The organism is Burkholderia sp. HI2761 (genome assembly GCF_002223355.1).
Taxonomy (GTDB): Bacteria; Pseudomonadota; Gammaproteobacteria; order Burkholderiales; family Burkholderiaceae; genus Burkholderia.
In genome coordinates this window covers 1-57,671 of record NZ_NKFN01000006.1, presented here as the reverse complement: position 1 = coordinate 57,671, position 57,671 = coordinate 1, and the positions used below count along the sequence as shown (strand labels likewise).

Genomic DNA, 57,671 nt, shown 5'->3' with positions numbered 1-57,671 from the left:
CTGCCGCGGCTCACGTTCGTCAGCGCGCTCGGCGCGGGCTACGAGCACATCGATGTCGCGCACGCGAAGGCACGCGGCATTGCCGTGGTCACGGGCGCCGGCACCAACGACGACTGCGTCGCCGATCACGCGTTCGCGCTGCTGCTCGCGGCGGTGCGCAACGTCGTGCAACTCGATGCGACAACCCGCGCGGGCGTGTGGCGCGACGGGCTGTCGATGCCGCCGAACGTGTCGGGCAAGAAGCTCGGCATCGTCGGGCTCGGCAAGATCGGCGAGAAGTGCGCGCGTCGCGCGGCCGGCTTCGACATCGAGATCGGCTATCACAACCGGTCGGAGAAGCCGGGGCCGTACCGCTATTTCGACCGGATCGACGCACTCGCGCGGTGGGCCGATTTCCTGATCGTCGCGACGCCGGGCGGCGCGGGCACGCGGCACCTGATCGATCGCACCGTGCTCGACGCGCTCGGCCCCGGCGGCTTTATCGTCAACGTGTCGCGCGGCAGTGTTGTTGATACCGCTGCTTTGGCAGATGCGCTGCGCGAACGCCGCATCGCGGGCGCGGGGCTCGACGTGTACGAAGGCGAACCGGAGCCGCCGCGTGCGCTGACGGAGCTCGACAGCGTCGTGCTGACGCCGCACATGGGCGGCTGGTCACCCGAGGCGCTCGATCGTTCGGTGCGGCAGTTTCTCGACAACGCGGCGCGGCATTTCGCCGGGCAGCCGGTGTTGACGCCGGTGTGAGCGTCGGGCGGCGGCGTCGAGTCAGTCCGCCTGTTTGCTGAATACCCGGTAGAAATCCGGCAGGTTCGCGGGCTTGTCGGCGTCGAGATCGACCCGGCCGAACGGATTGCGCTCGTCGCTCGGCACGATTTCAGACGATCGACCTTGCACTATCTTCGTGCAGCGATTCCCCCGCCCGCATCGACACGCATGCAGGCGGGGCAGTGGTGTCGTTACGCCGGCAGCCGGCGCACGACTAGGCGCCCGCCGCCGACGACGCCAGCGGCACCGTCACCGACGTGCCGGCCGGATCGAGCGTCAGGCCCGTGCCGGGCGTCGGCCGCAGCGTCGCCTCGTAGTCGCTGGAGAGGACGACGAGCCCCAGCCGGTGGCCGGCTTCCAGCTTGTAGTCGCGCGGCATGAACGTCAGCTTCAGGTCGTACGGCATGCCGGGCAGCACGGGTTGCGACACCCACTCGGACAACCGGTTGCGCGGGTCGGTCCACGCGCGCGTGACGATCGTTGCCGTGCCGTCCGGCGCGCGGTCGACCAGCAGTGCCGTCACGTTCGCGACGCCCGTGAAGGTCAGCCGGACGCGCGCGGTCGCGGCGCCGGACAGGCGCGTCGCGGCCGTCAGCGGGGCCGTCTCGAAGCGGCTGCGGTTTTCGCCCGTCGGCGTGTTCGCCAGCGTGAGTGCGGGAATGCGCGCATCGTCGGTGAAGCGTGCGAGCGGGCCGCCGCTCGGCAGCCGCAGCAGCGTGCCGGTGCCGGCGCCGTCGCCGCCCGCGAAGTACGTGACTGGCGTGGCGTGCCGCGCGGCCCAGTCGGCTTCCTTCAGCAGCGTGCCGTCCGCCTGCGCGATCACCGCGCGCGGATCGTGCTCGACGCCGTTGTCATAGCCGATCAGGTAGCGCGTGAACCACCGGTTCACCTCCGCGGTCCATGCGTCGGCCATCGCCGGCACACGGGTTGGATCGGTGTGTTTCAGGCGATGCAGCCACAGCTGGGTCGGCACACCCTGGCGTCGCATCGCCAGATACCACGACGTCGACTGGTCGACGCGCACGTTGTCGTCGGTGAGCCCCTGCGCGACGAGCGCCGGCGCGACCGCGAACGCGGTCGGAATGTCGCGCGCGGCCCAGAACGGCGAATAGTCGCCGGTCTTGCGGTCTTCCTGCTGCAGCGCTTCGTCGATCAGGTGCGTGCAGCGCTCCGGATGCGCGTTCGTCAGCAGCGCCTTGATGTACACGTCGACATCCTCGCCCTGATAGCCTTCCGGCGCGCGCACGAGGCCGCCCGAGCGGTAGTAGCCGTACATGTTCGACAGCCCGGCGATCGGCACGATCGCGTCGAGCCCGCGCGTGCGCAGGCTCGCGACCATCTTCGGCAGCGTGCCGTCGTACGACACGCCGTACATGCCGACGTGGCCGGTCGACCAGTTCGCGACGACCGTCTTGCCGTTCGCGTCCTTCGCGGTCGCATCGCGGCCGAGCCAGCGGATCACCGATGCCATCGCGACCGATTCGTCGCGCGTCAGGATCGTCGGGCAGCCGTCCGAGCCGGCGGTGCCGAGCGAATCCGCGTAGACGATCGTGAAGCCGCGCGGCACGAAGTAGCTTTCGATCCACGAGCGGCCGGCCGCGGCGGCCTCGACCTGCTGCAGCATCCGCGACTGCGGCGCGGCGGCCAGGATGCGGGTGGACGCCGATGCCGCGGCGCCGGCCGCCGCGGCCGGATGCGGCGTGCCGTCGAGTTCGACGTCGACGTCGTGGTCGGGGCTGTCGGCGAGCCCCGCGTAATACGGGCTCGCGAGCACGATGACCGGCGTGCGCGCGCCGTTCGCGGTTTCGGACGGCCGCACGATGCGCACGTGGATGCGGTCGCGCGTGCCGTCGCCGTCGGAATCGACCGGCGTGTCGACCCACGCGTTCTCCTCGATCGTGCCGCCCGACAGCGACGGCTGCACCTGGCCGTTGCTGATCACCGGCTTGTAGCGCCCGTTGCTCGCGGGGTTCGCGTACGGGACGCCGGACGGCGAAAAGTGCGACGCGAACGATTGCGTATCGGGTGTATCGGCCGCGGCGGCGGCCCCTGCCTGTTGGCCCTGCGCGAGCGCTGACACGCCCGCCACGCTGCCGCCGTCGTCGCCGCCGCACGCGGCGAGCGTCGCGGCCGCCACGAGCGCGGGCAGCCACGCGCGCCGCACTCCGGTTCGATGAATGTTCATTGAATCGACCTCGTCTCTTGTGTTTGTCTGGAACCGGCCGGCTCGCGATACGCCCCCTGCGGCCTGGCCGGGTGCTGCGTCGGATGAAGCGGAACTGCACCATCAAAAACGGCGGGCGAGACGTATGGGACGCTCGCATGGGACCGGCGCGCGTCAGGCGGCGCGCATCCGGCGGGTACCGAGGCGAGTGCATCGCCCCGAACGGCAATCGTCAGTGCAGCGGTTCGCTGCGAACGCCATGAATACAGGAGTGCGAATCAAATGCGGGCATGCCCGAGCTTCCTTCAGGTTTCGGATGAAACGGAACGGCACGATGCGATGAGGCGGGAATGTTGCGAACGACGGTGCTGCAACGGCAGGAAAGCGCGACACGAGTCGGCACGCTGGCCGGATTGCTTTCCGGAAGCTTGCGCAAAAGTTATCTCAGTGAAATGCTCGTGTCAAACTTTTTTAGTTTGGGTCAAACAAAGTTTCTCTGTGCGGGCGGCGGGCGATCTCAACTTCCCTGAAATCCATCCGTAAACAGCGAAAAACAGGCTCAAAACGAGAGAGAGGGCAATGACGATTCCGGTCACGGCGGCGGGCGGCCTTTCGCTCGCACACATGGCGCAGGCGGCGCTCGACGGGCGCCGGAAGACGGACACGGCCGCGTCCGGAGCGCTGCAAGACCAGCCGCTCAGCGTCCGGGCACTCGATCCGGAAGCGATGCAGGCGGCGATGACGAAACAGTTATCGATGGTGGGCGACCTGTCGATGAAGCTGCGCGGCGTCACCGACGCGCTCGCGACGAGCCTTCAGGACATCGTGGCGAAGCGCCCGGATCTGGCCGATGCACCGTTCGACTTCATGACCGACGACGGCCGGATCAAGGTCGTGTCGAAGACGCTGACGGACGGCGATCGCGCATGGATCGAGTCGACGCTGAACGCGAACGCCGGCCTCGTGCTCGCGACGCGCGCTTTTCACGAGCAGGCCGTCGATATCGCCGCACAAGGCGCGGCCGTGCGCGGCGACACGTTCACGGACGGCGATCGCGCGGCGGCGAGCCAGGGCGCCGATGCACGCTTTCATTTCATGAGCCTGCTCAACCGGTCGGTCGCGGACAACCCGCCGCCCGTGCCGCCCGGCGGGCACTTCACCACGCAGGACGGCACGACGCTGACGATCGCGCCCTCCGTCGGCAGTGCGCGCGGCACGCTTGCGCTGCTGGACACGGCACGCCAGTTGTCGTCGGGCGCGGCGATTTTCGTCGACTCATCCGGCAAGAAGTCCTACGGCATGCGGGTGGAACTCGTCAACGTCGGCTTCGACGTGCTCGCCGCGTACGCGCCGGACGGCGGCAACAGCGTCGGCTTCCACGAGATCGCGTAACGCCGCGCCGGTCGCGCCTACTCGTCGCGCAGCGCCTCGGCCGGCCGCACCCGCGCGGCGCGCCAGCTCGGGTACAGCGTCGCGACGCACGACATCAGGAACGCGGCCGCCGCGATCTCGATCACGTCGATCGCCGAGAGCCTCGACGGCAGCGAGCTGAGGAAATATACGGACGGCGTCAGGAACCGGATGCCGAGCACCTGCTCGATCGCCGGCAGCACGACCGGGATGCTCACCGCGATCGCGCAGCCGAGCGCGACGCCCGCCAGCGTGCCGGCGAGGCCGATCGTCATCCCCTGGATCGCGAAGATCTTCATGATCGCGCGGGGCGGTGCGCCGAGCGTGCGCAGGATCGCGATGTCGCCCTGCTTCTGCGTGACCGTCATCACGAGCGACGACACGAGGTTGAACGCGGCGACCGCGACGATCAGCATCAGGATCAGCGACAGCATCCGTTTCTGCAGCCGCTCGGCTTCGAACCACGTGCGATTCTGCCGTGTCCAGTCGCGGATATAGAGGTTGCCCGACAGCGTGCGCGACAGTGCGAATGCGATGTCGGGCGCGCGCTGCAGATCGTCGACGCGCAGCCGGATGCCGGTCGGCGCGGGCACGTTGAACAGTTGCTGCGCGTCGCGGAGGTGGATGTACGCGAGCGAGCTGTCGTACTGGTAGTGGCCCGATTCGAACGTGCCGACCACGTTGAACTGGCGGAACCGCGGCAGCGCATCGCCCAGGCGCGCGGTATTGCCGGGCGCGAAGAACGTGACGCGGTCTCCGATCGTCACGTGCAGCGCGTCGGCGAGCGCGGCGCCGAGCACGATGCCCATCTCGCCCGGCACGAGCGCGTCGAGACGGCCCGTCTTCAGCTTGCGCGCGATCTCGGACACGCGCGGCTCGAGCACGGGATCGATGCCGCGCAGTGCGACGCCCGTCACGTTGCCCGCGTTCGTCAGCAGCGCCTGCGCGTCGACATAGGGCGCGACGGCACGCACCGCAGCATTCTGCAACGATTCGTGCGCGGTCAGCCGCCAGTCGGGCATCGAGCCGGACGGCGAGAAGATTTCCACGTGCGAGAGCACCGACAGCATCCGGTCGCGCACCTCGGTGCGAAAGCCGTTCATCACCGACAGCACGACGATCAGCGCGGCCACGCCGAGTGCGATGCCGGCCATCGCGGCGCCGGCGATGAACGATACGAAGCCGTCGCCGGCCGAGCGCCGGCCGCCGCGCGCGTAGCGCAGCCCGATCTGCCATTCGAACGGGAGTTTCAAGCGGTTTCCTTTCATTTCGATTCGATCCTGCCGAGCCGCGCATTCTAGCGAACGCTGCGCGACCGCGTGCGGAGGTCGGACGGCGGCGCGTCGCCCGCGGAAATCCGCCCGCCCGGCTGGTGGTCGGCAGGCGTTGCGCGCCGGCACGCCGATATTTCCATCGTTTCGGGTCTGGTCGATAATGGCGCCCAGCATCCGGTCGAACATATCAAGTATTCACGGCGCAACCGGGCCGCGCCGTCACAGACCCATAACAATTCGGGGAAGGTTGCCGCTTGGGCAGCATGTCCTTGACAAGGAAATAACAAAATGGATTTGCTGCGCTTCCTGCTGCTCCTGCCGATTCGCGTGGCGGGTTTCGTCTGGTGGCTGCTCGGCTGTGCGCTGCGGCCGCTGGTCGGCAACGTGTCGTGGACGGCGCCCGCGTGGATGGGCGTCACCGCCGCGGCCGTGCGCCGCCGCCCGTGGCATGCCGGCGGCATCGTGCTGCTCGCGGCCGCGCTCGGTTACGGCGGCTACTGGTTCAAGCATCGCCCCAAGCCGCCGGAGCCCGAAACCGTCGGCTTCACCGTGAAGGCGCCGGCGATCACGACCTACGAGGTCGACGACACCGACAAGCCGAAGATCACCGTGCATCCGCTGGAGGTGGCGTTCTCGCAATCGGCCGCGCCGATCGAACGGGTCGGCAAGCCGGCCGGCGACGGCATCGAGATGACGCCCGCGCTGAAGGGCGCGTGGGAGTGGGCCGACGACAAGACGCTGCGCTTCACGCCGGCGGCCGACTGGCCGGTCGGCGCGCACGTCGAGGTGCGCTTCGCCGTGCATCGGGTGTTCGCGCCGCAGGTGACGATGCACGACGACCGTTTCGCGTTCGACGTACCGGCATTCGCCGCGACGTTCGGCAACAACGAGTTCTATCAGAACCCCGACAATCCGGCGGAGAAGCAGGCGCTGCTGCAGTTGCATTTCAACTACCCGGTCGATCCGGCCGAGTTCGAGAAGCGCATCGGCCTCGTGCTGGTCGGCCGCGACGGCAAGACCGTGTCGCCGCTGCGCTACACGGTCAACTACGACAAGATGAAGACGAGCGCATGGGTCCACTCGCAGCCGCTCGAGATTCCGAAGGATCCGCTGTCGGTGCGGCTCGACGTCGACAAGGGCGTGAAGAGCGCGCGCGGCGGCAACGGCACGCCGGACGTGCTGCACGCGTCGGTGGGCGTGCCGGGGCTGTACAGCCTGTCGATCGACAATATCGCGCCGACCCTGGTCGACAACGAGCGCTACGAGCCCGAGCAGGTGCTCGTCGCCGAAACCTCCGACGGGGTGCGCGGCGCCGAGCTGGCCGCGCGCGCGAAGGCGTGGGTGCTGCCGAAGCGCAAGCCGGGCGTTGATCAGCCGGACGACGATCCGCCGTACGAATGGAATTTGGCCGACGTCAGCGACGCGGTGCTGAAGCAGTCGAAGCCGCTGCCGCTCGAAGTCGTACCGACCGAGGACGACTTCGCGACGCTGCAAAGCTTCAAGTACCACGCGACGCCGGGCGAGCGCGTCGTCGTGCGGTTCGAGGGCGATTTGAAATCGGCGGGTGGCTATCGGCTCGGCGAGGCGGTGACGAACGTATTCACGGTGCCCGACTATCCGAAGCTGCTGCGCTTCATGGCCGACGGCTCGCTGCTGTCGATGAGCGGCAGCAAGCGGCTGTCGGTCGTGTCGCGCAACCTGCCGGGCATGAAGGTCGAGATCGGCCGCGTGCTGCCCGACCAGATCCAGCATCTCGTGAGCTTCAACAACGGCACGTACGCGCGGCCCGAGCTGTCGTATTCGTTCAGCGAGGATCACATCGTCGAGCGCTTCGTGCAGACGCGCGCATTCCCGGCCGGCGATCCCGGCAAAGCCCATTACGAAGGCATCGATCTCGGCCAGTACCTGAAGGGCGGCAAGCGCGGCGTGTTCCTGCTGCACCTGTCGAAGTACGATCCTGCCGCCGAGAAGAAGGCCGACGATGCGAAGGACGGCGATGCATCGTCCGACGGCGGCAGTCAGGATCAGTCCGACAACGCCGATTCCGGCGACAGCAGCGGCAATGGCGACGACGGCGACAACGCGCTCGGCGACACGCGCCTGATCGTCGTGACCGATCTCGGGATGCTGGTCAAGAAGGCGCTGGATGGCAGCCAGGACGTGTTCATCCAGTCGATCCGGTCGGGCAAGCCGGTTGCGGGCGCAACCGTGTCGGTGCTGGCGGTGAACGGCCAGGCGCTGTTCTCGCAGACGACCGGCGCCGAGGGCATCGTGCATTTCCCCGCGTTCAAGGGGCTCGACCGCGAGAAGCGTCCGCAGCTGTACGTCGTGAAGAAGGACACCGACCTGTCGTTCCTGCCGGTGGCCGGCCGCGACCGCCAGCTCGACTTCTCGCGCTTCGACGTCGACGGCGAACGCAACGCGACGGGCCAGGGGCAACTGTCCGCGTACCTGTTCTCGGATCGCGGCCTGTACCGGCCCGGCGACCCGTTCCACATCGGCCTGATCGTGCGCGCGGCCAGTTGGGCGCGCAGCCCGGCCGGCGTGCCGCTGCAGGCGGAGATCGTCGACCCGCGCGGGATGACCGTCGAGCGCAAACCGGTGACCGTCGACGCGACGGGTTTCACCGAGCTCGGCTACACGACCGCCGAAACGGCGCCGACCGGTGCGTGGACCGTCAACCTGTACATCGTCAAGGACGGCCAGCCGGGCGCCGAGCCGATCGGCAGCACGACGGTGCAGGTGAAGGAATTCCTGCCCGACCGGATGAAGGTCGGCGCGAAGCTGTCGCAGCAGGTCGTTGAAGGGTGGGTGAAGCCGAAGGGGCTGAAGGGCATCGTCGATGCGCAGAACCTGTTCGGCACGCCGGCCGAGAAGCGCCGCGTGGCGGCGACGCTGACGCTGCGCCCCGTGTGGCCGTCGTTCCGCAGTTGGCAGGGTTATCACTTCTTCGACGCACGCCGCGCGAAGGAGGGCTACACGACCACGCTGCAGGACGGCACGACCGACGACAAGGGCCATGCTGAGTTCGATCTCGATCTCGACAAGTACGCGGACGCGACCTACCAGCTCTACTTCCAGGCGAAGGCGTACGAAGCGGAAGGCGGCCGTAACGTCGCCGCGAACGCGCAGGCGCTCGTGTCGAACAACGACTGGCTCGTCGGCTACAAGTCGGTCGACGATCTCGGCTACGTGAAGCGCGGCAGTCCGCGCACGGTGCGGCTCGTCGCGATCGACCCCGGCGCGAAGGCGATCGACGTGAAGGACCTGCGCGCGCAGCTCGTCGAGCAGCGTTACGTGTCGGTGCTGACCAAACAGGATTCCGGCGCATACAAATACGATTCGCGGCTGAAGGAAGTGCCGGTCGACGAGAAGCCGCTGTCGATTTCGGCGGCCGGGCTCGACTACGCGCTGCGCACCGACAAGCCGGGCAGCTATGCGCTCGTGATCCGCCGCGCCGATGGCGCCGCGGTGAACCGGATCGAGTATTCGGTCACGGGCGCCGCGAACGTCACGCGTTCGCTCGACCGCAACGCCGAGCTGCAAGTGAGCCTCGCGAAGCACGACTTCAAGCCGGGCGAGCAGGTGGAGATCGCGATCCGCGCGCCTTACGCGGGCAGTGGCCTGATCACGATCGAGCGCGACAAGGTGTATGCGCACGCGTGGTTCCACGCGGACACGACGAGCTCGATCCAGCACATCACGGTGCCGGCCGGTTTCGAAGGCAACGGCTACATCAACGTGCAATACATCCGCGATCCGTCGTCGGACGAAATCTTCATGAGCCCGCTGAGCTACGGCGTCGTGCCGTTCTCGGTGAACCTCGACGCACGCCGCAACGCGGTGAGCGTCGATGCGCCGGCGCTCGTGAAGCCGGGCGACACCGTCAACTTCACCGTGCATTCGGCGAAGCCCGCGAAGGTCGTCGTGTTCGCGGTCGACGAAGGCATCCTGCAGGTCGCGCGCTACAAGCTCGGCGATCCGCTGAAGTTCTTCTTCCGCAAGCGGATGCTCGAAGTCGGCACGTCGCAGATCCTCGACCTGATCCTGCCGGACTTCGAGAAGCTGATGGCGATGGCCGCGCCCGGCGGCGACGCCGACGACGCGATCGGCCGCCAGCTGAACCCGTTCAAGCGCAAGCGCGACAAGCCGGTCGTCTACTGGTCGGGGATCGTCGACGTGAACGGCGAGACGCGCCTGAGCTACACGGTGCCCGACTACTTCAACGGGAAGCTGCGCGTGATGGCCGTGTCGGTGTCGCCGGACCTGGTCGGCACGTTCGAGAGCGCGACGACGGTGCGCGGCGATTTCGTGCTGTCGCCGAACGTGCCGACGACGCTCGCGCCGGGCGACGAGGCCGACGTCAGCGTCGGCGTCGCGAACAACCTGACGGGCCTCGGCAACCAGCCGGTGCCGGTCGCGGTCACGCTGAAGACGGGCCCGCAATTGCAGGTGATCGGTGCGGCGACGCAGAACGTCGCGCTCGCGCCGCAGCACGAAGGCGTCGCGCTGTTCCGCGTGAAGGCGACCGACACGCTGGGCTCGGGGGCGCTGTCGTTCGGCGCGCGCTACGGCGCGAAGGGTGCGCAGCAGCGCGTCGACGTGTCGGTGCGGCCGGCCGCCGCGTTCCGCACGCAGCTCGACATCGCGCGGCTCGATCCGGGCAAGAAGGCGGGCGTGCCGAACCTGCGGTCGATGTACGACGCGTACGCGTCGCGCGACGCGAGCATTTCAACCGCGCCGCTGGTGCTGTCCGAAGGGTTGTCGTCGTATCTCGTCAACTTCGATCACTTCTGCAGCGAGCAGATCGTAAGCGCGGCCGTGCCACGCTTGTTCGCGGCGAAATGGCTGTCGGTACGCGCGCTGACGAGCGCGATGCACGCGCCCGAAGCCGGCGCCGATGCGGCCAACGCGAGCGCGATCGCGCAGTTCCTCGGCGTGTTGCGCGGCCGGCAGAACGCGCAGGGCGGCTTCGGCCTGTGGAGCGCGACGCCCGATGCCGATCCGTTCGTGTCCGCGTATGCGATGCACGTGCTGCTCGATGCGCGCGACCGTGGCGTCGCGGTGCCGAAGGACATGCTCGATGCAGGCAACGCGTATCTGCAGCGGCTCGCCGCGAACGATTCGCTCGGCTCGCTCGACCTGCTGCGGCAGCGCGCGTACGCGGTGTACCTGCTGACGCGCCAGGGCAACGTGACGACCAACAGCCTCGCGGCCGTGCAGAAGCGGCTGCAGGCGGCCTATCCGAACGACTGGAACAAGGATCTCGCGGCGGCGTGGCTCGCCGCGTCGTATCAGTTGCTCAAGCAGGACAAGGAGGCCGCCGCGCTGATCGCGGGCCCGCAGGCGTTGCTCGAACGCAAGCGCGCGTCCGACGGCGATGATTCGACGGGCTACTACATCGATCCGCTGACGCGCGATGCGAGCGTGCTGTACCTGCTCGCGAAACACTTCCCGGAGCGCGTGCGCAAGCTGTCGCCGCGCGCGATGGACAACCTCGCCGCGCCGCTCGTCGACAACCGTTACAACACGCTGTCGTCGGCGATGACGATTCTCGCGCTCGACGCGTATGCGGCATCGAACGCGGGCCAGCTCGACCAGCTCGCGATCAACGAAGTGCGGGCGGGCGCCGCGCCGAAGGACGTGTCGTCGATCCAGGCGAACCTCGTGCGCTCGGGCACGTGGGCGGCCGGCGCGTCGCGCGTCGATTTCGTGAACGCCAGCGCGCTGCCGGCGTGGTGGGTCGCGAGCCAGTCGGGCTACGACCGCGGCACGTCGACGAAGGCGATCAAGAACGGGCTGGAGATCGTGCGCGACTACACGGATACGGACGGCAAGCCGCTTGCGAAGATCGCGCTCGGCCAGGAGATCGACGTGCATCTGAAGATTCGCGCGACCGGTTCGGCGAACGTCGGCAACGTCGCGATCGTCGACCTGCTGCCGGGCGGCTTCGATCCGGTGATCGCGCCGCCGCCCGTGACCGATACGCCGGACGGTGACGGCAATGGAGACGGCGGTGCGTCGGCGCCGGCGGCCGATGCGCCGTGGCATTCGCCGATCGGCGTGAAGGGCTCGACGTGGCAGCCGCAGTTCGCGGATATCCGCGAGGATCGCGTGGTGATCTACGGCACCGCGACGACCGACGTGCGCGAGTTCGTCTACCGGATCAAGGCGAGCAACGCAGGCCGCTTCATCGCGCCGCCGGCCTACGGCGAATCGATGTACGACCGCCGCGTGCAGGCGCAGGCGCCGGGCGGTACGGCGCTGACGGTGGAGCGCGTGCGATGACGATGCGCGGGCGCCGGCGTTGCCGGCCACGTCGAAAGCAAGGAGCGACCGCGCGTGATTGATGCATCCATGCTTCGGCGCGCGCGCCACGGCGCCGGCCGCTGGCTGCATCGCTGGCAGAACTGGCTCGCGGGCGCATTGCTCGTGTTCGGCGCGCTGGCCGCGTGCCGGCTGTGGCCGCATCCGCCGCTGCGCGACTGGAAACCGTCGTCGGTCGCGGTGACGGACGCGCACGGCCGCTTGCTGCGCCTGACGCTGGCGAAGGATGAGCGCTACCGGCTGTGGGTGCCGCTCGACCGGATGTCGCCGCAGTTCGTCGAAGCCGTGATGCTGCACGAGGATCGCTGGTTCCGGTGGCATCCGGGTTTCAATCCGTACGGGCTCGCGCGCGGCGCATGGATCACGTATGTGCGCGGCGGCAATCCGCAGGGCGGCTCGACGCTGACGATGCAGCTCGCGCGCTCGCTGTGGAAGCTGAACACGCGCACGCCGGCCGGCAAGCTCGAGCAGGTCGCACGCGCGGTGCAGCTCGAACTCTTCTACTCGAAGCGGCAGATCCTCGAAGCGTATCTGAACGATGCGCCGTACGGCCGCAACGTCGAAGGCGCGGGCACCGCGAGCGTCGTCTATTTCGACCGGATGCCCGACGCGCTGACGCTGCCCGAGGCGCTCGCGCTCGCGGTGATTCCGCAGGACCCGGCGCGGCGCGTGCGCGGCGGGCAGGAAGAGATCAACCGTGCACTGGCCGCGTCGCGCAACCGGCTGTATGCGCGCTGGCTGACGAAGCACCCGGGCGATGCGTCGCTTCAGCCGTTGTTCGCGTTGCCGCTCGCGATGCGGCCGCTGTCCGCGCTGCCGTTCGATGCGCCGCATGCGGTCGACCAGGCGCTCGCCGCGCGCGGCGCGTGGCGCACGACGTCGGGGGGCACGGCGGCTGCCGACAGCGACGGCGACGGCGGCGCGCGGCTCGCGACGACCATCGATCTCGACCTGCAACGCACGCTCGAACGGCAGATTTCGCGCTACGTCGCGCGCAACGATACGCGCGGCGTGCGCAACGCGGCGGCCATCCTCGTCGATACGCGCGACATGGGCGTGAAGGCGCTGGTCGGCTCGGCGAACTTCTTCGACCGGACGATCGACGGGCAGGTGAACGGCACGCTTGCGCGGCGCTCGCCGGGCTCGACGCTCAAGCCGTTCATCTACGCGCTCGGCTTCGACCAGGGCGTGCTGCATCCGCAGACCGTGCTGCGCGACGTGCCGACGTCGTTCGGCCCGTATGCGCCGGAGAATTTCGACGGTCATTTCCTCGGGCCGATCACGGCGACCGATGCGCTGAATCGCAGCCGCAACGTGCCGGCCGTGTGGGTCGCGTCCCAGCTCAAGTCGCCCGACCTGTACCGGTTCCTGCAGGACGCGGGCGTGCGCCGGCTCGCGAGCGCGCAGCACTACGGGCTCGCGCTCGTGCTCGGCGGCGGCGAAGTGACGATGCAGGATCTCGCGGCGCTGTATGCAATGCTCGCGAATCGCGGCGAGTTCAGGCCGCTGCGGCTGCGCGCGGACGAACCGGCGCTGCCCGGCCGGCGCCTGCTGAGCGCAGAAGCGAGCTACATGACGATGGACATGCTGCGCCAGCATCTGCGCCCCGACGAGACGAGCGGCGCGCAGCCGTCGAGCGTGCCCGTGTACTGGAAGACCGGCACGTCATGGTCGTTCCGCGACGCGTGGACGGCCGGCGTGTTCGGCCCGTACGTGCTGGTCGTGTGGGTCGGCAATTTCGACAATTCGACCAATACCGCGTTCGTCGGTGTCGATGCGGCCGCGCCGCTGTTCTTTCAGGTCGTCGATGCGATGAACGCCGAGCGTCCGCTCGTCGAGCCGCCGCGCGCGGTGCCGCCGAACCTGAAGCGCGTGCGGGTCTGTCTCGCGAGCGGCGATCTGCCGAACGAATGGTGTCCGCAGCAGGGCTGGACGTGGTTCATCCCGGGCACGTCGCCGATCCGCGTGAGCACCGTGCACCGGCCCGTCGTGATCGACGACGCGACGGGGAAGGCCGCCTGTCCGCCGTACGACGGCAAGCGCACCCATACGGAGGTCTTCGAGTTCTGGCCGTCGGACTTGCAGCAGGTGTTCGCGCAGGCCGGCATTCCGCGCCGGCGGCCGCCGCAGAATGCGGATTGCCGCGATGCCGGGCAGGTGGAAGGCGATCCGCCGCGCATCACGTCGCCGCTGCGCGGCAGTACGTATGCGATGCGCGTGAAAAGCGCCGACGAAACCCGCATCGCGTTCAACGCGAGCGCCGATGCGAGCGCGCATGCGCTTTACTGGTTCGTCAACGACGCGTATGTCGGCCGCAGCGCGCCGGGCGACGCGCTGTTCTGGCAGCCGCGCACGGCCGGCAGCTATACGGTGCGCGTGGTAGACGATCACGGGCGCAGCGACCAGCGGCCGCTGGGGGTGGGGCTGGAGCAGTAGGCGCGGCCCCCGCGCCGGCTCAGACGCTGTAGCCGATCCGCAGGACGCCCCATGGCCGCCCGCCGACGACGATCGGCGCGGACACGTCCTTCATCAGCACGAACTGGCCGTTGCCCATGTCGCGCCGATAGGTCTGCAACAGGAACGGCTTGCTGTGCGAGACGGACATGCGCGCCGTCCGGTCCGTGTAGATCCGGCGGTTCCGGCAATTCGCCGCGTTCCAGGCGGCGTCCGCGCGCTGGGGCAGCGAAAACTTCCGGTTGTGGGTCGGCAGGTAGCACTGCCGGTCGAAGCTCGCGCAATAGACGACGCGCTCGTCCATGTCGAGCACCGGCTCCTGGATGGCGGGCAGCACGCGATCGGTAAACGCCGTGAAGCGCGTCGTGAACTGCTGCGGGTCGGTGCCTGGAATCGGTTCGTAGTGCGCGTCGAAGAGCGCGTCGAGCGCGATATCGCCGCGGCCGACCGCCTCCTCGAAGAGTTTGCTGATCGCGGCGGCCGTGCGCTGCGCGGTGTCGATCAGGCGCGTGTCGGGCGATTCGATGCCGGTCGCGGCCGTGAGCTCGATCAGCGTCTCGGAAACGGAGAGCAGATTGCCGAGCCGGTCCTTGGCCTGCGAGAAGTTGTCGGCCGAGTGCTCGACGCCGGACGCCATCTCGCCCACCTGCTCGTCGAGACGGTGGCACTGCGCCTCGATCTCGTCCGTCAGCGACGCGATCTGTTCGGCCTCGCCGGCGAGCTCGGTGATCGCGTGGCCGGTCGCGTGCACGACCTCGCCGATCGTGCGCGTGCCCTCGCGCACGCGATGCGCGCGGGCGGCGTTGTCGGTGCCTTCCGCGATCAGGTGTTCGGTTTGCTCGGCGAGCCGCGCGAGGGTCGTCTCGATCTGGGCCGTCGCCTGCCCGGTCTTCGCGGACAGGTTCTTGACCTCGGCCGCGACGACCGCGAAGCTGCGTCCCGATTCGCCGGCGCGCGCGGCCTCGATCGCGGCGTTCAGCGCGAGCAGGTGGGTCTGTCGCGCGATAACGGAGATTTCCTCGGACACGGCCCGTACGTGATCGAGCGCGTCGCGCAGCGCGCCCATCTGGTCGCTGATCGTGGTGACGCCCTCGACGAGCCCGTGAATGTCGGCGAGAGATGCCTCGATCGTCTGCTGCGACTGCCGGACCGCATTCGACGCATTCGCGCTGACATCGCGCACCTGCTGCGCGGTCTCGGCGATCCGGTGGTTGCCGCGCAGCGTGAGCGCCGCCGATTCGCGCAGCGTGTGGCACACCTGCGCCTGCCGGGCGACGCGGGCCGCGACTTCCTCGACGTGGCCCGACACGTCGCAGATCTCGATGCCGAGCCTGCCGGCCTGTTCGGCGATGTCGCCGACGAGCGCGCGCGACGAACGGCGGCCGCGGCCGATTCCGAAGAAGTTCACGTTGGTGGGTCTCCTTGAGGGCACGCGCGCCGGGTTCCCGGCGGATGTTGTGCGTGCGTTCCTGACTTGACGGCCGCACGGCCGCGGACTTGAGGTCGGGTAAACATCGAGATCGGCAGGCCGGACGGCCGGACGGATGCCGGGTGGGATGCTTGCGCGCCACGTTTCCGTGGCGCCGCCGCGGCGTGGAGCCGGACGGGCGGCGCGCGGCGGCGCCCGTCCGCGGGTGCTGCGTCAGAACACGTGGTGGATGCCGGCGTTGACGCCGACCGTCGTGCCCGGCAACCCGTACAGCGCGCCGCCCGTGATGCCGAGGCCCGTGTTCATCGCACCGTGGTTGTTGACCACGCCAACCTGTGCATACAGGCCCGTTCGCTTCGACAGGCTGTAGTCGGCGCCGATCGCGGCAAGCAGCGAATGATTGTGCGAATCGTTGCGGTCGGTCGTGTACCACGCACCGGTGTTCAGGTCGAGGGCCGGCGTGACGCGATAGTCGAGGCCGGCGCTATACACGTTGTTGCTGAACGAGCCGGCGACCTTGTAGCTCGTGAACGATGCCTTGCCGGTCACCGGCCCGAACGTATAGGCGGTGCCGATCGTGCGGCCGACGAACGCGACCGTGCTCGGCACCGGCGTCGGCGACGTGCCGCCGTTGCCGTCGTAGAGCGCCGCGTTGAGCATGAAGCCGCCGTTCGTATAGGTGAGGCTGCCGGAATACTGGCGCCCTGCCTGGAAGTCGCCGGCCTTTCCGCCGAGACCGAACATCGCGCTGGCCGTCAGCCCGGCGATCGTGGGGCTCGTGTACGAAATCGCGTTCGGGTTGAAGAGGCCCGTGACGAGCACGTTGTCGACATACGGAACCAGCGCGGCGCCGAAGTGCGAGACGTTGCGCGGATCCGATCCGAGTATCGCGAGCACGAACGGCGAGAACTGCAGGCCGACCTTCGTTTCGCCGAAGCCGCCGTCGATCCCGACCCACGCCTGGCGGCCGAAGAAGTTGCCGTTCGAATGACCGAACGCGCCGTCCGTGATGTTGAAGCCGCTTTCCAGCTTGAATATGGCGTGCAGCCCGCCGCCGAGATCCTCGGTGCCCGTGATGCCGAAGTTGGTCGGCGTCATGCCCGTGTCGGTCAGCGCGAACTGGCGACCGGCGTTGCCGCCGGTTGCCGAATCGAGCGATCGGCTCGTATAGAGCAACGCCGCGTCGAGGTCGCCGTACAGCGTGACGCTGCTCTGCGCGAAACCGTTCGTGCTTGCCGCCGCGCCGAGCAGCGCCGCGCAAATCGTCCATGTCTTGCTCTTCATCGTCTGTCTCCGTTTTGTGAGTGTTGTAATACGTACGACTAATTAAAATTTCCATGGCGGAAGCGATGCGAGCCGCCTGCATGCCGTGCCGTCGGGGAACGCACGGCGATGCTTCTCGCCGGCGCGAAGGCGGCCGCGAGCCCGGCTCGGGAGCGGGCTTGCGGTCGTGCCGAGGCGCCGCGGTGAAGCGATACGCCCGCCGTGGCGGGCGGTGTCACATCGAGCGGTTCAACTGCTCGAGGATGGCCGGATTCTCGAGCGTGGACGTATCCTGCGTGATCGCCTCGCCCTTCGCGAGCGAGCGCAACAGGCGCCGCATGATCTTGCCCGAGCGTGTCTTCGGCAGGTTGTCGCCGAAGCGGATGTCCTTCGGCTTCGCGATCGGCCCGATCTGCTTGCCGACCCAGTCGCGCAACGTCTTCGCGAGCGCCGCGGCTTCGTCGCCTTCCGGGCGCGAACGCTTCAGCACGACGAACGCCACCACCGCCTCGCCCGTCGTGTCGTCCGGACGGCCCACCACCGCCGCCTCGGCTACCAGTTCGTGCGACACCAGCGCCGACTCGATCTCCATCGTGCCCAGCCGGTGGCCCGACACGTTCAGCACGTCGTCGATCCGGCCCATGATCGTGAAGTAGCCGCTCTCCTTGTCGCGCACCGTGCCGTCGCCGGCGAGATACAGTCGCCCGCCGAGTTCCTCCGGGTAGTAGCTCTTCTTGAAGCGCTCCGGGTCGCCCCAGATCGTGCGGATCATCGCTGGCCACGGCCGCTTGACGACGAGAATCCCGCCTTGCCCGTTCGGCACGTCGTGGCCCGTCTCGTCGACCACCGCGGCCGTGATGCCCGGCAGAGGCAGCGTGCACGAGCCCGGCACGGTCGGCGTGGCGCCCGGCAGCGGCGTGATCATGTGGCCGCCGGTTTCGGTCTGCCACCACGTGTCGACGATCGGGCAGCGCTCGTGGCCGACGTGCTTGTGGTACCACATCCACGCTTCCGGATTGATCGGCTCGCCGACCGTGCCGATGATGCGCAGGCTCGACAGGTCATAGCTCTTCGGGTGGACCTTGTCGTCGGCTTCGGCCGCCTTGATCAGCGAGCGGATCGCCGTCGGCGCGGTGTAGAACACGGTGACCTTGTGATCGTCGATCATCTTCCAGAAACGGCCGGCGTCCGGATAAGTCGGCACGCCCTCGAACACGACCTGCGTGCCGCCGCACGCGAGCGGGCCGTACGTGATGTACGTATGGCCCGTGACCCAGCCGATGTCGGCGGTGCACCAGAACACGTCCGTGGGTTTCCAGTCGAAGGTCCACTTCATCGTCTGCGCGGCCCACAGCAGGTAGCCGCCCGTGCTGTGCTGCACGCCTTTCGGCTTGCCGGTCGAGCCCGACGTATACAGGATGAACAGCGGATGCTCGGCGCCGACCCAGGTCGGCTCGCAGCGCTCGGATTCGCCGTCGGCGAGCTCGTGCATCCACAGATCGCGCTGGGCATGCCAGTCGATCTTGCCGCCGGTGCGGCGATAGACGATCACGCTCTTGACCGCTTCGCAGCCGCCCATCGCGATCGCCTCGTCGGCGATGCTCTTGAGCGGCAGCGTCTTGCCGCCGCGGGCCTGCTCGTCGGCGGTGACGAGCGCGACCGCGCCGACGTCGACGAGGCGCTCGTTCAGCGATTTCGCGGAGAAGCCGCCGAACACGACCGAGTGCGTCGCGCCGATGCGCGCGCAGGCCTGCATCGCGACGATGCCTTCGATCGACATCGGCATGTAGATGACGACGCGATCGCCCTTGGCGATGCCGCGTTTCTTCAGCGCATTCGCGAAGCGCGACACGCGGGCGAGCAGGTCGGCATAGGTGACGCGGGTGACGGAGCCGTCGTCGGCCTCGAAGATCACCGCGACGCGCTCGCCGTTGCCGGCCTCGACGTGGCGGTCGAGGCAGTTGTACGACGCGTTCAGCTCGCCGTCGTCGAACCATTTGTAGAACGGCGCCTGGCTCTCGTCGAGCACCTTGGTGAACGGCTTGTGCCACGCGAGGCCCTCGCGCGCGAGGCGCGCCCAGAAGCCTTCGTAATCCTGCTCGGCCTCGGCGACGAGCGCGCGATAGGCCGGCATGCCGGAAATGGTCGCCGTCTTCTCGAGCGCCGCGGGCGGCGCGAACTGACGGGTTTCGTGAAGAACCGATTCGATCTTGGACAAGCGTGTCTCCATGCGTTCATGTGATTCCTGACGGCGCTCGGGGAAACGCAACATGCATGCCAGCCGGGCGACCGCTGCGCGACTGCGCCGAAAGCCTTGACTGCCGGGCGCGTGGCGCCGACCCGGTCGGATCGGCGGTGTCGCGCACGGGAGCGCGATGCGGCGTGGCGTTCAGAAATGCAGCAGATCGTGTTGCAGTCCTGAGCAGTCGACGTGCGTGCCGGATGGTGGCCGGCCGTCGCGGCCGCGTCAGGCGAGCAGCGAGCGTAGTGCCGGCGCGTGCCTGAATTGACGGATGCGTTCGAGCGCCGCCACCTCGAGCTGACGGACGCGTTCAGCCGACAGGTTCAATTGCCGGCCGATCTCGCGCAGCGAATACTCGCTTTCGACATCGATGCCGTATCGCAGGCGAAGAATCCACGCTTCGCGTGTCGGGAGGCGGTCGATCAGCGCGGCGACCGCCGCGCGCAACTGGCCGGCGCTTGCCGCTTCTTCCGGCGTCGGTGCGTCGGGGTCGATCGTGACGTCGCACAACGTGAGGTCGTGATCGGGCGAAACCGGCAGGTCGGCGGAGATCGGTTCGCGCACGATGCTCATCAGCTCGCGCACCTTGTCGACGGGCAGCCGCATCTGCGTGGAGAGCGCCCGCGCGTCGGCGACGTCGCCGGTTCGTTGCCGATGTATTCGCGCGAGCCGCGACAGCTTGTTGAGCGTATCGACCGTATGCGCTGGCACACGTATCGTGCGCCCGAGATCGGCGAGCGCATGCGTGATCGCCTGCCGGATCCACCAGGTCGCATACGTCGAGAATTTGAAGCCGCGCCGGTGATCGTAGCGATCGACGGCCTTCATCAGGCCGATATTGCCTTCCTGGATCAGATCGGAGAACGGCAGGCCGCGATCGGCATAGCGTTTGGCGACCGAGACGACGAGCCGCAGATTGCTCTGAAACAGCTTCGTTCTCGCGGGTTGCGTCGCCCGCTCGATGCGCGAGAGTCGCGCATCGAGCGCGATCGCGATGTCGAGCGGCAGGAGAGACTGGCCGGCGAGGCGAGCGAGCATGCCGCGCGTGTCGATCAGCGCCGGCGCATGGCGGGCGAGCGCGGCGGCGCAGTCGGGATGCGCGGCGCCGCATGCGTACAGCCATGCGCGTACGTCGTCGCACCGTGTGAAAAGGTCGTGGCGCGCGGGTTCCAGATGTATGCCCGAGGCGGCCAGCGTGTCGAGGAGCCGTTTTTCGAACGTGCGTGCCCGAGTCGCGCGCTCGCGGTTCGCCTGCCCGATACGCTCGATCGCGCGCGAGGTGAAGCGGATTCTGTCGGTCGACGCGGCAGCCTCGCGCAGTAGCGCCCGGTAAGCGGCCGACGCGAAACCGTCCGCGTGCAATGCGTGCTGCATCGCCGAGGCCAGCGCGCCCGCGCGCTCGAGCGCTTCGACGACCGTATCGCGCCATGCCGGGCTGTCGAGCGAAGGACCGACGGCATCGTCCGGCGCCGGCGACTCCGCGGTCGAATCGTCGGGCAACATCGCCGGCGCGCTCGCGGACGGCTCGATATCGCCGGCGAATCCCGTCACGTAAACCGACGCCGCCACCTTGCCGGCGCGGATGTCGCTCGCGATCTCCGCGATGACGGCGAGCGCCGCCGGGTCGCGGCTCAAAGCGTCGATGCATGCGGCGCGGCCGCTTTCCAGCCGAAGCGCGAGCGCGATCTCCTCGTCGCGTTCGAGCAGCGGCGTCGCGCTCATTTCCCGCAGATAGAGTCGGACGGGGTCGTTGGTCCGGCCCGCGAGCAGATCGTCGGCCGCGAGCGGCGTCGATGCGTCGACGAGCGGCGACGCGACGTCCGACATCTGCGCAAAATGGCGGTCGAGTGTCCACGCGGTACGCGCGCCGGCATGCTCGCGCACGTCGATGCCGAGCTCGCGCAGCATCGACGCGGCCGCGTCGTCGGACGACGCGTCGGGCAATGCATCGGCGATTTCACCGTGCGTCACGTATCCGCGCTCGACGCCCAGCGCGATCAGCGCATGCAGATGGACCGCGCGTTCGGCGTCCGCGCCGCGCCGCGGCGCGCCGTCGCGCTCGCGAGCGGGCCCTGCATCAAGCGCGCTTGGCATAGACGTTGCACCAGCCTTCGGCGGCAACCGTCTTGCCCGCGAACATCGGGCACGTACCGGAGGATTCGCCCGCGGCGGCCTTGTAGAAGCGGCAGTTCGAACAGGTCTGGCCGGCCTGATACTTCGGGAACTTGCCGGCGTCGACGGCCGTCGCCTTTGCGCGGTAGCCGAGCGTCTTCGCCGCGGCGTCGTTTTCGTCGACGGGCGCTGCGGCGGCGAATGCGCGCGTGCCGGCCGCGAGTGCGGCGCACAGGCCGGCGGCCTGCACGAAGAAGGTTCTGCGAGGGCGGGAGATCATGGTGTCGTCCTGAATGAAATGACAAGAAAAAGTCGGGCCCGCGCGCCGGTCATGCTGACTGGCGCGGCGGTCGACCGAAACGAAAGCGGGCGGGAAAGTTACTTGCGCGGCCCGGCGACGAGCGGCGCCTTCGACGCGTTGGCGATATCGGCGGTCAGCTTGCTCTTCGACGCGTCGTAGCCGTTCGAGTAAAGCAGGAACGCCATCAGGTCCTCGTATTCCTGTGCGGTCATCTTGCCGGGGCGGTCGGCCGGCATGTTGCTCGACATGTACAGGAAGATGCCGCCGACCGTGATGTGCGACTTGCCCTCGGGCGCGAACGATTCCCCGCTCAGCGCGGGTGCGGTGTTGCCCTCGAGCTGGTCGCCGTGGCATTTCGCGCACGAATCGGTATAGAGCTTCTTGCCGTGTTGCACCTGCGCCTGGTCGAACGACGGGACGCCGCTGCCTTCGCTCGTCGAAACCTTGATGAAGCCGCTTCTTGCCGGCTGCCGAGCGGCCGCGATCGCGCCGTCGAGGAACCGGCCGCGCACGGGCGTCGCGGCGGCTTGCGCGATGTCGTCGGGAAGCGTCCAGCCGCGCGTGAGCGATGCGAGACGGCCGTTGCCGCTCATTTGCGACAGCGTGGCGTCGATGCGCTGTTGCAGCGCGTCCTTGCCCGGCCCGAACGCGAACGACAGTTGCCAGTCGGAGTACGGTGACGACGTCGCCGCCACCTTGAACCGTTGTTGCGGGTGCGCATGCGCGTAGGCGACGACGCTCGGATACCAGACGATCGCGCGCTGGGCGCGGCCGGCGGCGAGCGCGCCGATCGTTTTCTCGCTGGTGTTTTCGAGGTCGAAGCGGGCGTTGGTCTGCTGCGCGGCGATCAGTTGCGACGGGCTGCCGTACGTGGCCGCGATCGTTTCCTTCGCGCCGGTCGGCGCTTGCGCATCGCGCAGGGAAACGCTGACGTAGCCGGAGCGCAGATAGCCTTGCGAGAACGTCATTTTCGATCCCGACGCATCGGCGATCGCCGAACGCGGGAAGCCCGCGATCACGTCGCAGTCGCGTTCGAGCGATTTCGTCAGCTCGCCGGCGGAGATGCCGTCGTCGTCGCCGTTGTCGTCGACGCCGCGTTTGTTGAAGGTCGCGGCGATGCCCGCGGTGCGGAACACTTCGCGCGCAACGGAGCGGTCGAGCGCCGTGGTCGGGCTGCCGGGCAGCGTGCAGACGCGCACGCCGGCCGACGCGGCTGCCGGTGTCAGCGCCACGCCCACGGCGAGCAGACTGGCGACGGTAACGGAAGTGAGGCGAGTATTCATGGTCGTGTGTCCGGTTGAAGCGGGTGGGGCGTCGCGCCCGCATCGGGCGCATGCGGGCGCGACTCAGGCGTGGCGCCTGTTCAGTTGAGCGCGAACACGTAGAGCGTGCCGCCGCGCGGGACGTCCTTCGCGATGTCGGCCATCGGGCCGCCCCAGATCGGGTTCGCGCCGCCGTAGCCGGCGAGCACGGCGACGTACTCCTTGCCGTCGACCTCGTACACCGACGGCTGCGAAATGATGCCGCTCGCCAGTTGCGGGCTTTCCCAGAGCACCTTGCCGGTCGCCGTATCGAACGCGTACAGGTGGCCGTCGAGCGAGCCGCTGAACGCGAGGCCGCTCGCCGTGGTCGCGACGCCGCCGTTCCACGGCTTCTTCGACCAGTGGCTCCACAGCTTCTTGCCGGTGTTCACGTCGATGGCCGTCAGTTCGCCGTAGCCTTCGCTGCCCGGCTCGGGCTTGATCTCGAAGCCTTCGCCGAGATACGGCAGGCCTTCCATGTAGCTGACCGACTTGCCGGTCAGGCTCATGCACGCATGCAGCGCGGGCACGACCGCGATGTTGCGTTCCTGGTCGTACGAGATCGACCACCAGTTCTTGCCGCCGAGGAAGCTCGGGCACGTTTCGATCGTCGTGCCGGCCTTCGGGAACTTCGATGCGTCCTGGACCGGCTTGCCGTCGGCCGTGTAGCCGGTGACCGACAACGTCTTCACGAACGGCGTCGCGTAGATCAGCTTGCCGGTCGTGCGGTCGATCGCGTGGAAGAAGCCGTTGCGGTCGGCGTGGATGATCGCGTCGTAGTCCTTGCCCTTGTACTTGATGTCCGCGAGGACGGCCGCGTTCACGCCGTCGTAGTCCCACGTGTCGTTGTTCGTGTACTGGTAGTGCCACTTCAGGTTGCCGCTCTTCGCATCGAGCGCGAGCAGCGAGTCGGAATACAGGTTGTCGCCGGGACGCAGCGCGGCGAGCCACGGGCCCGGGTTGCCGACGCCCCAGTACAGCGTGCGCGACGCGGCGTCGTACGTGCCGGTGAGCCACGCGGCGCCGCCGCCATGGCTCTGCATGCCGTCGGGCCAGGTTTCCGCGCCCTTTTCGCCGGCGCCGGGGATCGTGTAGCGTTTCCAGACCTGCGATCCGTCCTCCGGATTCAGCGCGGCGATGTAGCCGCGAATGCCGTATTCGCCGCCGGACGTGCCGACGACGATCGCGCCGTCGATCGCGAGCGGCGCGAGCGAGAATGCGTAGCCGAGGCCCGGCTCGAACATCTGCTTCTTCCATACGAGATTGCCGGTCTGCGCGTCGAGCGCCGCGATTTCGCCGTTCAGCATCGCGATGTAGACGTTCTTGCCGTACAGCGCGACGCCGCGGTTGACGACGTCGCAGCACGCGGTCTTGAACGATGCGGCGCCGAGCTTCGGCTCGTATTTCCACAGCTGCTTGCCGGTCTTTGCATCGAACGCGTAGACGTTGTCCTTCGGCGTCGTCACGAACAGGTAGTTGCCGTTGACGATCGGCGTGGCCTCGAAGCCCTGCTTCAGGTCGGCGGGGAATTTGTACGCCCACACCTGCTTGAGATCCTTCGCGTTCGACGTGTCGATCTGCTTGAGCGGAGAATGCGAGCGGCCGTCGTAGGTGCGGTAGTAGGTCAGCCAGCCCGGATCGCCGTGTGCATCGGTCAGGCGCTGGTAGGTCACGGCCGGGTAGTCCGCGGCCGCTTCGACGAGGCCGGGGTTCAGCGCGACGGCGGCCGCCACCGCGATTCCGATCGTCGCCAGCCGGCTCGCTGAAGCCGAGAATTTCTTCATGGTTGTCTCCTGGGTCATTGTGGTCGCACCGCCGCGAACGAGTCGTCGCGCCGGCACGGTTGGGATTCCGGGCCGAGTGCACTGCCCGTTACGCAAGTCGCATGCCATCGCGGCCGGAAGCCGGCGTGGTGCGGCATACCGGCGCATCGCAGGTGATGCGTCGCTCGACGCATCGCGCCATCGGCTCAACGAAGGTGTTGCATTCAGGTACACCGTCGCGCGCGAAGTGTTGCCAAACATGACAGGTGGCGCAGTCCGCGGAACAGCGGGCCGTCGGTCGCACGCATGTCGGTTCGAGGCGGTGGGCGGCGCAGCACGCACCCCTCGTGCTGGGGGCGCTGGCACGGTTCTCGCGCGCCGGCTTCGCGACAACCCGTCGCCGCGCGGTGCATCGCACGGGCCGACGCAATACGAGTGCGGAGACAACGGAAATGATCAGGAGACCAAAGGCAGCCGCGCGCGACGGCGCGACGCGGCGTGGCCGGCGTGTGCGAGGCGTCGGCACGGCCCTCGGCGCGCTGGCGCTGTTCGGCCTGCCGCCCGGCAGCGCGCGCGCGCAGCAGCAGGCGGATGGCGCCGCGCTCGCGCTGCCCGCCTCGACCGTCGTGCTGCCCGCGGTAGTCGTCGTCGGCACGACGCCGCTGCTCGGGATCGGCACGCCGCTGTCGAAGGTGCCCGCGAACGTGCAGACGGTGCGTGCGGCCGAGCTCGACGTGCAGCACCGCGCGACGCTCACCGATTTCTTCGCCGCGAACCTGCAGAGCGTGACGATCTCGGACGCGCAGGGCAACCCGTATCAGACGGACGTCAACTATCGCGGTTTCACCGCGTCGCCGCTGCTCGGCACGCCGCAGGGGTTGTCGGTATTCGTCGACGGCGTGCGCGTGAACGAGCCGTTCGGCGACGTCGTGAACTGGGATATCCTGCCCGCGCAGGCGATCGACCGCGTGCAGTTGATTCCGGGCTCCAACCCGGTGTACGGACGCAATACGCTCGGCGGTGCGCTCGCGATCACGACGAAGAACGGCCGCTCGAACCCGGGCGGCGAAGCGGAAGTGTCGGGCGGCGCTTGGGGCCGCAAGACCGCGGCCATCGAGCAGGGCGGGACGATCGGCCCGAACCTCGACTACTACGCGACCGCGAACGTCGCGAACGACGGCGGCTGGGCCGACCATAACGCGAGCCGCGTGAGGCAGGCGTTCGGCAAGCTGCGCTACACCGATGCGGACACGACGCTGTCGATCGCCGCGGGTGGCGCGGACAACACGCTGTCCGGCACCCAGACGATCCCGCGCTCGTTCCTCGGCAACCCGAAGCAGGCATATACGTATCCGGACCGCAACCGCAACAGCGCCGGGTACCTGACGCTGTCGGGCGACCGTTTTTTCGGCGAGCACGTCGAGCTGAGCGGCAATGCGTACTACCGGCACCTGCGCAACGCCAACACGAGCAGCAACAACAATACCGACTACGGATCGGTGGGCGACGACGGTGCGGTCGACACGGTGCAGGGCAGCAACGCGCAATCGACGGTCGTCACCGACAGCTACGGCGGCAGCGTGCAGCTCACGCTGCTCGGCAAGCTCGGCGGGATGGCGAACCGGCTGGTTGCCGGCGTTTCGGCCGATATCGCGAACTCGAGCTACGTCGCGTCGTCGCAGGATGCGTCTTTCACCGACGCGCGCGCAGCGATCGGCATCGGCGATTTCGTTCGGCAGACCAGCGCGAAGACGCGCAACGCGAACGTCGGCGCATACCTGAGCGATGCGCTGTCGCTGACGCCGCACTGGACGTTGACGCTGTCGGGCCGCTACGACTGGTCGAAAGCGCAGATCGGCGACGAGAGCGGCGTGCAACCGCTGCTCGACGGCAACCATGTGTTCTCGCGCTTCAACCCGGCCGTCGGGCTCAACTGGAATCCGGTCGCGGGCTTTACCGCCTATGCGGCCTACAACGAAGGCATGCGTTCGCCGACCGCGATCGAGCTGGCGTGCGCGGACCCGGCCGCGCCGTGTTCGCTGCCGAACGACTTCGTCGCCGACCCGGCGCTCAAACCCGTGATCTCGAAGACGTTCGAGGCCGGCGTGCGCGGTCGCATCGGCGCGGCGACGAGCTGGAGCGCCGCCGCCTACCGCACGACGCTGACCGACGACATCCAGTTCATCAGCAGCCCGGCCAGCGCGCAGGGCTATTTCCGCAACGTCGGCGACACGCGGCGGCAGGGTGTCGAGCTCGCCGGCCGCACGCGGTTCGGCCCGCTCGGTGTCGGGCTGTCGTACAGCTATGTCGATGCGACCTACCGTTCGTCGTGGACCGAACACAGCCCCGCGAATTCGGCGGCCGACGCGCACGGCAACGTGACGGTCAAGCCGGGCGAGCGCATGCCCGGCATTCCCGCGCATACGGTGAAGCTGCGGCTCGACTACGCGGCGACGCGCGCGTGGGACATCGGCGCGAACGTCACCTGGCGCAGCGACGTGTACGCGCGCGGCGACGAGAACAACGGCGACGCGAACGGCCGGATCGCGGGCTACGTGCTGGTCGATCTCGACATGCGTTACCGGGTCACGAAGCGGTTCGAGGTGTTCGCGAGCGTGACGAACCTGTTCGACAAGCGCTACGCAAGCTTCGGCGCACTCGGCCAGAATTTCTTCAACGGGCCGAACCACACGTTCGACGGCGCCCATCCGGCGAACGAGCAGTTCGTCGGGCCGGGCGCGCCGCGCGGCGCGTGGGTCGGCGTGCGCTATGCGTGGGATTGAGCGGCGCGCGATCGCGTGGGCGGCGGCCGCGTGCGTGGTCGCGTCATGACCCGAATGGGCGCGGGGCCGTCACGTGAACGGCACCGCCGCGAACATCGCATTCACGGCGCGTGCGACGCTGCGGGCCAACGCGGGTTCGCTGGCCAGATGCCCGGCCTTCACGCATTCGATTCCCGCCTCGGGAGCGGCTCGCGCGAGGCGCTCGACATTGCCGACCGGGCAAACGGGATCGTGCATCCCGTGCGCGGCGAATAGAGGCACGCGGGCCTGTGCGGCCCGTCGCGCGAGCGCGAGCACGCGGCGCTCGCCGAGCCAGCAATCGTGTTGCAGGTAGTGCGCCTGGATCCGGTATTTGTCGATCAGCCGGCCGACGGTCTTCGCCGAGCGGATCGCGCGCACGGGCGAGCGGCGCGTGTGTGCCGATGCGAGGACGGCGTTTTCGTACGCGCGCCACGCGAGCGCCACGGCGCGCTGCCGGGCGGGGCTCGCGCCGTGGCGCAGCCGCTGCGCGCAGCGCGACAGCAGGCGATCCGGCCGGCCGCCGCCGGCCGCCGCATGCAGGCGTCGCCATTCGCGCGGCGCACGCGAGCGGGACGTCATGAAGAGCCCGCGGACTTCGCGTGGCGACGTCAGGAACAGGCCGCGCAGCACGACGCCCGTCACCCGCTCCGGATGCGTGCCCGCATACGCGAGTGCGAGCGCGGCGCCCCATGATCCGCCGACGACGCCCCAGCGTGCGATGCCGAGCTGCTCGCGCACGGCCTCCAGATCCGCGATCAACTGCGTGGTGTTGTTGTGGCGGGTGCCGCCGCGCGGAGCCGATGCGCCCGCGCCGCGCTGGTCGACGAGCACGACGCGCACGCGGGTGAGGTCGAACAGCCGCAGGATGCCGGCCTGGCTGCCGCTGCCGGGGCCGCCGTGCAGCACGACGACCGGATGGCCTTGCGCGGCGCCGGCCACGGCGAATGCGATCGATTGCGCGTCGCGGTGCAGGCGTCGGCGAACGGGCGTGGCCGGCGACGCCGGCGTGTCGGGCAAGACCCGCGGTGCGGGTGACAGCGTGGATCGAATCGGGCGACGCGTCATGTCGATAGGGTTCGGGCGGAATCGAGGGAGGCAACCGTCACTCGGCCGGGCAGCGGCCGGATGCGTTCTGCGATCAAGCTAGAAACGCGCCAGCCCCGAAGATACGGATTCGCACGGGTAGCCAGGCGTCGGCAAATCGCGGTATCACGAACGTCTGGCCGTCGCGCGACACGCCGCCGTCGCCGCCCGGTCGATCGATTACATCGTGCTTTCAATTCTTGTCGGGGCGTCAGCGTGGCCCGATGCTTGCTTGCAATGACGGCAAAGAGTCCGGCAGTTGACCGGAAGGATCCCCCGGAGGAGACAATGCGCGATGACGTAGAGCAGGCGGCCGGATCATGGGCCGCGCATCCCGCCGGCTGGCCCGCACCGTCGATCCAGAAGGCTCACGAGCGTTCGGAGACGTTCGGCCTGCAGGTATCGGCACGTCCCGACTACGACGTGCTGTCGAACGCGGCGCTGGTGCTCAAGCGCGAGCAGAGCCGGGTGCTGTGCGTGCACGCGATGCCGGTGATGGAGACGCTTCACGAGCAGATCGTCAACACGCAGAGCATGATCGTGCTGACCGATGCGGAAGGGCTGATCCTGCATTCGATCGGCGACGACGATTTCCTGCGCCGCGCGGAGAAGGTCGCGCTGCGCCCGGGCGCGAACTGGGCGGAGAACCGGCAGGGCACCAACGCGATCGGCACGGCGCTGGCCGAGCTGTGCCCGATGGTCGTCCACGGCGACCAGCACTTCCTGGCCGCGAACCGCTTCCTGACCTGTTCGAGCGTGCCGATCCTCGATCCGTACGGCGATGCGATCGGCGTGCTCGACGTGACGGGCGACCACCGCAGCTATCACCAGCACACGATGGCGCTCGCGAAGATGTCGGTGCAGATGATCGAGAATCACCTGTTTACGACGACGTTCCAGGAAACGCTGCAGGTGTCGTTCCATGGCCGCCCCGAGTTCCTCGGCACGCTGATGGAAGGAATCGTCGCGTTCACCGCCGACGGCCGCTTCCTGTCGGCCAATCGCAGCGCGCAGTTCCAGCTCGGCATGCCGCTCGCCGCGCTGCGCGCGCACACGCTGTCGTCGCTGTTCGACGTCACCAGTGCGCAGCTGATCGACCGCATGCGCGCGAGTACCGACCGGCATCTGATGCTGAATCTCGGCAACGGCGCGGTGGTCTGCGCACGCGTGCACTTCCGCCGCGCGACGCTCGCCGAAGGCAGCCGGCCGACGGACGTCCACGACGCGGGGGCGCCGGGCGCACGCGCGAACGCGGTGCCCGCACCGGCGGCGGGCTCGTCGGCCGGCCTGTCGCGGCTCAACTATCTCGACACCGGCGATGCGCAGGTCGCGTGCGTGATCGCGAAGGTGCGCAAGGTGATCGGCAAGGACATCCCGATCCTGATCACCGGCGAGACCGGCACCGGCAAGGAACTGCTCGCGCAGGCGATCCACAACGACTCGCCGCGGCGCGACGCGCCGTTCGTCGCGGTCAACTGCGCGTCGATTCCGGAGACGCTGATCGAGTCCGAGCTGTTCGGCTACGAGGAGGGCGCGTTTACCGGCGCGCGCCGCAAGGGGGCGATCGGCAAGCTGCTGCAGGCGAACGGCGGCACGCTGTTCCTCGACGAGATCGGCGACATGCCGTATCCGCTGCAGGTGCGGCTGCTGCGCGTGTTGCAGGAGCGTCTCGTGAACCCGCTCGGATCGACGAAGACGATCGCCGTGGACATCGCGATCATCTGCGCGACGCACCGCGATCTGCGCGAGATGATCGCGCAGAACCGTTTTCGCGAGGATCTCTACTACCGGCTGAACGGCCTCGTGGTGCGCCTGCCGCCGTTGCGCGACCGCACGGATCTCGCGGTCGTCGTGCAGAAGATGCTGCAACGCGAGGCGTTCGCGGGCCCGGGCCGGCCGCCCTTGTCGGTCGCGCCGGACGTGATGGCGCTGTTCGTGCGCTGCACGTGGCCGGGCAATTTCCGCCAGCTCGGCAATCTGCTGCGCACGGCGGCGGCCATGGTCGACGACGACGGCGAAATCCGGCGCGAGCACCTGCCGGACGACTTCTTCGACGACCTGCGGCGCGGCGATGCGCAGGTTATGCAGGCCACGCCCGATGCCCCCGCCGCGGCGGGCGCCGGGCCTTGTATTGCCGACGCGTTGCCGCCCGCCGACGCGCGTCTCCAGGATGTCGCCGCATCCGCGATCGCCGCCGCGCTAGCCCGCCATGGCGGCAACGTGTCCGCCGCGGCGCGCGCGCTCGGCGTCTCGCGCAACACGATCTACCGGAAGATGCCGGCTGCCGACGCGGGCCGTCTTCCGCCCGACGAAAGCTGACGCGCAGCCGTCGCGAGCTGCGCGACCTGTCACAGCCGGTGTGTCAAGTTGCAACACCGGTGTTCAACGATTCAACACTTGTGACCACTCGCTGGCATCGCGCCGCCGGGGTGGCGGCACGCATTCGCGCGAATCGTGTCGGCGATTCGTAAGGATTGCGTCCCGATGCCCGGAGGACGGCCGTCCATCGCCGCCGCGCCGCCGAAATACGGCTTCGGCACGCTCCTTGCTGAAGAGAAACCGACCGCTCGATTGCCGCGGTTGTTCGACTCACCAGCAACGCATCAATCATCAACTCGACAGGAGACACACCATGCAGTGGACGACACCGTCTTATACCGACCTGCGCTTCGGCTTCGAAATCACGATGTACATCGCCAACCGCTGATTGCCGTGCGTGCCGCCCGTTTCGCCGTGGTCGGCGCGGGCGGCCTCGGGAGCTGACGCCATGAAGGTCAAGATACTCGGTTCGGGAGCCGGCGGCGGCCTGCCGCAATGGAACTGCAATTGCGCGAACTGCCGCCGTGCGCGCAGCGGCAGCGGCCACGTGCTGCCGCGCACGCAGTCGTCGATCGCGGTCAGCGACGACGGCGTCGACTGGGTCCTCGTCAACGCGTCGCCCGACATTCTTTCCCAGTTGCGCGCGGATCCGGACCTGCAACCGGCGCGCGCGATCCGCGACAGCGGCATCGCCGCCGTCGTGCTGTGCGACGCGCAGATCGATCATGTGACGGGCCTGCTGATGCTGCGCGAGCGCTCGACGCCGCTGCCACTCTACGCGAGCGTGCCGGTGCTCGACGACCTGTCGACCGGCTTGCCGCTCGTGCCGCTGCTCGGCCATTACTGCGGCGTCGCCGCGCACACGATCGTGCCCGGCGAGCCGTTCGCGGTGCCGGCGGCGAGCGGGATCCGCTTTACCGCGATCGCCGTCGACAGCAAGCCGCCGCCTTATTCGCCGCGACGCGCGGCGGCCGCGCCCGGCGACAACATCGCGCTGTCGATCGAAGATGTCGCGAGCGGGCGGCGCGCATTCTATGCGCCGGGGCTCGCGTCGGTCACCGACGACGTGCGCGCGGCAATGGACGGCGCCGATCTCGTGCTGGTGGACGGCACGTTCTGGACCGGGACCGAGATGATCGATCTCGGCCTGTCGGGCAAGCACGCGGCCGACATGGGGCATCTCGCGCAGTGCGCGGAAGCCGGGCGGCCCGGCATGATCGACTGGCTCGACATGCTGCCCGCGCGAACGCGCAAGGTGCTCACGCACATCAACAACACGAACCCGATTCTCGATCCGCATTCCGTCGAGCACGCGCACCTGCGCGCGCATGGCATCGACGTCGCACACGACGGCATGCAATTCCAGGTCTGACGATGAACGCACCGATCCCCGCTACGGCGTTGCACGCGACGCCCTGGACCGCGACCGAATTCGAGGCGCGCCTGCGTGCGCTCGAATCGCGCTATCACATCCATCATCCGTTCAACCGGCGGCTCAACAGCGGTGCCTGTTCGCCCGCGCAGATCCGCGGCTGGGTCGCGAACCGCTTCTACTACCAGATCTGCATCCCGCTCAAGGATGCGGCGATCCTGTCGAACTGCCCCGACCGCGATACGCGGCGCCGCTGGATTCAGCGGCTGATCGACCACGACGGGCAGGGCGACAACGAAGGCGGCATCGAGGCGTGGGTGCGGCTCGGCGAGGCATGCGGCCTCACGCGTGCCGAACTGTGGTCGCTCGAGCACGTGCTGCCCGGCGTGCGTTTCGCGGTGGACGCGTACGTGAATTTCGCGCGACGCGCGCCATGGCAGGAAGCCGTGTGCTCGTCGCTGACCGAGATGTTCGCGCCGCAGATTCATCTCGACCGGCTCGCGGGCTGGCCGTCGCATTACCCGTGGATCGAGCCGGCCGGGCTGCATTATTTCCGCAGCCGCGTGCCGCTCGCGCAGCGCGACGTCGAGCATGGGCTCGCGGTCACGCTCGCGCATTTCACGACACCGGAGGCGCAGCAGCGCGCGCTCGGCATTCTGCAATTCAAGCTCGACATCCTGTGGTCGATGCTCGACGCCGTCGAAAAGGCCTACCCGCTATGAACGCGATCGAAGCCGCCAGCGGCGTGCCGCTGCGCCCCTGCCTCAGGGGCATGTACCGCCTGCAATGGGAGGCGGCCCAGGATGCGTACGTGCTTCTCTATCCGGAGGGCATGGTCAAGCTCAACCCGAGTGCGGGCGAGATTCTCGCGCGCTGCGACGGCACGCGCGAACTGGACGACATCATCGGCGAACTCGAGCGCCTGTTCATGCAATCGGATCTCGCGACCGACGTCTACCGTTTTCTCGATCACGCGCGGCTGCGCGGCTGGCTGGACTGACATGACGCCCGACACTTCCCGTCCTTCCGCGCCGCTGTGGCTGCTCGCGGAACTCACGTACCGCTGCCCGCTGCACTGCGCGTTCTGCTACAACCCGATCGACTTCGCGACGCACGGCGCGGAACTCGACACCGACGCATGGCGCACGGTCATCAGCGATGCGCGCGCGCTCGGCGCCGCGCAAATCGGCTTCTCGGGCGGCGAGCCGCTGCAGCGCGGCGACCTCGAGATGCTCGTCGCGCATGCGCGCGGGCTCGGCTTCTATACGAACCTGATCACGTCGGGCATCGGGCTGAACGTCGCGCGCATCGAGCGGCTCAAGGCCGCCGGGCTCGACCACATCCAGTTGTCGCTGCAGGATTCGACGCGCGAGCTGAACGATTTCCTGACCAGCACGCGCACGTTCGAACTGAAGCGCGACGTGGCGCGGCTGATCAAGGCGCATGGCTACCCGATGGTGCTCAACTGCGTGCTGCATCGCTACAACCTGCCGCACGTGGGGCAGATCATCGAGATGGCGCTCGATCTCGGCGCCGATTACCTGGAGCTCGCGAACACGCAGTACTACGGCTGGGCGATGCTCAATCGCGACCAGCTGATGCCGACCGTCGAGCAGGTGCGCGAGGCCGAGGAAACGGTCAATCGCTATCGCAAGCTGATCGGCGAGCGCTGCAAGATCCTGTTCGTCGTGCCCGACTATTTCGAGCGCCGCCCGAAGGCCTGCATGAACGGCTGGGGCTCGGTGTTCCTCGGCGTCGCACCGGACGGCACCGCGCTGCCGTGTCATGCCGCTCGGTCGCTGCCGGGGCTCGCGCTGCCGAACGTGCGCGACCGGTCGCTGCGGGAAATCTGGTACGACAGCGATGCGTTCAACGCGTTTCGCGGCGAAGACTGGATGAGAGAGCCGTGTCGCACGTGCGACGAGCGTCATGCGGATCACGGCGGTTGCCGATGCCAGGCCTACCTGCTGGCCGGCGATCCGAAGGAGGCCGATCCGGTGTGCGCGAAGTCCGCGCATCACGATCAGATCGAACAGGCCGTGCAGTTCGCGCGACGTCGGGCGCCGCGCGACGAACAGCCGCTGGTTTTTCGCAGCAAGGAGAATTCGCTCGCGCAATGCGGCGCGGCGTGCGACGGCTGACGGGGCACGGCCGGGACGGCGGCAGCGGCGACTGAGGCGGCGCGACGCGATGGATATCGGAAGGGTCGATACGCAGTCCTCTTAATATCCTCGGCGCGATTGGCGCGTGCAAGGACGGCCGAACGCTGGACGGAGAGCATGATGCGGACCGCTGCTTTCAGCATGCGACAGACGAGCGGGGCGCGCAGGATCGTCGACGATCGCGCCGGCCCGCGCGGCCCGCGCATCGCATTGGCTGCCGCTGCGGCCTGTGTGCTGCACGCGGGCGTATTGATGCTGCTCGCACGCGAACCGGCCGTGCGCAGCGTGCCCGTGCAACGTCAGGTGATGGTGGCGATGCTGATTGCGCCGCCACCGGCGGTGTCGCCGATGGCGGCTTCCGCGACGCAATCGAAGGCTGCGTCGCGCGCGATGCAGCGCGCGGCGTCCGTATCCCGCTCGCCGGCGAGCGCCAAATCATCGGCGATCAAACCGGCCGCATCCGACCGAACCAGGCCGCCCTCGCACGATGCGTCCGCACCATCCCGGCCCGCGCCATCCGCGACGGCCGACGAGCGGCGTGACACACCACGCGACGATGCGACACCCGATGCCACGCATACACAAGCCCAATTACCGGCATCTCCGGCGCCCGCAACGCCGCGTTTCGTCGCGCGTCCCGAATGTGCGCTGCCCCCACCCGACTACCCGCCGCAGTCGTTGCGCACCGGCGAGCACGGCACCGCGCTCGTCGAGCTGGAAACCGATGCGTCAGGCCGGGTGGTCGCCGCGCGTGTCGTAGCCGGCAGCGGCTATCCGCGTCTCGATGCAGCGGCGCGCGACGCGGTGCTCGCGAGCCGCTGCGCCACGCATGCGGAGAACGGCGCGCCGTCGCCGATACGGGCGCGCGTGCCGATCACGTTCAATCTCGATGAATGACCGGGCACGCCGACGACGTCACCCGTCGTCGGCCTTCGCCTGCAAATCCTTCAGCCCCTGAATCACGACCAGCAGCGCCCGGCCGTGCTCGTCCGAGCCGTCCCACGCGTCGACGATCGCGTCGCGCAGCAGGTCGTTGTACCGGCGGCGCGACGGCTCCGTATCGACACCATAGAAACTGCATAGCTTGTTGAATGGCGCGCTGCGGCGCAGCCGGCGCCCGTTCGACAGCCGCAGGCGCGACACGGTTGGCTGGCTGACCCCGGAAAGTCGCGCGATTTCGCTGGACGAGCGTGTATCTGCCATCAGGCGGCGCAACAGGTCTTGAACGGGAAAATCTTGGTCCGGGGCTTCCATGTGATGCATTATACCTATACAGTTACGGCTGTTGAATGGGCTTGCTGTCAGCAGCGAGGCTGTATCCCGAGAAAGTGATGACACTGAAACACCTCCCACCCACGTTCTGCTGGACCAAGATCGGTACCGAGTCCGGCGAGGAACTGCCGACCGTCGTGCTCCGCAAGGAATGGGAGCGCCGGCTCGGGGGCGGGCGTTTTCTGTGGGGCATCAACCAGCCGCTCGGCAGCAGCGCGCAAGTCGCCGCGCATCGCACGGGCTCGCTGCTCGCGCTGTTTTCGCCGGTCGCGTCGCGCCCGCGCGCGGGCGAGCGCAAGGACGCGCTGCTGTGGAACGCCTGGGTCGACGCAAGCGGGCAGGTGCGGCCCTTGCCGCCGCATACGTTCATCGCCAGCCGTTCGACGTTGCCGTCGGGCCGGCGTCGCGAGCAGCACTACGCGCTCGTGTGCGCGTCGTCCACCGCGCTGACGGTCGGCACGCAGTTGCGCGTGTTTCCCGACCACCTGCGCAGCGTGAGCACCGGCAGGCCGCTGGGCGTCGCGCAGGGAGCGGCCGTGGTCGACTGCATCGGGCGTGCGAAGGAGCAGACGGGCAAGAGCTATCCGCTCGCGCTGTCCGTGGAGCTCGAAGCACCGTATTTCGTGCGGCTTGCGCAGCCGTGCGTGCTGAAGGCACGCGATCTCGCGGAAGTGAACAAGGCCACGCGCGCGGGGGATTTCGATCGTTTCGTCGAGCTGGTCGCGCGCTTGCGCGGCCGCGCGCCGACGGACGCCGTGCGCGGCGTCACGCGCGATCTGTTCGATGTGCCGCCGATCGAAACGGCGGCCGCGTATGTGGCGCCCGCGCATGTCGCGCGCATGCGCCACCGGCCGGCGGTCGAGCATCCGCGCGAGCTCACCGGCGATCTGTTCGACCTGTCGCCGGGCGAGGCAGCCGCGTTCGCCGGGCTGGCCCATCCGCGCGTCGGGCGCGCGTGACGGCGCGCGCGAAGTCGTTCGCGCAAGAATTTGTTGCAATCTCGCCGTAGCGGATCGGCGAGCGCGGAGGGACAATCGGCACGAAGCGCGCGGTGCGGCGGCCGATGCGTCGACAATGCGACGGGTCGTGGTTCACGCCGCCGACATGCGTACCACGCACACTGAGCGTCGGCGTGCTTCACACTGTAATCCCGAGGGAGGAGTGTCGATGTCGACCCACATCTGTTCGCAGGAAGCACGGGCCGCACAACGCTTCGTCGAAGCGACGCGCAACGTGGATCAGGCATTTCGCGCGGTGCGCGGCGAAGGCGACGACGACGGCTCGTCGGCCGAATACGCACGCGCGATGTCGCGTCTCGATCGCGCACTCGACGAGCTGGCGCGTGCACAGGAGTTCTTCGATCGCATCGTCGGCGCGAGCACCACGCACGACAACTGACGGTTTCGTCGTTTCTCTTTTTCGCGCGTCGAGCGACGCGCATTCATCTTCTTGCCGGGCGCGCATGCCAGGCATGCCGGTTCGTCATCCCGTTTCGATCTCCGACGTCAGGCCCTGGCGGCCTTCGGCAGGACAGCCGCTGTAACGGGCAGCCGTGCGTCAGCCCGCGCGCGTCATGCCCGGCGCGGACGGCGCGGCACGAGACGCGTAGCCGCGATGCTGGAACGAGGTCGCGAAAAACCGCATCTGATAGCGGATCGCATTCGCCCAGTAATCCCACGTATGGCCGCCCGGCCGCTCCGCATAGTCGTGCGGCACGCCGAGCGCGACGAGCCGTTCATGCAGCGTGCGGTTCGAGCCGACGAACGCATCGTCGCGGCCGCAATCGATCGTCAGGTCGAGACGTGCGCGCACGAACGCCCGCGCGTTTTCGACGATCACGTTGCGGTTCCAGAACGACGGATGGCGGCCGGGATCGCCGAACACGTGGTCGATGCCCGGCTCGTCCGTGCAGCAGCGCGGATCGACCGCGCCGCTGATGCTGCCGACCGCGCCGAACGTGTCGGGCCGGTCGAGCGCGATGCGCAGTGCGCCGAAGCCGCCCATGCTGAGCCCGGTGATCGCGCGCGCGTGCTGGGCCGCTATCGTACGGAAATGCAGGTCGACATAGGACACGACTTCATCGCCGATGAAGGTCTCGTAGCGGCTGCCCGAATCGAACGGGCTGTCGATGTACCAGCTTTCATGCCCGCCGTCGGGCATCACGAGGATCACGCGATAGCGGTCGGCCAGCGCGGCGATGCGCGTGTTCGACGTCCAGTCGGTATGGTCGCCGCCCGAGCCGTGCAGCAGATAGACGACAGGGTAGCGTTCGCCGTGGTTGTCGCGCGCGTAATCGTCGGGCAGCACGATGGTGGCCTTCAGCGTCTCGCTCATCGCGGCGCTCGGGATCGCGACGACCCGCGCATGGAATGCGAAAGCAGGGCTCGTGACGGCGAGCAGCAGAAGCAGCCAGAAGGTACGTGCCAGGCGCATCGATCCTTGCATGTGTCGACCCAGTCCGGCCCGAGGCCGGGAAAACCCTGTTCCGGCGACTCTAGCAACCGCGCCTTTCAACCATATTTCGGCGAATCCTACGGGTTGTCAGGTGGACGGCTTGCATACGATGCGCGCGATGGCGGCGCGCAGCGCATCGGGCTGCTCGGCCGCGATCAGGTGCCCGCAGCCGGCGATCGTGTCGAAGCCGGCGCAGTGCGCGAGCGCATGCTCGGGCACGTGCCAGCCCGCGCGCGAGCGTTCGCCGGCGATCAACCAGACGGGGTGACGCTCGAACACCTGCGCGAGCGCCGGCAGGTAGCCCGCGGCGCCGGTCGTTTCGATCACCGAGCGGCCCATCGCGCGCAGCGTCGATGCCGGCTGATGCGCGAGCCAGCGGCGTGCGTCGTCGAGCTGGCCCGGCGACGGGGCGTCGATCGCGCCGCGCAGCCAGTCGAGCGGGGCCGCGCGCAGGCCGTCGAGCATCGCCTCGGCTTCGCCCGGCGTCATGCGGCCGACCGATGCCGACCAGAACGCATCGTCGAACGTGAAATTGCCTTCGACGTTGACGATGCGCCGCACGCGTTCGGGGTGCGCGTGCGCGAACAGCATCGCGATCGCGCCGCCGACCGAATGGCCGACGACATCGACCGGCTGCATGCCGAGGTGCGTATCGACGGTTTGCCGCACGTGCTCGACCTGCGCGGCAAGCGAGATCGCGTCGGGCGGCGTGGCGCGATGCGCGCCGTAGCCGAGCAGGTCGGGGCGCAGATGCGGGCCGTTCCATCCGCGCACGTCGAACGTGCCGATGAAACCGTGAATGAAGACGACGGGTGCGGGCGGGATCATGCGGCGTGCACGGAAGGAAGCGGCGGCAATTCGAGTTCGGCGAGCAGTTCGTCGAGTTCGAGCATGTGCGTGCGGTCGTGATCGAGCAGCTCGCGCACGAGTTCGTCGAGCGACATGCGGCGGATGCCGTCGCGCAGCCCGCAGCGTGCGAGTTGCGACGGCTCCAGCGCGGCCGCGGTCGCGCACAGCGCGGCGCGACCGCGGCCGAACGCCGCGACGGCGAGATCGAGCGGCTGCGCGAGATAGTTGCGTTGCGCGGCGAGCGCGGTGCCGTCGACGGACTCGATCATGGGCAGCTCGGCCGTGCGCACGGCGTCGATGCGCGCGGCGAACACCGCATCGAGATCGCGCAGGTGGCACGCATGTTCGACGAGCGAGAAGCCGGTGCCGGCCGGCCGGCGCGTGGCCAGCACCGCCGGTACATGCGCCGCACAGGCGGCGAGCCGCTCGGGCATGCGAGCCAGCGCGGCGACGACGTCGGCGAACGGCAGCCGGTGCGGGTGCGCGCTGAATACCGCGCCATAGCTGAACAGCGCACCGCCGAGCCGCCCGCGCGCCTGCACGACCTCGTGGCCGTGGCGGCGCATGACGTCGGCGACCATCGCGCCGCAGAACTGGCGGGCCGTCGTGTCGGCTTCGACTTCGGGGAACGTGCGCGCGATCTCGTCCTGGATCGCGCCGACCGCGGCGACGCCGACGCGCGACAGCGCCGCGAACTCGAGATAGCGCTCGGGCTGGTCGATCAGCGCTTCGAGCTGGGCGCCGAGCGCGGTCAAGCGGAAACGGTCGAAACGGGAATGCATGGCGGAGCCCTACCGACTAACGTGACAAAACGATACGTTACTCGGTGGGGCTCCGTCAACCGGCGCGTTCGGGCACCTGCGGTTCGCGGCCGCGCGCCGGTCGTTCAGGGCTTCTGCCGCGCGTCGGCTCCGCACGCATCCGTGCTTCCTGTTCCTGCAGCTCGGGCGTGAATGCGTCGCCGAAATCCTCGATCTCGTACAACGGACGGATCTCGATGTCGGAGTCGCCAGGCATCGGGTTCGGGCAGCGCTTCACCCATTCGACGGCTTCCTCCATCGATTTCACTTGCCACAGCCAGTAGCCGGCGACGAGTTCGTTCGTTTCGGCGAACGGGCCGTCGATGACCGCGCGGTGCTTGCCGGAAAAGTGCACGCGCTTGCCGCGGCTGCTCGGGTGCAGCCCGTCGGCGGCGAGCAGGATGCCGGCTTTCGTCAGTTCCTCGTTGAACTGGCCCATCGCGGCCAGCATGTCGGTGTCGGGCAGGCGGCCGGATTCGGAATCGGCGGTGGCTTTGACGATGACCATGACGCGCATTGTCGTATCTCCTTGAACGGGAACAGGGCGCTTGCCGGCGGTGCGACGGCAAAACGATCGGTTACGACAATACGACGCGCGACGGCGACGCTAATCGACATCGCGGGCAAAAAAATTCAGCGGCGCTCGAAACGACGGAGGGCGCCGTAACGGCAACGCGTCATGCCGCGTCGGCCTGCGCATCGAGCACGCCGCGGATCCGGGCGGCGAGTTCGTCGCGCCGGTACGGCTTGCCGAGCAGCATCACGCCGGGGTCGAGCCGCCCCGCGTGGAAGATCTCGTCGCGCGTGTAGCCGGACGTGAACAGTACCGGCAACGGCGGCTTGCGCAGTGCGGCGCGGCGTCCGAGTTCGCTGCCCTTTACGCGGCCCGGCATGATCACGTCGGTAAACAGCAGATCGATCGGCGTCTCGCTGTCGAGCACGCGCAGCGCGGCTTCGCCGTCGGACGCCGTGATGACCGTGTAGCCGAGCTGAGCCAGCATGTCGACCACCGTCAGCCGGACATCCGCATCGTCCTCGACGACGAGGATCGTTTCGCGGCCGCGCACCGCATCCTGCTGCTGCGTGCGGGCAGGCTCGTCGGCCGCCTCGTGGCAGCGCGGAAACGTGAGGCGCACGGTGGTGCCCTGGCCGGGCGTGCTGTCGATCGACACGTGGCCGCCGCTCTGCTTGACGAAGCCGAACACCATGCTGAGCCCGAGCCCGGTGCCTTCGCCGTCCGGCTTGGTCGTGAAGAACGGTTCGAAGACGCGTTCGAGCACGTCGGCGGTCATGCCGATACCCGTGTCGGCGATCTCGAACGTCACGTATTCGCCGGGCGGCATCGGGGCGCGGCGCGTGCCGGCCGCGGGGCCGGGCTGCGTGCCGTTGTACGCGGCGATCGTCAGCGTGCCGCCGCCGCGCATCGCGTCGCGCGCATTGATCGCGAGGTTCAGCAGGGCGTTTTCGAGCTGGTGCCGGTCGGCCAGCACGTTGCCGACGTCGGGCGACAGCGCGGAGACGATCCGCACCGTCTCGCCGAGCGCGTGGTGCAGCATCTCGTTCATGCCGTCGATCAGCCGGCACGGGTTCAGCGTGGTCGGAGCAAGCGGCTGGCGTCGCGCGAACGCGAGCAGGTGCGACGCCAGTTGCGCGCCGCGCCGCACGGCGTTGTTCGCGTTCTCGATCCGCGGCTGCGCGCTGGCATGCGCGCCGAGTTCGACGGAGAGGATCTGCAGGTTGCCGCTGATCACCTGCAGCACGTTGTTGAAGTCGTGCGCGATGCCGCCGGTCAGGCTGCCGATCGCTTCCATCTTCTGCGCGTGACGCAACTGTTCCTCGATCGCCGCGCGCTCGGCGATCGCGTCGGTCACGCGCTGTTCGAGCGTTTCGGTCAGGTCGCGCAACTCGGCATTGGATGCCTGCAGCGCGGCTTCCGCACGATCGCGGTGGCGCGTGGCGAGCACGCGCTCGGTGGTCTCGACCACGACGGCGAGCACGCCGCCCGGCGCGCCGTCGTCGTCGGGCAGCGGGCTGTAGTGCAGATCCATCCAGACGTCTTCGGGGCGGCCGCTGCGCAGCAGCACGAGGGCCTTGTCGCGATAGGACAGTGTGCCGCCGGCGAGGCAGGTATTCATCACGTTGCGGTTGAAATCGGCGACTTCGGGCCAGCCGAGTTCGACCGGCTGACCGAGCAGATACGGATGGCGGCCGCCGGCGAACCCGGCATACGCGTCGTTGTAGATCATGTAGCCGGGGCGGCCCCACAGCATCACCAGCGGCAGCGGCGAGGCGAGCACGGTGCGGACTGCCGCGACGAGGCTGGCGGACCAGCCGTCGATCGGGCCCAGCCCGGTGGCCGACCAGTCGAATGCGGTAATGCGGCGGGCCATGTCGCCCTGCCAGCCGGGGCAAGCGTGATGCTGCGCGAACAACTCGACATGCATGGAAGCGCTCCGATGAGGACATGCGGCCGCGGGCGGTGCGGCAGGTCGCGTAAGCGGGTTCCATTTTAGAGCAGATCGATTCGCGCGACCGCTGTCACGGAGCGCGTCGGCAAAGCTGGTATGCTGATCCGCGTCACGTGTACGCGGAGGGCGCCATGGCTGCTAAGGAAGTCTCGAAGAAGAAGTACCTGAAAATCCTGAACAAACGCCTGCGTGCGGAGCCGGCGGCTCCGGCCGGCGCGTCGTTCGTGTTTTTCCCGCTGGGTGCGAAGGCCAAGCACGCGACGGGCGTCGTGTCCGGCGACGCGCGCAGCAAGCGCGAACTGGCCGTAATGGCCGCGGTCCAGCGCAAGGCGGCCGAAGAGTTCGTCGTCGCCGACGCCTGACCGGCCGAGGCCGCACGCTGCCGCACGCTGCCGGATGACCGCCGCCGCGGCTTACGCGGCGGCGGCTTCGCAATGGGCGATCGCACCGGCGAGCACGCGCGGAATGTCGTGCGCGATCGCCGGGCCGTGCATCGGCAGGATGATGTCGAGATCGAGCGCCTGGATCCGGCGCAGCGCGCTCGCCATGTGCGCGAGCGACGGCAGGTAGTCCGCGCGCGAACCGTCGATCCAGACTAGCAGCGTCCACCGGATGCGAAGCCGGTCGGTTCATGCAACGGGCCGGGCACGGCGCTGAACGCCCACCAGGCCCGAAACGGGCTCGAAGCCCGCCCGGCGATCAGGACGCCTCGTCCGCCGCCGCCGCCGGATACCGTCCGCTGCCGCCCGCGTCGTCGCCTGCCGCCAGTTGCTCCAGCGCGAGCCCTTTCGTCTCGATCCCGAGGGTCCACACGGCGATGGCCGCCGCGACGAACGACAGCGCGCCGAGCGTGAACACGCCGCCCTGGCCGAACACCGGCAACACGACGCCGACCACGTAAGGCCCGATCAGCGAGCCGACGCGACCGATCGCCGACGCGAAGCCCGAACCGGTCGCGCGTGCGCCGGTGCCGTACAGCTCGGGCGTGTACGTGTACAGCGCCGCCCACATCCCGAACAGGAAGAACTGCATCGCGAGGCCCGTGACGATCAGCAGCGTCGTGCTGCCGCCGTACAGCGCGCTCTGGCCGTATGCGTACGCCATCGCGCCGCCGCCGATCAGCGACGCGATGCAGGTCGGCTTGCGACCCCAGCGTTCGACGAGCCACGCGGCGCACAGGAAGCCCGGCACGCCGCCGAGCGAGATCAGCACCGTGTAGAACACCGATTTCGTGACTTCGAAGCCGGCCTGCTGCAGCAGCGCGCCGAGCCACGACGTGAGGCCGTAGAAGCCGAGCAGCGCGAAGAACCACAGCAGCCACACCATCACCGTGCGGCGGCGGTACACGCCGCTCCAGATCTCGCGCAGCGCGCCGCGACCACGGGCGGCGGCCGGCTCGGCGAGCCGCGACGGCGGCGGCAGCGTCGCGACGCCGGCCGAGCGCATCACCTTTGCCTCGATCGCGTGCATCACCGTGTCGGCTTCCGCGTGCCGGCCCGCATGTTCGAGCCAGCGCGGCGATTCCGGCACGATACGCCGCACGACGAGCACGAACACGGCCGGAATCGCGAGCAGCGCGAACACGGTGCGCCAGCCGAATTGCGGCAGCACGAAATACGCGACGATGCCGGCCGTGATGAAGCCGAGCGGCCAGAAGCCGTCCATCAGCGCGATCAGGCGGCCGCGCTTCTCGGCCGGCACGAATTCGGACAGCAGCGTCTGCGCGACCGGAAACTCCATTCCCATCCCGATGCCGAGCAGCACGCGGTAGACGATCAGCGCGTCGACGCTCTGCGCGGTCGAGCACAGGTACGACGCGGCGCCCCACAGCACCATGCTCCACTGGAATACGGGCCGGCGGCCGAAGCGGTCGGCGAGCAGGCCGGCGACGGCCGCGCCGAGCACCATCCCGAAGAAGCTCGCGCTCGCGACGAGGCCGGCGGCCGCGGTCGACAGCCCGAACTCCTTGCGGATCGAGCCGAGCACGAACGTCATCGTGCCGAGATCGACCGAATCGAAGAAGAACGCGATCGCGATGATGAAGAAGATCCGCTTGTGATAGCCGGAGAACGGCAGGCGTTCGAGCCGGGCGGCGGCGGAGGCGGGAGCGGTGGCGGCGGGCATGGCGTCCTCTGAAATGAAAAAGGGGCCGCGCAGCGCATGCTCCAGGGCCCCGATGCTTCGTATTCAGTAGACGCGACCACAAACTGCCGCATCAGAGGAAAAACGCCGCCTGCTTGCCCAAATGCGTCATCGGCGGGCGGCGCGCGTGACGCCGGCCGGCGTCAATTCTTCAGTTTGTAGCCGGTGCGGAACATCCACGCGACGATCGCGAGCAGGATCACGAGGAACAGCGCGGTCGCGGCGAGGCTGATCCACACGTGCACGTCGGCGATCCCGTAGAACGACCAGCGAAAGCCGCTGATCAGGTAGACGATCGGATTGAACAGCGTGATCACGCGCCACGCGGGCGGCAGCATGTCGACCGAGTAGAAACTGCCGCCGAGGAACGTGAGCGGCGTGATGATCAACAGCGGTACGAGCTGCAGTTTCTCGAAGCTGTCGGCCCAGATGCCGATCACGAAGCCGAACAGGCTGAACGTGATGGCCGTCAGCACGAGGAACAGCACCATCCAGAACGGATGCAGGATGTGCAGCGGCACGAACAGGCCGGCCGTGGCGAGGATGATCACGCCGAGCAGGATCGACTTCGACGCGGCCGCGCCGACGTACGCGATCACGATTTCCCAGTAAGACACGGGCGCGGACAGGATCTCGTAGATCGTACCCGTGAAGCGCGGGAAGTAGATGCCGAACGACGCGTTCGAGATGCTCTGCGACAGCAGCGACAGCATCACGAGGCCCGGCACGATGAACGACCCGTAGCCGATGCCGTTCACGTCGCTGATGCGCGAGCCGATCGCCGAGCCGAACACGACGAAATACAGCGACGTCGAGATCACCGGCGCGATGATGCTCTGCATCAGCGTGCGGCGCGTGCGGGCCATTTCTGCGCGGTAGATCGCGCGGATTCCATGCCAGTTCATGCGTCAGGCTCCTTGCACGCCGTTGCGGCGGTTGTCGATTAGGCTGACGAAAATGTCTTCCAGCGAGCTCTGCGTCGTGTGCAGGTCGCGAAAGCCGATGCCGGCCGAGCCGAGCGCATTGATGAGCTTCGCGATGCTCGCGTCGTCGCGCTGCGAGTCGTACGTATAGACGAGCGCGGCGCCGTCTTCCGCGCGTTCGAGCCCGAACGGCGCGAGCGCGGGCGGCACGTCCGCGAGCGGCTGTTCGAGCTGCACGGTGAGCTGTTTCTTGCCGAGCTTGCGCATCAGTTCGCGCTTTTCCTCGACGAGCACGAGCTCGCCGCCGAGGATGATGCCGATCCGGTCGGCCATCTCCTCGGCTTCCTCGATGTAGTGCGTGGTCAGCAGGATCGTCACGCCGCTTTCGCGCAGCGAATCGACGAGCTTCCACATGTCGCGGCGCAGCTCGACGTCGACGCCGGCCGTCGGTTCGTCGAGGAACAGGATGCGCGGCTCGTGCGACAGCGCCTTCGCGATCATCACGCGGCGCTTCATGCCGCCCGACAGTGTCATCAGCTTGTTGTCGCGCTTGTCCCACAGCGACAGCGCCTTCAGCGTCTTCTCGATGTACGCGGGATCGGGCGCCTTGCCGAACAGGCCGCGGCTGAACGACACGGTGGCCCAGACGGTTTCGAATGCGTCGGTGGTCAGCTCCTGCGGCACGAGGCCGATCATTTCGCGGGCCGCGCGGTATTGATCGCGGATGTCGTGGCCGCCGACCGTCACGCGGCCTTCGGTCGGCGTGACGATGCCGCAGATCGAGCCGATCAGCGTCGTCTTGCCGGCGCCGTTCGGCCCGAGCAGCGCGAAGATCTCGCCGGGGCGGATGTCGAGGGTCACGTGCTTCAGCGCCTGGAAGCCGGACGCGTAAGTCTTGGAGAGGTCGGAGACGGAAAGGATCGGTTGCATGCTCACGGATGGCACGGCCGCCCGGCGCGACGGCGGGCGCCGCGCGTGCCCGGCGCCGCCGCCGCTGCGAAGCGGCCGGGACCGGGGACGGCATGGCGAACGGGCGTCATGTCGAACGGTATTGTGGTGCGGGATCGCGGGACCGCCATATTAGCAATCGGCAGATCGAAATGCATTCTGGTGGAAAGGCCGGGCAGTGTCGGTGCCGGATTTGCGTGAATTGCCGTGATATCGCTCAATGACTCGGTGTTTTATTTAAGTGACGCGAATAATCCGGCTTGTTTTGCGCGAACCGGGCAGCGGCCGCGTGGCCGCCCGACGGGCCGGCCGACTGTGCTGTCCGCCGGCCGTCGCGCCGTACCGGGACGGCACGCGTGGCGCTCGCGATAATGCGTTCCTTTCACGATGATACGGAGCGGAGCGCATGTCCTTGATCGATTTCAAATCCGTGGCGGACGCGCAGGCTAGCGCATGGAAATCCACGATCGTCGGCGAAGTGGGGCCGGCCCGGATCAAGGTGCTGCGCATGGATGCGCAGCCTTACGAAGCGGAAGTGCACGACTACGACGAGGGGCTGCTGGTGCTCGACGGCACGCTGATGCTCGAGGTCGACGCGGAAACGGTCGTGGTCGGGGCCGGGCAGATGTACCTCGCGCGCGCCGGCACGCGCCACGCGGTGCTGCCCGGCAGCCACGGCACGCTCGCGATCATCGACGTGTAAGGTTGCGGCGCAACATGCGTGGGGGCCGCTGAAGGCCGGCCGGCTTGGCTCGGCGCGGATTGGCGGTCGACGTTCAAACGCGTGTTCCACGGCCGGGGTATTTGTCTGAGCAAATAAAATGAAGGCTGTTTGAAAAACTGTCAAATACCGTGCAAACGCTAGGATCGCGCGGGTTCATTCGTTTGGAACTCTGCATCCATTTACTTGTGGGAATGGTCCGATCATAGTCTCGACAAACGACGCATCACGATAACGAATCAAGCGTACGTATGGAGACCACACCATGAGACGCCTATCCGCGGGGCCAGCGGGACTGCCGTTTTCCGATTTTTCGCTGAATGCAGGCGCGACGCAGGTCGCGTGGCTGCATCGTCACCTCGCCGTGTAGCGGCAAGCCGTAGCGGCGAGCCGTAGCGGCAAGCCACTTTCCGTTTCGATCGTTCCGCCGGCGCCGTGCCGCATGACGGCGCCGCGGGAGCGCGCTCGTCTGCCGCCGCGGCGTGTGCCGCATGTGCCCGATCGGCATCGCGGCCGTCTTGCGTGCATCGTCATGCGCCGCGCCTTCGTGCGCCGGCGCGATACCAACCGGCGGGCCATGCAGCCTGGCCGGACGAGACTTGTCGTACCTGAAAAGGAGGGGTTGATGATTTGCATTCCTGAATGGCGGAAAGCGATCCTGTCGTGCGCGGTGCTGGCGCTGCCGTTGCTCGTCGCCGGTTGCGGCGGCGGCGACGATCCGGGGCCGATCAACGTGCCGCAGTGCTCGGGCAGCGCATGCGGGCCGAGCGGCGCGGAAACGACGCCGCCGGTGGTGACGAAGCTGTGTCCGGATTCGCTCGACTACACGACAACCTACACCGGCGGTGCGGGTAGCGGCGAATACGTGAAGGTGAAATTCGACACGACGAAGCTTACCTATCAAATGCAGTTCATCGAATCGTCGGTGCCGACCTCGGCGGGGCAAGTCAACAATACGCGCGCGGGCCTGACGATCAGCGGCGCGTTCCATCATCCGACCAATCTTCCGACCGCCGAGCAGAACCGCTGCGCGTTCGTGCTCGACAGCGGCGCGACGAGCGACGGCGCGTATTCGGTGACGATCAAGCGCACCGATCCGCCGATGCTGTTCGTCGGCAACGGGGTTGTCGGCGGCGGGATTCCGGGGGCGACGATTGCGTTCGCCGGCCTCGAGCCGTTCCCGGGCGTCGTGCTCGGCGTGGTGCCGTCGCGTACCTTCGATTTCTATCCGTTCATTGGCTTTACCGACACGGAAACCGACTTCACGAAGGTCGCGGGCAACTACAACGAACTCGGTATCCATCTGTCGCCCGTCGGCGGCAACGCGCAGAGCAGCACGGGGGCGGTCGGGTGGCAACCCGATGTCGTCAACTGGAACCAGACGTTCAATGCCGACGGCTCGTGCACCATCACGGCAGGCAGCGACTACTCGTGCCAGACAACCGGGGCGCCGTGGGCGTTGCGCAAGAATGCGGATGGGTCGGCCGACAACGTGTTCGTGAGCAACGCGGTGGCGAACCAGTTCGGCACGGTCGTGTATCCGTTCGCGGGGCAGGGCTCGGCGATCGTGATTGCGGCGCCCAGCCAGGCGAAGGGCATCATGATCGTCGGCAAGCTGAACGGCGTGCTGGTCCCGGTCGTGATTCGTGTGGGCTACACGCATATCGATGCGAGTGACCTGCTCGCGTCGGTTGCCGATGCCGAAGTGGGGATCTCGATGCTTTCCCGGACCGCCGCCGTCGCGGCAAATTCTCTGAAAGGCGGCTTCATCGGCGCAACGAGCGCATCCGCGTGCGGTGTCGTGGCACCCAGCACCGCGACGTTCGCGATCGCGACTTCGGGCCCGAGCTTCAACAACAACGTGCCGCATCCGGATCTGCCCGGCAGCTTCGACGGCACCTTCTTCCTGGCGCAGGCAGGCAGCTGCAACGACGGCACCGCGGTATCGACGCTCGCCGCCAACTACACGTCGACGCTGTTCCAGGGCAATACCGCGGCATTCATCGACCCACAGACGTCGTCGGTGACCTCGCAGTTTGCGCTCGACTATACGCAGGCCACGCCCGGCAAGATCAAGGTGTCCGCCACGCAGGACTTCAACGCGAAGGGCGCGACCGGCAACGTGGCGATCTTCAGCAAAGGCGACACGGGCTGGCTCGTGACGGCCGGCAACGTCTACGCGATGGTCGTCAACAACAACAAGGTCAACCCGTTCTTCACGGTCGGCGCGTTCGTCCAGTAACGACGTACTGAACACGGAACACCGGCGGCGCATGCGTCGCCGCCGGCGAATCGATATTCAAGAGGATTCCTATGAATGTGAAGAAATGGATGGCCGCGGCGTCGCTCGCGCCCGTGCTCGCCGCATGCGGCGGCGACGGCGACCCGCCGCCCGCGCCGGTGGCCCGGCTGTGCCCGCAGACGATCGACTACAACACGGTGTTCATCGGCGGCTCCGGGTCGGGCGAGCTCGTGAAAGTGCAGCTCGACACGACGAAGATGACGTACCGGATGACCTACCTCGCGTCGCCGGTGCCGACCGCCACGGGTACCGTGCAGCCGACCCGCGACACAGCTCCCGCGAACGTGGTCGACGGCACGCTGGCGGACGAAACGGGGCTGCCGACGGTGAAGCTGAACCAGTGCACGTTCCGGATGCAGAACGCGAGCCTCGACCCGAGCCGGCCCGCGCGGCTGTTCCTCGGCGAAGGCGTGCTGGGCGGCGCGATTCCCGGAGCGACGATCCAGTTCGACGGCGTGATCGGCGTCGGCAAGATCCCGAAGACGACGTTCCCGTACTACCCGTTCATCAGCTTCTCGTCGCTGGAAACCGACCTGACGAAAATCGCCGGCACGTACAACCAGCTCGGCTATCACCAGGTGCCGTCGCAGAACTTCCAGCCGGTGGCGCTCGACCAGAAGGTGACGATCAACGCGGACGGCAGCTACGTCGAGACCGACAACTTCGGCAAGAAGAACGGCGGGCAGCCGCTTGCATCGAGCGCAACCGTGAACCAGCCGTTCACGCTGCGCCCGGATGCGCCGGCATTCCAGTCGCTCAACTACCAGCCGCAGATTCCGCCGACGCTCGCCGCGCTCGATCCGGCGAAGGCCGGCAAGGGAATCCTGATCGTCGGCAAGCTGCGCAACCAGCTCGTGCCGATCTTCATCCGCACCGGCGCCGCGAACGCGGACCTCACGCAAGGGCCGCCGAGCGCGGACGACGAATCGGGTATTTCGATCCTGAGTCCGCAAGCAGCGATCGCGCAGGGCTCGCAGAACGGCGAGTACACGGGCGTCGACAGCGCGTTCAACTACCGCGCGACCGCGCTGATCGGCGCGCAGGCCACGCTGCTCGATCCGTTCAACGCGTCGCAGGCCGCGCTCGCGCGCGCGCTGAACCTCGACTACACGCAAAAGGTGCCGGGCGTCGTCACGACCGTGCATGCGGATGCGGCGTCGGGGCCGGCGACCGGCAAGTTCGTGTTCACCGGCGGCGTGTTCGGGTTCCTCGACATGACCGATACGAGCAATCCGTACTTCACGGTCGGTGCGTTCGTGCAGTGACCGCGCGTGGATGGAGACACGGCGGCGCCGCGCGCAGATGCGCGGCGCCCGGACAGAATGAGGGGGAGACTTCATGAAGAAGCTGATCATCGCGGGTGTCGTCGCAGGCGTGTCGACGCTCGCATCGGCCCAGCAGGCGGGCGACAACGTCGCGACGCTCGGATGGCTGCACATCATGCCGCAGGATTCGACCAACGGGCTGACGACGAATCTCGCAGGCATGCCGATCAACGGGCCGCTGCGCCTGCCCGGGTCGTTCACGTCGCCGGGCACGAGCCTGACGGTCAACAATGCCGATACGGTCGGCCTCACGCTTACGCACTTCTTCACCGACCACATCGCGGTCACGTCGGTGCTCGGGATTCCGCCCGAGTTCACGCTGACGGGCCACGGCGTGATCCGGCCGCCCGGGCCGGCCGGTGCGCTCGGCGACGTCAACATGGACAAGTCGGCGAACCAGCCGGCCGTGAAGAACGCGCGGCAGTGGAGTCCGACGATCATTCTGCAGTACTACTTCAACTCGTCGACCGCGCGGTTTCGCCCGTTCGTCGGGATCGGCGTGGCTTACAGCTGGTTCAGCAACATCGAGCTGAACGGCAACTTCGCGAAGGACATCAACGAGAACCTCGGCAGCGTGCTCGCCGCCGGCGCCGGCAAGCCGGGGGCGACGTCGGTGGAGGGCAAGGCGTCGTCGTCGTTTACGCCGGTCTACAACGTCGGCGCGAGCTACGCGATCAACAAGCACTGGGGGCTGACGGCGACGCTGACATACATGCCGCTGAAGACCTACTCGTCGCTGGTGATCAAGGCAGCCGACGGGTCGACGCTCGCGACCACGCGCACGCGGCTGAAGGCCGACCCGCTGATCACGTTCGTCGGGATCTCCTACAAGTTCTGAGCCGACCGGCGCGCATGACGTGTGCCGGCGGCTTCCTGCGACCGACTGGCCGGATCGTTCCGGCCGGACGGTCGCGTTCCTGGCGGCGTGCCGCCATTTGTGAAGAGAGGGGCAGTTCAAATGAGCATTCGCAAAATCGTATCGCTTGTTGCTGCAGTGGCTTTCACCGCGGTTTCGGCCGCGCCTGCTTTCGCAGTCACCGTTTCGCGCGCCGACGGGCAGCCGATGAACCCGAGCGGGGAGCCGTTCTCCGCGACGGGGATCACGGTCCTGGCCAAGGGGTCGATCAACGCGAGTTGTACCGCGACGTTCAACGGCACGATCACCGCGACCGGCATCGTCAACATCACGTCGACGACGTTCGCGGGCGGCGCCACGTGCGGCCTGATCAGCGGTAGCGCGAGCAGCGGGTCGCCGTGGACGGGCCAGGCCGACAGCACGACGCAACTGTCGATCAACAACGCGAAGGTCACCGTTTCGCTGCTCGGCACCTGCGGGCCGAGCAAGGTCGTGACGACGTGGAGCGATCCCAACTCATCGCTGACGTTCAACAACGCGGTGCTGACGCCGGACTGTACGGTCAGCGGCACGATCGGCACGTCGCCGAAGTTCCACGTGCAGTAAGCGTCGCGGATCGAAGCGGGGCGCCCGCCGTGTGCGAGGGCCGTGCGGTATGTGCGGCGGGCGTTCGCTTCCTCGATGCATTCGTTTTGTCGCGCGTATCGGCGCGACGGCGGGCTGGCCGCACATGTCGCGATCCGACGTGCGTGGCCTTGCAGGGCCGGCGCGGCATACCGCGCCACCCGATTCGACTGAAACAACGCCATTCCGATTGGCCAGAATACTCGCGGACGACCCATGCTTACCGATCCAGAAAAGTATGGCGATGCCAGCGGCGCGACGCCTGATCGGCTGCGCACGGCCGCGTGGCTGCAGTACCTGATCGAACATCTCGACGCTGCCGTCTGTGCGACGGCGGCGGTAGATGCCGGCGACACGACAATCGCCGCTTCACATTCGATACGCGTGCGTGCGGGCGCACGCCTGTCCCGCGAAGCGGCAGCGGCCCTTCACCGGCTCGCACCGTGGATCGCAACGGACGGCGGCGGCTGCGCATGCGACCCGGTCGATCCGCGCGGCGCATGCTCGCATGTGCCTTCCGCGCGGCAGCTTACCGAAGCCGAACGTTGCTGCCCTGGCTCGCGCGCGGTGTTCGACGCCGCACACGGCGTGATCGATGCGTGCGCATTCGATGATCCCGATGTCGGCTTGGCCGCGCTCGGGCGGATTGCCGGCGGTGTCGAATGCAGCGGCGGCGACGCGGGCACACGCATCGCGAACGAACATGACGGGCAGCGCGAGACGCCGCCTGCGAAGAACCTGAGAGAAAGACTGACCGCCGTCACGGCAACGAGTGGGGAAACGCCGGCCCGTCCCGGCGCCATCATCGACGCGGTCGTGCTGCGCGTGTGCGGCCCGCGTGACGACGCATCACGGATCGACGAGATGGCCGCGCTCGCGATGTTCTCGGCCGAGCTCGCGGCCGGCAACGGTGCTTCCGTTCACGCATACGGCGGCCAGCACAACCTCGTCGCGCGGGCGATCCGAAAGCATCGCGCCGATCTCGCGTCGGTGGACGGGCTGCTTGCTTCACTCGCCGTTTGCCGGCTCGATCAACTCGTCGGTGCAGGCAGCTTCTGGGCGTATTACCTTCTGGCGGGCATCGTGATTGCAGCACCGGATGTGGTGCAGGAAATCGCCCGTCGCTTTCATGGCGATACATGGCAGACGTGGCTCGGCGACGTGCTCGCACGGCCGGCGGTCAGCCGTTTCGGGCCGGAAGAGGATGTCGCATTCGACCGCCTGCGCGATGCGATGAGCCTGACGTCGCGGTGGAACCCGATCGTTCGCGCCAAGCGGATGCGGACGCGCGGCGTTTCGGCAACCCGGCCACGCAGCGCAGGCGGGAAGGCGCAATGAAAACGCGGCTCGTGGCGAGAACGCCGCGAGCCGCGAGGGGAGTATCGCGGCGCCCGTCGCGGGCGCCGGATCGATCAGACCGTCTCGGGTTGCCGCGCGGCCTTCGCGACGTTGCGCGCCAATGCGCCGTTCGCGACGAAGTACGGCACGTCGACACGTGCGAGCGGCGTGCGGCCGCGGATCTTGTCGGCGATCTTCTCGGCGATCATGATCGTCGGCGCGTTCAGGTTGCCGGTCGTGATGATCGGCATGATCGACGCATCGACGACGCGCAGCCCGTCGAGCCCGTGCACGCGGCCTTCTTCATCGACCACCGCCATGTCGTCGTAACCCATCTTGCACGAGCACGACGGATGGAACGCCGTTTCCGCGCGAGCACGCACGAACGCGTCGAGCTCCTTGTCGCTCTTGCAGTCGGCGCCCGGATTCAGCTCGCGGCCGCGATAGCGATCGAGCGCCGGCTGCCGCATGATTTCGCGCGTCGCACGGATCGCGTCGCGGAACTCGCGCCAGTCGAGCGCTTCGGCCATGTAGTTGAACAGGATGCTCGGATGGTCGTTCGGGTCGCGCGAGCGCAGCTTCACGCGGCCGCGGCTCGGCGAACGCATCGAGCCGACGTGCGCCTGGAAGCCGTGCATCTCGATCGCGTTCGAGCCGTTGTAGTTGATCGCCACCGGCAGGAAGTGATACTGGATGTTCGGCCACAGGTCGTCGTCGCGCGTGCGGATGAAGCCGCCCGCCTCGAAGTGATTGCTTGCGCCGAGGCCGGTGCCGTTCAGCACCCATTCGAGGCCGATCTTCGGCTGGTTCCACCACTTGAGCGCCGGATACAGCGAGACCGGCTCCTTGCACTCGTACTGGATGTACATCTCCAGGTGATCCTGAAGATTCTGGCCGACGCCGGGCAGGTCGAGCACGACGGGAATGTCGAGTTCCTTCAGCCACGCGCCGGGGCCGACGCCCGAGCGCTGCAGCAGTTGCGGCGACGCGATCGCGCCGCTGCACACGAGCACTTCGCGGCGTGCGTGCGCGGTCGCGCGCTCGCTGCCGCGCAGGTAGGTGACGCCCGACGCGCGTTTGCCGTCGAACAGGATGCGGTCGGCGAGCGCGTGCGTGACGATCTCGAGGTTCGACCGCACCTTCGCCTGGTCGAGATAGCCACGCGCGGTGCTCGCGCGGCGGCCCTTCGGCGTGACGGTACGGTCCATCGGGCCGAAGCCTTCCTGCTGATAACCGTTCAGGTCGTCCGTGCGCGGATAGCCGGCCTGCACGCCCGCATCGACCATCGCCTCGAACAGCGGGTTCACGCCCGGCTTGCTGGTGGTGACCGACACGGGGCCGCTACCGCCGTGATAGTCGTTCGGGCCGACGTCGCGCGTCTCGGCTTTCTTGAAGTACGGCAGGCAGTCGAGATACGTCCAGTTCTCGAGGCCCTTGTGCGTCGACCAGTTGTCGTAGTCGAGCGCGTTGCCGCGGATGTAGCACATCCCGTTGATCAGCGACGAGCCGCCGAGCCCCTTGCCGCGGCCGCACTCCATCCGGCGGTTGTCCATGTGCGGCTCGGGGTCGGTCTCGTACGCCCAGTTGTAACGGCGGCCCTGCAGCGGATAGGCGAGGGCGGCAGGCATCTGCGTGCGGAAGTCGAAGCGGTAGTCGGGGCCGCCCGCCTCGAGCAGCAGCACCGTGACGTCCGGATCTTCCGTCAGCCGCGTGGCGAGCACGTTGCCCGCGGAACCCGCGCCGCAGATGATGTAGTCGTATTCGCGTGTCGTCATGACGGTCAATCTCCTTAAAACACCGGGTTGTAGCGGCCGAGCTCGACCTGCACCGACTTGATTCGAGTGTAGTGCTCGAGCGTCGTGATGCCGTTCTCGCGCCCGACACCGGATTGCTTGTATCCGCCAACCGGCATTTCGGCCGGCGATTCGCCCCACGTGTTGATCCAGCAGATGCCGGCTTCGAGGCGATGGATCGTGCGGTGCGCGCGCGACAGGTTCTCGGTCACGACGCCGGCCGCGAGCCCGTAGTGCGTGTCGTTCGCGCGGGCGATCACTTCGTCCTCCGATTCGAAATCGAGGATGCTCATCACCGGCCCGAAGATTTCCTCGCGCACGATCTTCATGTCGTCGCGGCAATCGCCGAACACGGTCGGCGCGACGTACTGGCCGCTGCCGAAGTGGCCGTCGGTCAGGCGCGTGCCGCCCGCGAGCAGCTTCGCGCCCTCGGCCTTGCCGCTTTCGATGAAGCCGAGCACCTTGTCGAGCTGCGCGGCCGACACGAGCGGGCCGAAGTTGGTGTCGGCATCGGTCGGTTTGCCCACGCGAATGCGCTTCACGCGTTCGAGCACCTTCGTCGTGAACGCGTCCTTGATCGAGCGGTGGACGAACACGCGCGTCCCGTTGGTGCAGACCTGGCCCGAGCTGAAGAAGTTGGCGGTCACCGCGATGTCGGCCGCGCGGTCGAGGTCTGCATCGTCGAACACGATCAGCGGCGACTTGCCGCCGAGTTCCATCGTCACTTCCTTCAGCGACGATGCGCCGGCCAGCGACATCACCTTCTTGCCGGTTTCGACGCCGCCGGTGAACGACACCTTCGCGATGTCCGGGTGGCCGGTGAGCAGCGCGCCGACCGAGCCGTCGCCCTGCACGACGTTGAACACGCCGGCCGGCACGCCGGCTTCCGTATAGATTTCCGCGAGCTTCAGCGCGGTGAGCGGCGTGACTTCGCTCGGCTTGAACACCATCGCGTTGCCGGCCGCGAGCGCGGGTGCCGTTTTCCAGCAGGCGATCTGGATTGGATAATTCCATGCGCCGATGCCCGCGCACACGCCGAGCGGCTCACGGCGTGTGTACACGAACGACTCGGCGCGCAGCGGTACCTGCAGCCCTTCGATCGCGGTCGCGAGGCCCGCGTAGTACTCGATCACGTCCGCGCCGGTGACGATGTCGACCGCGAGCGTCTCGCCGATCGGCTTGCCGGTGTCGCGCGTCTCGATGGCCGCGAGTTCGTCGTTGCGCTCGCGCAGCAGGTCGACCGCGCGGCGCAGGATGCGCGAGCGCTGCATCGCGGTCATCGCCGCCCATTCGCGCTGGCCTTCCCGCGCGGACGCAACCGCGCGGTCGACGTCGGCCGCGCTCGCCTGCTGCACCTGCGCGAGCAGTTCGCCGGTGGCCGGATCGAAGGTGTCGAAAGTCTTGCCGCTCGTGGCGTCGACGTAACCGCCGCCGATGTAGAGGCGCTGCAAACCGAATACGGACATGAGGATCTATATGAACGCGTCCCGTTTGCAACAGTTTTCTCGTGTTTCGACGGACAGGATGGGCTGCAGCTCTATATCCGGCCTTGATGCAGCTGGTGCAGCCGCTGCGGGCCCCTATGAAATTCGCTGACTCGCGCCTCATTCTCCTGGCGAGCTCGAAGCCCGTCACCTCATACAGGTTTAGCGAGTCCCGGTCCTACCTGGCTTGTCATCACACTCGATTCCTGCGCAACCTTTCGACGTTCACCCTGTGTTAAACGTTGATTTTCTACCTCGCGTGGCCGATTTCAGGCTGGCTTCACGCTCACGTAGTCCTTCCGGTACGGCCGCTCATGGGCCAGTACCGCCCAGATCGTCCGTGCCATCTTGTTGGCCAGTGCCACGATCACTACATTTGCTGGCCGCCGCTTCTTCATCTGCTCGACCCATGGGCCCGGCTCTTTCGCATGGTTCAACACGCTTCGCGCGCCGTGAATCAACAGCGTGCGCAGATAGGTGTCGCCCCTCTTGCTGATGCCGTGCAAGTTCACCTTGCCGCCCGAGCCCGTCTGCTTCGGTACCAAACCTGCCCACGCGGCGAATTCGCGTCCTGAGCGAAACGCCTTCGCGTCGCCCATCATCGCCACTGCCGCCGTCGACGTCAGCAAGCCCACGCCGGGTATCTCGCTGATCGCCGCAACGGCCTTGTCTTCCTTCTTCCATTCGCGCATCCGACGTTCGATCTCGGCAATCTGCTCGTCGAGCCTCGCCAACCCGTTCCACTGTTCACGCAACGTATCGATCAGCGCTGCCGGCAGGCGCTGCTCGAGCCGGTCAAGCGCGATGGGTATTTCCTGGTCCAGCTTCGC

Annotated in this window: 45 protein-coding genes (1 of these 45 running past the window's edge); 21 read left to right on the top strand and 24 right to left on the bottom strand. The window is 68.0% G+C overall.

Going from position 1 to position 57,671, the window contains the following annotated elements; translation table 11 throughout:
- Positions 1-741 carry the 3' portion of a 2-hydroxyacid dehydrogenase gene (locus CFB46_RS16840; protein WP_089500552.1) on the top strand. It extends 189 nt beyond the left edge of the window, so only the last 741 of its 930 coding nucleotides appear in the window; its start codon lies beyond the left edge, outside the window; its stop codon occupies positions 739-741.
- Between the two features lie 235 nt (positions 742-976).
- On the opposite strand, the gene CFB46_RS16830 is transcribed toward CFB46_RS16840, so the two are convergent.
- Positions 977-2,947, bottom strand: coding sequence for a Xaa-Pro dipeptidyl-peptidase (locus tag CFB46_RS16830; protein WP_089500551.1), 1,971 nt, complete (start codon positions 2,945-2,947; stop codon positions 977-979).
- A 558-nt stretch (positions 2,948-3,505) separates the two neighbouring features.
- Here CFB46_RS16830 and CFB46_RS16820 point away from each other — a divergent pair.
- The gene (locus tag CFB46_RS16820) at positions 3,506-4,318 is read left to right on the top strand and encodes a hypothetical protein (RefSeq protein ID WP_089500549.1); all 813 of its coding nucleotides are present in this window, start codon (positions 3,506-3,508) and stop codon (positions 4,316-4,318) included.
- Positions 4,319-4,335: 17 nt separating this feature from the next.
- On the opposite strand, the gene CFB46_RS16815 is transcribed toward CFB46_RS16820, so the two are convergent.
- A complete protein-coding gene (locus tag CFB46_RS16815) occupies positions 4,336-5,604 on the bottom strand; it encodes a lipoprotein-releasing ABC transporter permease subunit (protein WP_089500548.1) in 1,269 nt (422 codons plus the stop codon).
- Positions 5,605-5,898: 294 nt separating this feature from the next.
- Here CFB46_RS16815 and CFB46_RS16810 point away from each other — a divergent pair, with 294 nt between their 5' ends.
- Complete coding sequence (locus tag CFB46_RS16810; protein ID WP_089500547.1) at positions 5,899-11,898, top strand: alpha-2-macroglobulin; 6,000 nt, start codon at positions 5,899-5,901, stop codon at positions 11,896-11,898.
- 54 nt (positions 11,899-11,952) lie between these two features.
- Complete coding sequence (pbpC, locus tag CFB46_RS16805) at positions 11,953-14,373, top strand: penicillin-binding protein 1C (RefSeq protein ID WP_089500546.1); 2,421 nt, start codon at positions 11,953-11,955, stop codon at positions 14,371-14,373.
- 19 nt (positions 14,374-14,392) lie between these two features.
- Here the strand turns inward: pbpC and CFB46_RS16800 are convergent, their stop codons facing one another.
- The 7 genes from CFB46_RS16800 to CFB46_RS16770 form a co-directional block, all read right to left on the bottom strand.
- Complete coding sequence (locus tag CFB46_RS16800; protein WP_027781372.1) at positions 14,393-15,799, bottom strand: methyl-accepting chemotaxis protein; 1,407 nt, start codon at positions 15,797-15,799, stop codon at positions 14,393-14,395.
- Between the two features lie 234 nt (positions 15,800-16,033).
- Entirely contained in the window at positions 16,034-17,104 is a 1,071-nt protein-coding gene (locus CFB46_RS16795; protein ID WP_089500545.1) for a porin, read from the bottom strand.
- Between the two features lie 214 nt (positions 17,105-17,318).
- Positions 17,319-19,301: an acetate--CoA ligase gene (gene acs, locus CFB46_RS16790; protein WP_089500641.1), complete on the bottom strand. Its 1,983-nt coding sequence runs from the start codon at positions 19,299-19,301 to the stop codon at positions 17,319-17,321.
- A 249-nt stretch (positions 19,302-19,550) separates the two neighbouring features.
- Positions 19,551-21,419, bottom strand: a complete 1,869-nt coding sequence (locus CFB46_RS16785; protein WP_089500544.1) for a sigma-70 family RNA polymerase sigma factor — start codon at positions 21,417-21,419, stop codon at positions 19,551-19,553.
- Positions 21,403-21,717, bottom strand: a complete 315-nt coding sequence (locus CFB46_RS16780; RefSeq protein WP_027781368.1) for a high-potential iron-sulfur protein — start codon at positions 21,715-21,717, stop codon at positions 21,403-21,405. Before CFB46_RS16780 ends, CFB46_RS16785 begins: the two co-directional genes overlap by 17 nt.
- A 98-nt stretch (positions 21,718-21,815) precedes the next feature.
- Positions 21,816-23,021, bottom strand: coding sequence for a c-type cytochrome (locus tag CFB46_RS16775; RefSeq protein WP_089500543.1), 1,206 nt, complete (start codon positions 23,019-23,021; stop codon positions 21,816-21,818).
- Between the two features lie 80 nt (positions 23,022-23,101).
- On the bottom strand, positions 23,102-24,823 hold the full coding sequence (locus CFB46_RS16770) for a methanol/ethanol family PQQ-dependent dehydrogenase (protein ID WP_027781366.1): 1,722 nt from the start codon (positions 24,821-24,823) through the stop codon (positions 23,102-23,104).
- Between the two features lie 431 nt (positions 24,824-25,254).
- On the opposite strand from CFB46_RS16770, the gene CFB46_RS16765 reads away from it, so the two are divergent.
- The gene (locus CFB46_RS16765) at positions 25,255-27,585 is read left to right on the top strand and encodes a TonB-dependent receptor (protein WP_089500640.1); all 2,331 of its coding nucleotides are present in this window, start codon (positions 25,255-25,257) and stop codon (positions 27,583-27,585) included.
- A gap of 69 nt (positions 27,586-27,654) precedes the next feature.
- Here CFB46_RS16765 and CFB46_RS16760 read toward each other — a convergent pair whose 3' ends face one another.
- A complete protein-coding gene (locus CFB46_RS16760; RefSeq protein WP_089500542.1) occupies positions 27,655-28,671 on the bottom strand; it encodes an alpha/beta fold hydrolase in 1,017 nt (338 codons plus the stop codon).
- A gap of 306 nt (positions 28,672-28,977) precedes the next feature.
- On the opposite strand from CFB46_RS16760, the gene CFB46_RS16755 reads away from it, so the two are divergent.
- From CFB46_RS16755 to pqqE, 6 genes are all read left to right on the top strand, one after another.
- Positions 28,978-31,008, top strand: coding sequence for a sigma-54-dependent Fis family transcriptional regulator (locus tag CFB46_RS16755; protein ID WP_089500541.1), 2,031 nt, complete (start codon positions 28,978-28,980; stop codon positions 31,006-31,008).
- Between the two features lie 313 nt (positions 31,009-31,321).
- Entirely contained in the window at positions 31,322-31,396 is a 75-nt protein-coding gene (gene pqqA, locus CFB46_RS16745; RefSeq protein ID WP_006485436.1) for a pyrroloquinoline quinone precursor peptide PqqA, read from the top strand.
- Positions 31,397-31,456: 60 nt separating this feature from the next.
- Positions 31,457-32,380 carry a pyrroloquinoline quinone biosynthesis protein PqqB gene (pqqB, locus tag CFB46_RS16740; RefSeq protein WP_089500540.1) on the top strand — a complete coding sequence of 308 codons (924 nt, stop codon included), beginning with the start codon at positions 31,457-31,459 and terminating at the stop codon, positions 32,378-32,380.
- A 2-nt stretch (positions 32,381-32,382) separates the two neighbouring features.
- The gene (pqqC, locus tag CFB46_RS16735; protein WP_089500539.1) at positions 32,383-33,102 is read left to right on the top strand and encodes a pyrroloquinoline-quinone synthase PqqC; all 720 of its coding nucleotides are present in this window, start codon (positions 32,383-32,385) and stop codon (positions 33,100-33,102) included.
- Entirely contained in the window at positions 33,099-33,380 is a 282-nt protein-coding gene (gene pqqD / locus CFB46_RS16730) for a pyrroloquinoline quinone biosynthesis peptide chaperone PqqD (RefSeq protein WP_006480620.1), read from the top strand. The genes pqqC and pqqD overlap by 4 nt, the downstream gene beginning before the upstream one ends.
- 1 nt (position 33,381) lies before the next feature.
- Entirely contained in the window at positions 33,382-34,521 is a 1,140-nt protein-coding gene (gene pqqE / locus CFB46_RS16725) for a pyrroloquinoline quinone biosynthesis protein PqqE (protein ID WP_089500538.1), read from the top strand.
- A gap of 320 nt (positions 34,522-34,841) precedes the next feature.
- Here pqqE and CFB46_RS35915 read toward each other — a convergent pair whose 3' ends face one another.
- Complete coding sequence (locus CFB46_RS35915; protein WP_158683528.1) at positions 34,842-34,991, bottom strand: hypothetical protein; 150 nt, start codon at positions 34,989-34,991, stop codon at positions 34,842-34,844.
- On the opposite strand from CFB46_RS35915, the gene CFB46_RS36445 reads away from it, so the two are divergent.
- Positions 34,933-35,439 (top strand): energy transducer TonB, encoded by a 507-nt coding sequence (locus tag CFB46_RS36445; protein WP_227789705.1) that lies wholly within the window; start codon positions 34,933-34,935, stop codon positions 35,437-35,439. The genes CFB46_RS35915 and CFB46_RS36445 overlap by 59 nt on opposite strands.
- A gap of 18 nt (positions 35,440-35,457) precedes the next feature.
- On the opposite strand, the gene CFB46_RS16715 is transcribed toward CFB46_RS36445, so the two are convergent.
- The gene (locus tag CFB46_RS16715) at positions 35,458-35,796 is read right to left on the bottom strand and encodes a helix-turn-helix domain-containing protein (RefSeq protein WP_012339501.1); all 339 of its coding nucleotides are present in this window, start codon (positions 35,794-35,796) and stop codon (positions 35,458-35,460) included.
- Positions 35,797-35,873: 77 nt separating this feature from the next.
- Between CFB46_RS16715 and CFB46_RS16710 the strand changes: the two genes are divergently transcribed.
- Both CFB46_RS16710 and CFB46_RS16705 read left to right on the top strand, forming a co-directional pair.
- Positions 35,874-36,773: a hypothetical protein gene (locus tag CFB46_RS16710; RefSeq protein WP_089500536.1), complete on the top strand. Its 900-nt coding sequence runs from the start codon at positions 35,874-35,876 to the stop codon at positions 36,771-36,773.
- A gap of 208 nt (positions 36,774-36,981) precedes the next feature.
- A complete protein-coding gene (locus CFB46_RS16705) occupies positions 36,982-37,212 on the top strand; it encodes a hypothetical protein (RefSeq protein ID WP_027781357.1) in 231 nt (76 codons plus the stop codon).
- Positions 37,213-37,371: 159 nt separating this feature from the next.
- On the opposite strand, the gene CFB46_RS16700 is transcribed toward CFB46_RS16705, so the two are convergent.
- The 5 genes from CFB46_RS16700 to CFB46_RS16680 all read right to left on the bottom strand — a co-directional run bounded on the left by CFB46_RS16700 (position 37,372) and on the right by CFB46_RS16680 (position 42,361).
- Entirely contained in the window at positions 37,372-38,247 is an 876-nt protein-coding gene (locus CFB46_RS16700; RefSeq protein ID WP_179235077.1) for an alpha/beta hydrolase, read from the bottom strand.
- Positions 38,248-38,355: 108 nt separating this feature from the next.
- On the bottom strand, positions 38,356-39,096 hold the full coding sequence (locus CFB46_RS16695; RefSeq protein ID WP_089500534.1) for an alpha/beta fold hydrolase: 741 nt from the start codon (positions 39,094-39,096) through the stop codon (positions 38,356-38,358).
- On the bottom strand, positions 39,093-39,899 hold the full coding sequence (locus CFB46_RS16690) for a DinB family protein (protein ID WP_089500533.1): 807 nt from the start codon (positions 39,897-39,899) through the stop codon (positions 39,093-39,095). The genes CFB46_RS16695 and CFB46_RS16690 overlap by 4 nt, the downstream gene beginning before the upstream one ends.
- Before the next feature lie 55 nt (positions 39,900-39,954).
- Positions 39,955-40,434, bottom strand: a complete 480-nt coding sequence (locus tag CFB46_RS16685) for a YciI family protein (RefSeq protein ID WP_089500532.1) — start codon at positions 40,432-40,434, stop codon at positions 39,955-39,957.
- Between the two features lie 160 nt (positions 40,435-40,594).
- Positions 40,595-42,361 carry an ATP-binding protein gene (locus tag CFB46_RS16680; protein WP_089500531.1) on the bottom strand — a complete coding sequence of 589 codons (1,767 nt, stop codon included), beginning with the start codon at positions 42,359-42,361 and terminating at the stop codon, positions 40,595-40,597.
- A gap of 155 nt (positions 42,362-42,516) precedes the next feature.
- Here CFB46_RS16680 and CFB46_RS16675 point away from each other — a divergent pair, with 155 nt between their 5' ends.
- Positions 42,517-42,747, top strand: a complete 231-nt coding sequence (locus tag CFB46_RS16675) for a hypothetical protein (RefSeq protein WP_011547073.1) — start codon at positions 42,517-42,519, stop codon at positions 42,745-42,747.
- Between the two features lie 51 nt (positions 42,748-42,798).
- Here the strand turns inward: CFB46_RS16675 and CFB46_RS16670 are convergent, their stop codons facing one another.
- From CFB46_RS16670 to CFB46_RS16655, 4 genes are all read right to left on the bottom strand, one after another.
- Positions 42,799-42,933, bottom strand: a complete 135-nt coding sequence (locus CFB46_RS16670) for a hypothetical protein (protein WP_256980665.1) — start codon at positions 42,931-42,933, stop codon at positions 42,799-42,801.
- A gap of 151 nt (positions 42,934-43,084) precedes the next feature.
- Positions 43,085-44,509, bottom strand: coding sequence for an MFS transporter (locus CFB46_RS16665; protein ID WP_089500530.1), 1,425 nt, complete (start codon positions 44,507-44,509; stop codon positions 43,085-43,087).
- 161 nt (positions 44,510-44,670) lie between these two features.
- On the bottom strand, positions 44,671-45,432 hold the full coding sequence (locus CFB46_RS16660; protein WP_027781349.1) for an ABC transporter permease: 762 nt from the start codon (positions 45,430-45,432) through the stop codon (positions 44,671-44,673).
- A gap of 3 nt (positions 45,433-45,435) precedes the next feature.
- Positions 45,436-46,380, bottom strand: a complete 945-nt coding sequence (locus tag CFB46_RS16655) for an ABC transporter ATP-binding protein (RefSeq protein WP_027781348.1) — start codon at positions 46,378-46,380, stop codon at positions 45,436-45,438.
- Between the two features lie 424 nt (positions 46,381-46,804).
- Between CFB46_RS16655 and CFB46_RS16645 the strand changes: the two genes are divergently transcribed.
- The 6 genes from CFB46_RS16645 to CFB46_RS16620 all read left to right on the top strand — a co-directional run bounded on the left by CFB46_RS16645 (position 46,805) and on the right by CFB46_RS16620 (position 53,564).
- Positions 46,805-47,101: a cupin domain-containing protein gene (locus CFB46_RS16645; RefSeq protein WP_089500529.1), complete on the top strand. Its 297-nt coding sequence runs from the start codon at positions 46,805-46,807 to the stop codon at positions 47,099-47,101.
- A gap of 643 nt (positions 47,102-47,744) precedes the next feature.
- On the top strand, positions 47,745-49,361 hold the full coding sequence (locus tag CFB46_RS16640; RefSeq protein WP_089500528.1) for a DUF2957 domain-containing protein: 1,617 nt from the start codon (positions 47,745-47,747) through the stop codon (positions 49,359-49,361).
- Between the two features lie 71 nt (positions 49,362-49,432).
- The gene (locus CFB46_RS16635; protein ID WP_089500527.1) at positions 49,433-50,686 is read left to right on the top strand and encodes a DUF2957 domain-containing protein; all 1,254 of its coding nucleotides are present in this window, start codon (positions 49,433-49,435) and stop codon (positions 50,684-50,686) included.
- Positions 50,687-50,759: 73 nt separating this feature from the next.
- Positions 50,760-51,584 (top strand): OmpW/AlkL family protein, encoded by an 825-nt coding sequence (locus tag CFB46_RS16630; protein ID WP_027781344.1) that lies wholly within the window; start codon positions 50,760-50,762, stop codon positions 51,582-51,584.
- Positions 51,585-51,704: 120 nt separating this feature from the next.
- On the top strand, positions 51,705-52,208 hold the full coding sequence (locus CFB46_RS16625) for a hypothetical protein (RefSeq protein ID WP_027781343.1): 504 nt from the start codon (positions 51,705-51,707) through the stop codon (positions 52,206-52,208).
- A gap of 234 nt (positions 52,209-52,442) precedes the next feature.
- Complete coding sequence (locus CFB46_RS16620) at positions 52,443-53,564, top strand: hypothetical protein (RefSeq protein ID WP_089500526.1); 1,122 nt, start codon at positions 52,443-52,445, stop codon at positions 53,562-53,564.
- A gap of 74 nt (positions 53,565-53,638) precedes the next feature.
- On the opposite strand, the gene betA is transcribed toward CFB46_RS16620, so the two are convergent.
- From betA to CFB46_RS16605, 3 genes are all read right to left on the bottom strand, one after another.
- Positions 53,639-55,339 carry a choline dehydrogenase gene (gene betA / locus CFB46_RS16615; protein WP_089500525.1) on the bottom strand — a complete coding sequence of 567 codons (1,701 nt, stop codon included), beginning with the start codon at positions 55,337-55,339 and terminating at the stop codon, positions 53,639-53,641.
- A gap of 14 nt (positions 55,340-55,353) precedes the next feature.
- A complete protein-coding gene (gene betB, locus CFB46_RS16610; RefSeq protein WP_089500524.1) occupies positions 55,354-56,823 on the bottom strand; it encodes a betaine-aldehyde dehydrogenase in 1,470 nt (489 codons plus the stop codon).
- 287 nt (positions 56,824-57,110) lie between these two features.
- Positions 57,111-57,671, bottom strand: a 561-nt coding sequence (locus tag CFB46_RS16605) for an IS110 family transposase (protein WP_143751625.1), incomplete at its 5' end; no start/stop codon positions are given.

Excerpts from the sequence above, each read along its gene's own strand:
- CFB46_RS16670 (WP_256980665.1), bottom strand. The coding sequence starts at position 42,933 with ATGGCGAGCGCGCTGCGCCGGATCCAGGCGCTCGATCTCGACATCATC.
- CFB46_RS16785 (WP_089500544.1), bottom strand. The coding sequence starts at position 21,419 with ATGCCAAGCGCGCTTGATGCAGGGCCCGCTCGCGAGCGCGACGGCGCG.
- CFB46_RS16755 (WP_089500541.1), top strand. The coding sequence starts at position 28,978 with ATGCGCGATGACGTAGAGCAGGCGGCCGGATCATGGGCCGCGCATCCC.
- CFB46_RS16620 (WP_089500526.1), top strand. The coding sequence starts at position 52,443 with ATGCTTACCGATCCAGAAAAGTATGGCGATGCCAGCGGCGCGACGCCT.
- CFB46_RS16660 (WP_027781349.1), bottom strand. The coding sequence starts at position 45,432 with ATGAACTGGCATGGAATCCGCGCGATCTACCGCGCAGAAATGGCCCGC.
- CFB46_RS16695 (WP_089500534.1), bottom strand. The coding sequence starts at position 39,096 with ATGATCCCGCCCGCACCCGTCGTCTTCATTCACGGTTTCATCGGCACG.
- CFB46_RS16690 (WP_089500533.1), bottom strand. The coding sequence starts at position 39,899 with ATGCATTCCCGTTTCGACCGTTTCCGCTTGACCGCGCTCGGCGCCCAG.
- CFB46_RS16685 (WP_089500532.1), bottom strand. The coding sequence starts at position 40,434 with ATGCGCGTCATGGTCATCGTCAAAGCCACCGCCGATTCCGAATCCGGC.
- CFB46_RS16820 (WP_089500549.1), top strand. The coding sequence starts at position 3,506 with ATGACGATTCCGGTCACGGCGGCGGGCGGCCTTTCGCTCGCACACATG.
- CFB46_RS16655 (WP_027781348.1), bottom strand. The coding sequence starts at position 46,380 with ATGCAACCGATCCTTTCCGTCTCCGACCTCTCCAAGACTTACGCGTCC.
- CFB46_RS16760 (WP_089500542.1), bottom strand. The coding sequence starts at position 28,671 with ATGACGCGTCGCCCGATTCGATCCACGCTGTCACCCGCACCGCGGGTC.
- CFB46_RS16780 (WP_027781368.1), bottom strand. The coding sequence starts at position 21,717 with ATGATCTCCCGCCCTCGCAGAACCTTCTTCGTGCAGGCCGCCGGCCTG.
- CFB46_RS16665 (WP_089500530.1), bottom strand. The coding sequence starts at position 44,509 with ATGCCCGCCGCCACCGCTCCCGCCTCCGCCGCCGCCCGGCTCGAACGC.
- CFB46_RS16770 (WP_027781366.1), bottom strand. The coding sequence starts at position 24,823 with ATGAAGAAATTCTCGGCTTCAGCGAGCCGGCTGGCGACGATCGGAATC.
- CFB46_RS16640 (WP_089500528.1), top strand. The coding sequence starts at position 47,745 with ATGATTTGCATTCCTGAATGGCGGAAAGCGATCCTGTCGTGCGCGGTG.
- CFB46_RS36445 (WP_227789705.1), top strand. The coding sequence starts at position 34,933 with ATGCAGCGCGCGGCGTCCGTATCCCGCTCGCCGGCGAGCGCCAAATCA.
- CFB46_RS16645 (WP_089500529.1), top strand. The coding sequence starts at position 46,805 with ATGTCCTTGATCGATTTCAAATCCGTGGCGGACGCGCAGGCTAGCGCA.
- CFB46_RS16795 (WP_089500545.1), bottom strand. The coding sequence starts at position 17,104 with ATGAAGAGCAAGACATGGACGATTTGCGCGGCGCTGCTCGGCGCGGCG.
- CFB46_RS16775 (WP_089500543.1), bottom strand. The coding sequence starts at position 23,021 with ATGAATACTCGCCTCACTTCCGTTACCGTCGCCAGTCTGCTCGCCGTG.
- CFB46_RS16815 (WP_089500548.1), bottom strand. The coding sequence starts at position 5,604 with ATGAAAGGAAACCGCTTGAAACTCCCGTTCGAATGGCAGATCGGGCTG.
- CFB46_RS16700 (WP_179235077.1), bottom strand. The coding sequence starts at position 38,247 with ATGCGCCTGGCACGTACCTTCTGGCTGCTTCTGCTGCTCGCCGTCACG.
- CFB46_RS16630 (WP_027781344.1), top strand. The coding sequence starts at position 50,760 with ATGAAGAAGCTGATCATCGCGGGTGTCGTCGCAGGCGTGTCGACGCTC.
- pqqE (WP_089500538.1), top strand. The coding sequence starts at position 33,382 with ATGACGCCCGACACTTCCCGTCCTTCCGCGCCGCTGTGGCTGCTCGCG.
- betA (WP_089500525.1), bottom strand. The coding sequence starts at position 55,339 with ATGACGACACGCGAATACGACTACATCATCTGCGGCGCGGGTTCCGCG.
- CFB46_RS16715 (WP_012339501.1), bottom strand. The coding sequence starts at position 35,796 with ATGGAAGCCCCGGACCAAGATTTTCCCGTTCAAGACCTGTTGCGCCGC.
- pqqD (WP_006480620.1), top strand. The coding sequence starts at position 33,099 with ATGAACGCGATCGAAGCCGCCAGCGGCGTGCCGCTGCGCCCCTGCCTC.
- CFB46_RS16680 (WP_089500531.1), bottom strand. The coding sequence starts at position 42,361 with ATGCATGTCGAGTTGTTCGCGCAGCATCACGCTTGCCCCGGCTGGCAG.
- betB (WP_089500524.1), bottom strand. The coding sequence starts at position 56,823 with ATGTCCGTATTCGGTTTGCAGCGCCTCTACATCGGCGGCGGTTACGTC.
- CFB46_RS16625 (WP_027781343.1), top strand. The coding sequence starts at position 51,705 with ATGAGCATTCGCAAAATCGTATCGCTTGTTGCTGCAGTGGCTTTCACC.
- pqqC (WP_089500539.1), top strand. The coding sequence starts at position 32,383 with ATGAACGCACCGATCCCCGCTACGGCGTTGCACGCGACGCCCTGGACC.
- pqqB (WP_089500540.1), top strand. The coding sequence starts at position 31,457 with ATGAAGGTCAAGATACTCGGTTCGGGAGCCGGCGGCGGCCTGCCGCAA.
- CFB46_RS16810 (WP_089500547.1), top strand. The coding sequence starts at position 5,899 with ATGGATTTGCTGCGCTTCCTGCTGCTCCTGCCGATTCGCGTGGCGGGT.
- CFB46_RS16710 (WP_089500536.1), top strand. The coding sequence starts at position 35,874 with ATGACACTGAAACACCTCCCACCCACGTTCTGCTGGACCAAGATCGGT.
- CFB46_RS16705 (WP_027781357.1), top strand. The coding sequence starts at position 36,982 with ATGTCGACCCACATCTGTTCGCAGGAAGCACGGGCCGCACAACGCTTC.
- CFB46_RS16635 (WP_089500527.1), top strand. The coding sequence starts at position 49,433 with ATGAATGTGAAGAAATGGATGGCCGCGGCGTCGCTCGCGCCCGTGCTC.
- CFB46_RS16830 (WP_089500551.1), bottom strand. The coding sequence starts at position 2,947 with ATGAACATTCATCGAACCGGAGTGCGGCGCGCGTGGCTGCCCGCGCTC.
- CFB46_RS16675 (WP_011547073.1), top strand. The coding sequence starts at position 42,517 with ATGGCTGCTAAGGAAGTCTCGAAGAAGAAGTACCTGAAAATCCTGAAC.
- CFB46_RS16765 (WP_089500640.1), top strand. The coding sequence starts at position 25,255 with ATGATCAGGAGACCAAAGGCAGCCGCGCGCGACGGCGCGACGCGGCGT.